This window comes from Saccharothrix tamanrassetensis (assembly GCF_014203665.1).
Taxonomy (GTDB): domain Bacteria; phylum Actinomycetota; class Actinomycetes; order Mycobacteriales; family Pseudonocardiaceae; genus Actinosynnema; species Actinosynnema tamanrassetense.
This window is the reverse complement of the sequence record NZ_JACHJN010000002.1, coordinates 338636-395706: the sequence shown is the minus strand read 5'-3', so window position 1 is coordinate 395706 and position 57071 is coordinate 338636. Positions and strand designations below refer to the sequence as shown.

The 57071-nt window shown below is 71.8% G+C and carries 55 protein-coding genes (2 of these 55 running past the window's edge); 17 read left to right on the top strand and 38 right to left on the bottom strand.

From position 1 onward, the window contains the following. The 3 genes from FHS29_RS06750 to FHS29_RS06740 all read left to right on the top strand — a co-directional run. A protein-coding gene (locus FHS29_RS06750) for an enoyl-CoA hydratase (RefSeq protein ID WP_184689294.1) crosses the window boundary here: on the top strand, positions 1-238 show its end. The gene continues 524 nt to the left of window position 1, outside the view; only the last 238 of its 762 coding nucleotides appear in the window; its start codon lies beyond the left edge, outside the window; the stop codon is at positions 236-238. A gap of 264 nt (positions 239-502) precedes the next feature. Beyond that, positions 503-2383, top strand: coding sequence for a 2-oxoacid:acceptor oxidoreductase subunit alpha (locus FHS29_RS06745; RefSeq protein WP_184689292.1), 1881 nt, complete (start codon positions 503-505; stop codon positions 2381-2383). After that, positions 2380-3432 carry a 2-oxoacid:ferredoxin oxidoreductase subunit beta gene (locus tag FHS29_RS06740; protein ID WP_184689290.1) on the top strand — a complete coding sequence of 351 codons (1053 nt, stop codon included), beginning with the start codon at positions 2380-2382 and terminating at the stop codon, positions 3430-3432. Before FHS29_RS06745 ends, FHS29_RS06740 begins: the two co-directional genes overlap by 4 nt. Before the next feature lie 225 nt (positions 3433-3657). Here the strand turns inward: FHS29_RS06740 and FHS29_RS06735 are convergent, their stop codons facing one another. Beyond that, positions 3658-6474 (bottom strand): sunset domain-containing protein, encoded by a 2817-nt coding sequence (locus tag FHS29_RS06735; protein ID WP_184689288.1) that lies wholly within the window; start codon positions 6472-6474, stop codon positions 3658-3660. A 199-nt stretch (positions 6475-6673) separates the two neighbouring features. Between FHS29_RS06735 and rarD the strand changes: the two genes are divergently transcribed. Next, a complete protein-coding gene (gene rarD, locus FHS29_RS06730) occupies positions 6674-7600 on the top strand; it encodes an EamA family transporter RarD (RefSeq protein ID WP_312864793.1) in 927 nt (308 codons plus the stop codon). A gap of 90 nt (positions 7601-7690) precedes the next feature. Here rarD and FHS29_RS06725 read toward each other — a convergent pair whose 3' ends face one another. From FHS29_RS06725 to FHS29_RS06630, 20 genes are all read right to left on the bottom strand, one after another. Continuing rightward, positions 7691-8692 carry a polyprenyl synthetase family protein gene (locus FHS29_RS06725; protein ID WP_184689284.1) on the bottom strand — a complete coding sequence of 334 codons (1002 nt, stop codon included), beginning with the start codon at positions 8690-8692 and terminating at the stop codon, positions 7691-7693. 19 nt (positions 8693-8711) lie between these two features. Further along, complete coding sequence (gene nuoN, locus FHS29_RS06720; protein WP_184689282.1) at positions 8712-10280, bottom strand: NADH-quinone oxidoreductase subunit NuoN; 1569 nt, start codon at positions 10278-10280, stop codon at positions 8712-8714. A 1-nt stretch (position 10281) separates the two neighbouring features. Beyond that, positions 10282-11847 (bottom strand): NADH-quinone oxidoreductase subunit M, encoded by a 1566-nt coding sequence (locus FHS29_RS06715; RefSeq protein WP_184689280.1) that lies wholly within the window; start codon positions 11845-11847, stop codon positions 10282-10284. Continuing rightward, positions 11844-13796, bottom strand: a complete 1953-nt coding sequence (gene nuoL, locus FHS29_RS06710; RefSeq protein WP_221455482.1) for an NADH-quinone oxidoreductase subunit L — start codon at positions 13794-13796, stop codon at positions 11844-11846. Before nuoL ends, FHS29_RS06715 begins: the two co-directional genes overlap by 4 nt. A gap of 20 nt (positions 13797-13816) precedes the next feature. Beyond that, entirely contained in the window at positions 13817-14116 is a 300-nt protein-coding gene (gene nuoK / locus FHS29_RS06705; RefSeq protein WP_184689278.1) for an NADH-quinone oxidoreductase subunit NuoK, read from the bottom strand. Continuing rightward, positions 14113-14940 carry an NADH-quinone oxidoreductase subunit J gene (locus FHS29_RS06700; RefSeq protein WP_184690018.1) on the bottom strand — a complete coding sequence of 276 codons (828 nt, stop codon included), beginning with the start codon at positions 14938-14940 and terminating at the stop codon, positions 14113-14115. The genes nuoK and FHS29_RS06700 overlap by 4 nt, the downstream gene beginning before the upstream one ends. A 17-nt stretch (positions 14941-14957) precedes the next feature. Further along, positions 14958-15524 carry an NADH-quinone oxidoreductase subunit NuoI gene (gene nuoI / locus FHS29_RS06695; protein WP_184689276.1) on the bottom strand — a complete coding sequence of 189 codons (567 nt, stop codon included), beginning with the start codon at positions 15522-15524 and terminating at the stop codon, positions 14958-14960. Next, entirely contained in the window at positions 15511-16860 is a 1350-nt protein-coding gene (nuoH, locus tag FHS29_RS06690) for an NADH-quinone oxidoreductase subunit NuoH (RefSeq protein WP_184689274.1), read from the bottom strand. The genes nuoI and nuoH overlap by 14 nt, the downstream gene beginning before the upstream one ends. Then, positions 16857-19358, bottom strand: coding sequence for an NADH-quinone oxidoreductase subunit G (locus tag FHS29_RS06685; RefSeq protein WP_184689272.1), 2502 nt, complete (start codon positions 19356-19358; stop codon positions 16857-16859). Before FHS29_RS06685 ends, nuoH begins: the two co-directional genes overlap by 4 nt. Continuing rightward, entirely contained in the window at positions 19355-20653 is a 1299-nt protein-coding gene (gene nuoF / locus FHS29_RS06680) for an NADH-quinone oxidoreductase subunit NuoF (RefSeq protein ID WP_184689270.1), read from the bottom strand. Before nuoF ends, FHS29_RS06685 begins: the two co-directional genes overlap by 4 nt. Positions 20654-20666: 13 nt before the next feature. Beyond that, the gene (nuoE, locus tag FHS29_RS06675) at positions 20667-21467 is read right to left on the bottom strand and encodes an NADH-quinone oxidoreductase subunit NuoE (RefSeq protein ID WP_246440000.1); all 801 of its coding nucleotides are present in this window, start codon (positions 21465-21467) and stop codon (positions 20667-20669) included. Next, on the bottom strand, positions 21464-22966 hold the full coding sequence (locus FHS29_RS06670) for an NADH-quinone oxidoreductase subunit D (RefSeq protein ID WP_184689268.1): 1503 nt from the start codon (positions 22964-22966) through the stop codon (positions 21464-21466). Before FHS29_RS06670 ends, nuoE begins: the two co-directional genes overlap by 4 nt. Beyond that, positions 22963-23661, bottom strand: a complete 699-nt coding sequence (locus tag FHS29_RS06665) for an NADH-quinone oxidoreductase subunit C (RefSeq protein WP_246440070.1) — start codon at positions 23659-23661, stop codon at positions 22963-22965. Before FHS29_RS06665 ends, FHS29_RS06670 begins: the two co-directional genes overlap by 4 nt. Before the next feature lie 95 nt (positions 23662-23756). Further along, positions 23757-24305 (bottom strand): NuoB/complex I 20 kDa subunit family protein, encoded by a 549-nt coding sequence (locus tag FHS29_RS06660; RefSeq protein WP_184689265.1) that lies wholly within the window; start codon positions 24303-24305, stop codon positions 23757-23759. A 12-nt stretch (positions 24306-24317) separates the two neighbouring features. Then, complete coding sequence (locus tag FHS29_RS06655) at positions 24318-24683, bottom strand: NADH-quinone oxidoreductase subunit A (protein ID WP_033428518.1); 366 nt, start codon at positions 24681-24683, stop codon at positions 24318-24320. Between the two features lie 347 nt (positions 24684-25030). Then, positions 25031-26308 carry a geranylgeranyl reductase family protein gene (locus tag FHS29_RS06650; protein ID WP_184689263.1) on the bottom strand — a complete coding sequence of 426 codons (1278 nt, stop codon included), beginning with the start codon at positions 26306-26308 and terminating at the stop codon, positions 25031-25033. Positions 26309-26450: 142 nt separating this feature from the next. After that, the gene (locus FHS29_RS06645; protein WP_184689261.1) at positions 26451-27011 is read right to left on the bottom strand and encodes an NADPH-dependent F420 reductase; all 561 of its coding nucleotides are present in this window, start codon (positions 27009-27011) and stop codon (positions 26451-26453) included. Beyond that, entirely contained in the window at positions 27008-27712 is a 705-nt protein-coding gene (locus FHS29_RS06640) for a demethylmenaquinone methyltransferase (protein WP_184689260.1), read from the bottom strand. Before FHS29_RS06640 ends, FHS29_RS06645 begins: the two co-directional genes overlap by 4 nt. 681 nt (positions 27713-28393) lie before the next feature. After that, positions 28394-29503 carry a glycosyltransferase gene (locus FHS29_RS06635; RefSeq protein WP_184689258.1) on the bottom strand — a complete coding sequence of 370 codons (1110 nt, stop codon included), beginning with the start codon at positions 29501-29503 and terminating at the stop codon, positions 28394-28396. Beyond that, entirely contained in the window at positions 29500-30603 is a 1104-nt protein-coding gene (locus FHS29_RS06630) for a glycosyltransferase family 4 protein (RefSeq protein WP_312864792.1), read from the bottom strand. The genes FHS29_RS06635 and FHS29_RS06630 overlap by 4 nt, the downstream gene beginning before the upstream one ends. A 155-nt stretch (positions 30604-30758) precedes the next feature. Between FHS29_RS06630 and FHS29_RS06625 the strand changes: the two genes are divergently transcribed. Further along, positions 30759-31583, top strand: a complete 825-nt coding sequence (locus FHS29_RS06625; protein ID WP_184689254.1) for an inositol monophosphatase family protein — start codon at positions 30759-30761, stop codon at positions 31581-31583. Between the two features lie 47 nt (positions 31584-31630). Here the strand turns inward: FHS29_RS06625 and FHS29_RS06620 are convergent, their stop codons facing one another. The 7 genes from FHS29_RS06620 to FHS29_RS06590 are packed head-to-tail and all read right to left on the bottom strand — an operon-like array spanning position 31631 to position 36438. Next, positions 31631-32269 (bottom strand): hypothetical protein, encoded by a 639-nt coding sequence (locus FHS29_RS06620; RefSeq protein WP_184689253.1) that lies wholly within the window; start codon positions 32267-32269, stop codon positions 31631-31633. An 18-nt stretch (positions 32270-32287) separates the two neighbouring features. Continuing rightward, positions 32288-33322 carry a 1,2-phenylacetyl-CoA epoxidase subunit PaaE gene (gene paaE, locus FHS29_RS06615; RefSeq protein WP_184689251.1) on the bottom strand — a complete coding sequence of 345 codons (1035 nt, stop codon included), beginning with the start codon at positions 33320-33322 and terminating at the stop codon, positions 32288-32290. Further along, positions 33323-33814 (bottom strand): 1,2-phenylacetyl-CoA epoxidase subunit PaaD, encoded by a 492-nt coding sequence (paaD, locus tag FHS29_RS06610; protein ID WP_184689250.1) that lies wholly within the window; start codon positions 33812-33814, stop codon positions 33323-33325. Then, positions 33808-34689 carry a 1,2-phenylacetyl-CoA epoxidase subunit PaaC gene (paaC, locus tag FHS29_RS06605; RefSeq protein WP_184689248.1) on the bottom strand — a complete coding sequence of 294 codons (882 nt, stop codon included), beginning with the start codon at positions 34687-34689 and terminating at the stop codon, positions 33808-33810. The genes paaD and paaC overlap by 7 nt, the downstream gene beginning before the upstream one ends. After that, a complete protein-coding gene (gene paaB, locus FHS29_RS06600) occupies positions 34686-34970 on the bottom strand; it encodes a 1,2-phenylacetyl-CoA epoxidase subunit PaaB (protein WP_184689246.1) in 285 nt (94 codons plus the stop codon). Before paaB ends, paaC begins: the two co-directional genes overlap by 4 nt. Further along, complete coding sequence (gene paaA, locus FHS29_RS06595) at positions 34967-35911, bottom strand: 1,2-phenylacetyl-CoA epoxidase subunit PaaA (protein WP_184689244.1); 945 nt, start codon at positions 35909-35911, stop codon at positions 34967-34969. Before paaA ends, paaB begins: the two co-directional genes overlap by 4 nt. Positions 35912-35952: 41 nt before the next feature. Continuing rightward, complete coding sequence (locus tag FHS29_RS06590) at positions 35953-36438, bottom strand: DUF3592 domain-containing protein (RefSeq protein WP_184690014.1); 486 nt, start codon at positions 36436-36438, stop codon at positions 35953-35955. A gap of 12 nt (positions 36439-36450) precedes the next feature. Between FHS29_RS06590 and FHS29_RS06585 the strand changes: the two genes are divergently transcribed. From FHS29_RS06585 to FHS29_RS06575, 3 genes are read left to right on the top strand one after another with little or no spacing between them, the layout of a single operon-like run. Beyond that, complete coding sequence (locus FHS29_RS06585; RefSeq protein WP_184689243.1) at positions 36451-37680, top strand: isochorismate synthase; 1230 nt, start codon at positions 36451-36453, stop codon at positions 37678-37680. A 44-nt stretch (positions 37681-37724) separates the two neighbouring features. Next, on the top strand, positions 37725-38273 hold the full coding sequence (locus tag FHS29_RS06580; protein WP_312864791.1) for an RNA polymerase sigma factor: 549 nt from the start codon (positions 37725-37727) through the stop codon (positions 38271-38273). Then, on the top strand, positions 38273-39385 hold the full coding sequence (locus tag FHS29_RS06575; protein WP_184689239.1) for a CU044_5270 family protein: 1113 nt from the start codon (positions 38273-38275) through the stop codon (positions 39383-39385). Before FHS29_RS06580 ends, FHS29_RS06575 begins: the two co-directional genes overlap by 1 nt. Positions 39386-39538: 153 nt before the next feature. Here the strand turns inward: FHS29_RS06575 and FHS29_RS06570 are convergent, their stop codons facing one another. Together FHS29_RS06570 and menD are read right to left on the bottom strand one after the other, a co-directional pair. Next, positions 39539-41032, bottom strand: a complete 1494-nt coding sequence (locus FHS29_RS06570; protein WP_184689237.1) for a M1 family metallopeptidase — start codon at positions 41030-41032, stop codon at positions 39539-39541. A 57-nt stretch (positions 41033-41089) separates the two neighbouring features. After that, positions 41090-42709, bottom strand: a complete 1620-nt coding sequence (gene menD / locus FHS29_RS06565) for a 2-succinyl-5-enolpyruvyl-6-hydroxy-3-cyclohexene-1-carboxylic-acid synthase (RefSeq protein ID WP_184689235.1) — start codon at positions 42707-42709, stop codon at positions 41090-41092. Positions 42710-42870: 161 nt separating this feature from the next. On the opposite strand from menD, the gene FHS29_RS06560 reads away from it, so the two are divergent. The 4 genes from FHS29_RS06560 to FHS29_RS06545 all read left to right on the top strand — a co-directional run bounded on the left by FHS29_RS06560 (position 42871) and on the right by FHS29_RS06545 (position 47449). Beyond that, entirely contained in the window at positions 42871-43782 is a 912-nt protein-coding gene (locus tag FHS29_RS06560; RefSeq protein WP_184689234.1) for a 1,4-dihydroxy-2-naphthoyl-CoA synthase, read from the top strand. A gap of 190 nt (positions 43783-43972) precedes the next feature. Continuing rightward, a complete protein-coding gene (gene menE / locus FHS29_RS06555; protein WP_221455481.1) occupies positions 43973-44995 on the top strand; it encodes an o-succinylbenzoate--CoA ligase in 1023 nt (340 codons plus the stop codon). A 129-nt stretch (positions 44996-45124) separates the two neighbouring features. After that, on the top strand, positions 45125-46369 hold the full coding sequence (locus FHS29_RS06550) for a DUF8814 domain-containing protein (RefSeq protein ID WP_184689232.1): 1245 nt from the start codon (positions 45125-45127) through the stop codon (positions 46367-46369). A 207-nt stretch (positions 46370-46576) separates the two neighbouring features. Next, entirely contained in the window at positions 46577-47449 is an 873-nt protein-coding gene (locus FHS29_RS06545; RefSeq protein ID WP_184689230.1) for a 1,4-dihydroxy-2-naphthoate polyprenyltransferase, read from the top strand. 51 nt (positions 47450-47500) lie between these two features. Here FHS29_RS06545 and FHS29_RS06540 read toward each other — a convergent pair whose 3' ends face one another. Both FHS29_RS06540 and cds1 read right to left on the bottom strand, forming a co-directional pair. Further along, positions 47501-47917, bottom strand: a complete 417-nt coding sequence (locus tag FHS29_RS06540; protein ID WP_312864790.1) for a hypothetical protein — start codon at positions 47915-47917, stop codon at positions 47501-47503. A 142-nt stretch (positions 47918-48059) separates the two neighbouring features. Beyond that, a complete protein-coding gene (cds1, locus tag FHS29_RS06535; protein WP_312864789.1) occupies positions 48060-49109 on the bottom strand; it encodes an L-cysteine desulfhydrase Cds1 in 1050 nt (349 codons plus the stop codon). Positions 49110-49177: 68 nt separating this feature from the next. Between cds1 and FHS29_RS06530 the strand changes: the two genes are divergently transcribed. From FHS29_RS06530 to FHS29_RS06520, 3 genes are read left to right on the top strand one after another with little or no spacing between them, the layout of a single operon-like run. Then, on the top strand, positions 49178-50170 hold the full coding sequence (locus FHS29_RS06530) for an ADP-ribosylglycohydrolase family protein (RefSeq protein ID WP_184689227.1): 993 nt from the start codon (positions 49178-49180) through the stop codon (positions 50168-50170). A gap of 50 nt (positions 50171-50220) precedes the next feature. Then, positions 50221-50574, top strand: a complete 354-nt coding sequence (locus FHS29_RS06525; protein WP_312864788.1) for a PadR family transcriptional regulator — start codon at positions 50221-50223, stop codon at positions 50572-50574. Further along, positions 50571-50864, top strand: coding sequence for a hypothetical protein (locus FHS29_RS06520; RefSeq protein WP_184689225.1), 294 nt, complete (start codon positions 50571-50573; stop codon positions 50862-50864). Before FHS29_RS06525 ends, FHS29_RS06520 begins: the two co-directional genes overlap by 4 nt. On the opposite strand, the gene FHS29_RS06515 is transcribed toward FHS29_RS06520, so the two are convergent. Both FHS29_RS06515 and FHS29_RS06510 read right to left on the bottom strand, forming a co-directional pair. Further along, entirely contained in the window at positions 50861-51118 is a 258-nt protein-coding gene (locus tag FHS29_RS06515; RefSeq protein ID WP_312864787.1) for a DUF4229 domain-containing protein, read from the bottom strand. The genes FHS29_RS06520 and FHS29_RS06515 overlap by 4 nt on opposite strands. Positions 51119-51129: 11 nt before the next feature. Further along, positions 51130-51597, bottom strand: a complete 468-nt coding sequence (locus FHS29_RS06510; RefSeq protein WP_184689223.1) for an Lrp/AsnC family transcriptional regulator — start codon at positions 51595-51597, stop codon at positions 51130-51132. A gap of 150 nt (positions 51598-51747) precedes the next feature. On the opposite strand from FHS29_RS06510, the gene FHS29_RS06505 reads away from it, so the two are divergent. Both FHS29_RS06505 and FHS29_RS06500 read left to right on the top strand, forming a co-directional pair. Continuing rightward, positions 51748-51966, top strand: a complete 219-nt coding sequence (locus FHS29_RS06505) for a BldC family transcriptional regulator (RefSeq protein WP_312864786.1) — start codon at positions 51748-51750, stop codon at positions 51964-51966. Positions 51967-52018: 52 nt separating this feature from the next. Then, complete coding sequence (locus FHS29_RS06500) at positions 52019-52195, top strand: hypothetical protein (protein WP_184689221.1); 177 nt, start codon at positions 52019-52021, stop codon at positions 52193-52195. Between the two features lie 44 nt (positions 52196-52239). Here FHS29_RS06500 and FHS29_RS38070 read toward each other — a convergent pair whose 3' ends face one another. The 4 genes from FHS29_RS38070 to FHS29_RS06480 all read right to left on the bottom strand — a co-directional run. Next, entirely contained in the window at positions 52240-53817 is a 1578-nt protein-coding gene (locus tag FHS29_RS38070) for a nucleotide-binding protein (RefSeq protein WP_184689220.1), read from the bottom strand. A 100-nt stretch (positions 53818-53917) separates the two neighbouring features. Continuing rightward, complete coding sequence (gene ccsB / locus FHS29_RS06490; protein WP_184689218.1) at positions 53918-54865, bottom strand: c-type cytochrome biogenesis protein CcsB; 948 nt, start codon at positions 54863-54865, stop codon at positions 53918-53920. Further along, positions 54865-56352 (bottom strand): cytochrome c biogenesis protein ResB, encoded by a 1488-nt coding sequence (gene resB / locus FHS29_RS06485; RefSeq protein WP_184690003.1) that lies wholly within the window; start codon positions 56350-56352, stop codon positions 54865-54867. The genes ccsB and resB overlap by 1 nt, the downstream gene beginning before the upstream one ends. A gap of 50 nt (positions 56353-56402) precedes the next feature. Beyond that, positions 56403-57071, bottom strand: partial view of a cytochrome c biogenesis CcdA family protein gene (locus FHS29_RS06480; RefSeq protein WP_184689216.1) — the 3' portion only. 111 nt of this gene lie beyond the right edge of the window; 669 of the gene's 780 nt are visible here — the last part of the coding sequence; its start codon lies beyond the right edge, outside the window — the gene reads right to left on this strand; it ends in the stop codon at positions 56403-56405.

Below are 57071 nucleotides of genomic sequence, written 5' to 3'. Positions count from 1 at the left end.
GGTCGACGGCGGGCACGAGCGGCTGGTGGCCTCGGCGGTGGAGCTGGCGGGCGCTTCGGCCGAAGCCCCGCGCGACCTGGTCCGCACCATCAAGGCCACCATGCGGAGGACGGCCGTGCTGGACGCGCACGCCGACGCGGTGGACACCGAGCTCGCGCCCCAGGTCGCCTCCATCGAAACCCCGGAGTTCGCCGCCAAGCTGGCCGCGATGAAGGCCCGGATCAGCGGGCGGGCGTGACCGCGGGCGTGCTCGGCGGACCGCTCCCGCCCGGACCTGGACAGGGTGCTCGATATACCTGTAACTTCCGGTAACAGTTACCGTCGGGTACACGCGAACGTGCGGTGATTGCCGGGCGGTTGGCCCAGGTGACACCAGGTGGGACGGATCGTCCCGCAGAGTGGTACAGCGGAAACCGGCCCGCGGTCGGGCACGACTACCCTCGCGAAGGGGGAGGGGCGACTTGCCTCTTAGCGGGTGCGAAGAGAGGGATCGGCGTAGGACATGACTACCGACGTTGGTAACGGCGCCGCGCCAGGTGGCGAGGTCCGCAAGCTCGACCGCGTGGTGATCCGGTTCGCCGGCGACTCCGGCGACGGCATGCAGCTCACGGGAGACCGGTTCACCTCGGAAGCCGCGGCGTTCGGCAACGACCTCGCGACCTTGCCGAACTTCCCGGCCGAGATCCGGGCGCCACAGGGCACGCTGCCCGGCGTCTCCAGCTTCCAGCTGCACTTCGCCGACTACGACATCCTCACGCCCGGCGACCGCCCCGACGTGCTGGTGGCGATGAACCCGGCCGCGCTCAAGGCCAACATCGGCGACCTGCCCAAGGGCGGGATGCTGATCGTGAACACCGACGAGTTCACCAAGCGCAACCTGGTGAAGGTCGGCTACGACGCCAACCCCCTGGAGGACACCTCGCTGGAGGCCTACCAGGTGCACAAGGTGGCCATGGCGACGCTGACCATCGGCGCGCTGGAGAACACCGGGCTGGGCAAGAAGGACGCCGAGCGGGCCAAGAACATGTTCGCGCTCGGCCTGCTGTCCTGGATGTACCACCGGCCCACCGAGGGCACCGAGCGGTTCCTGCGCGAGAAGTTCGCCAAGAAGCCGGACATCGCCGAGGCCAACGTGCTGGCGTTCCGGGCGGGCTGGAACTACGGCGAGACCACCGAGTCGTTCGCGGTCACCTACGAGGTCGCGCCCGCCAAGCTCAACCAGGGCACCTACCGGCAGATCACCGGCAACACCGCGCTGGCGTACGGGATCGTGGCCGCCGGGCGGCAGTCCGGGCTGCCGATCGTGCTGGGCACCTACCCGATCACCCCGGCCTCGGACATCCTGCACGAGCTGTCCAAGCACAAGAACTTCGGCATCACCACGCTCCAGGCCGAGGACGAGATCGCGGGCATCGGCGCGGCCCTGGGCGCGTCCTACGGCGGCGCGCTCGGCGTGACGTCCACGTCCGGCCCGGGTATCGCGCTGAAGTCCGAGACCATCGGCCTGGCCGTGATGACCGAGCTGCCGCTGGTCGTGATCGACGTCCAGCGCGGCGGCCCGTCCACCGGGCTGCCGACCAAGACCGAGCAGGCCGACCTGCTCCAGGCGATGTTCGGCCGCAACGGCGAGTCGCCGGTGCCGATCGTCGCGCCCCAGTCCCCCGCCGACTGCTTCGACGCCGCGCTGGACGCGGTGCGGATCGCGCTGGAGTACCGCACGCCGGTGCTGCTGCTGTCCGACGGGGCGATCGCGAACGGCTCCGAGCCGTGGCTGATCCCGGACGTGGCCGACCTGCCCGACCTCACCGTCGAGTTCGCCACCGAGCCGAACGGGCCGGACGGCACGTTCTGGCCGTACCTGCGCGACCCGGAGACGCTGGCCCGCCCGTGGGCGGTGCCCGGCACGCCGGGGCTGCAACACCGGATCGGCGGCTTGGAGAAGGCCGACGGCAACGGCAACATCTCCTACGACCCTGCCAACCACGACCACATGGTGCGGTTGCGGCAGCGCAAGATCGACGGCATCCGGGTACCGGACGTGGTGGTGGACGACCCGTCCGGGACGGCGAAGGTGCTCGTGGTGGGCTGGGGATCCTCCTACGGCCCCATCGGGGCCGCCGCTCGCCGGGTGCGCAAGCTGGGACTGCCGGTGGCGCACGCCCACCTGCGCCACCTCAACCCGTTCCCGAAGAACCTGGGCGAGGTGCTCTCCCGGTACGAGCGGGTCGTCGTGCCGGAGATGAACCTCGGCCAACTGGCGTTGTTGTTGCGAGCGGAGTACCTGGTGGACGCGATCAGCTACACCAAGGTGCAGGGCCTGCCCTTCAAGGCGGAGGAGCTGCAGGACGTGCTCGCCGAAGTGATCAAGGGAGTGTCCGAGTGACAGCGACCGATCTCGGTCTGCCCGGTCTGGGGGGCCTCGACGGAGTGCCGACTGCCCTTGAGCCGCAGAAGGCCAAGGACTACAAGTCGGACCAGGAAGTGCGCTGGTGCCCGGGCTGCGGCGACTACGTGGTGCTCAACGCCGTGCAGTCGTTCCTGCCCACGCTGGGCCTCAAGCGCGAGAACATCGTGTTCGTCTCGGGCATCGGCTGCTCGTCCCGGTTCCCGTACTACATGAACACCTACGGCATGCACTCGATCCACGGGCGCGCGCCGGCCATCGCGACCGGTCTCGCCGTGGCGCGACCGGACCTGTCGGTGTGGGTGGTGACCGGTGACGGCGACGCGCTGTCCATCGGCGGCAACCACCTGATCCACACGCTGCGGCGCAACGTGAACCTCAAGATCCTGCTGTTCAACAACCGGATCTACGGGCTGACCAAGGGCCAGTACTCGCCGACCTCCGAGGAAGGCAAGATCACCAAGTCGACGCCGCTCGGGTCGCTGGACCACCCGTTCAACCCGGTGTCGCTGGCGCTGGGCGCGGAGGCCTCGTTCGTCGGGCGCGCGGTCGACTCGGACCGGGCGGGTCTGACCGAGGTGCTGCGGCAGGCCGCCGAGCACCGGGGGTCGGCGCTGGTGGAGATCTACCAGAACTGCCCGATCTTCAACGACGGCGCGTTCGACGTGCTCAAGGACGCGGACGAGGCGGCGCGGCGGATCATCAACGTCGTGGACGGGCAGCCCATCACGTTCGGCAACGGCGAGTACGCCGTGGTGCGGGACGGGTTCGGGCTGGGCGTGGCAAAGGCGTCCGAGGTGGCGGCCTCGGACGTCGTCGTGCACGACGCGTCCGACCTGAACCTGGCGTTCGCGCTGTCCCGGCTGTCCACCCAGGACCTCGAGCACACCGTGACCGGCGTGTTCCGCAACGTCGCCCGCACCACCTACGACGACGCGGCCAGGGCGCAGGTGGAGGCCGCCAAGTCGGCCAAGGCCGCCGACCTGGAGTCGCTGCTGCGCGGCAAGGACACCTGGACGGTCGTGTAGCCGCTCCACGCGCACCCGGCTCCGGGCACTCGGTCTGTGTCCCTGGATCTGTGTTCCTGAATTTGGGCACGGCATCGCGCACACGGAAGGGCCCCTGCTCCGCCTCCCGGAACAGGGGCCCTTCGCGTTCCCTCCCCAGGGAACCTGTGGCGGCCGGTACCGCGCCGGTCGTCTGTGCCCGGTCGGGTCCGCGTGCCGCGCGGTCTTCGTGACGCTTGCGCCGCCTTACGGTGCCGGGCGGAAGCCCGCCTTCTCCGCGTCGGAGATGGTGCGGAACCAGACGTCCGCCCTGGTCTCGCGGAAGTTCGCCGACTCGCCGGTGTAGTAGCGCCGGCCGGTGAGGGTGGCCTTGACGTGGAAGTCCGGCGCGGGCGCCATGCCGTCGGACTTCGGCAGGACCGAGCCCGGCCCGAACGGCGACCGCGGGTTGAAGCCCTCCGGCTGCTGGTAGCGGGTCGTCGTGCCGCCCGCCGGACGGCCGCCCGTGCTGGGGCTGAAGCCGACCGGACGGGGGCGGACCGGACGGGGCGGCGGCGGGCTGATCGGCTTGGACGCGGCCGGCGGGGGCGGCGGGATGTGCGGGCCGCCCGCCGAGCGGGTGGGGCGCTGCGGGAGCCCGTTGCCGGAGGAGGCGAGCAGTTCCGGGGCCAGCTTGGGGACGAACGGCTGGTCGTTGCCCGGGGCGGCGGGCTTCGGCGGGGCCGGGGGCTCGTCGTCGACGTCCTCCGGGGTGAGGAGGGGTTCGAACAGCGAGCGCGGCCGGGCCGGTTCCCTGGGCTCGGGCTTGGCCTGCGCAGCGGGCTTGGCGGGCTCTGCGGGCGGGCGGGCCGGAGCGGCGGGCTCAGGTCGTCGGGGGCTGGGCTCGGGGCGCTGGGCTGCCGGTTCGGCGGGCTGGGCGATCGGTTCGAAGAGGTGCGCGGCCGGTTCCGCGGGCTGCGCCACCGGCTCGAAGAGGTGCGCGGCGGGCTCTGCGGGCTGCGCCACCGGCTCGTCGCGATGTGCGGCGGAGTCCGCGGGTCGGGTCGGCGGGTCGAAGCGATGGGCGGCGGGCTCAGCGGATTGGGCCGGCGGGTCGACGCGGTGCGCGGCGGACTCCCCAGGCTGCGCCACCGGCTCGTCGCGCCGAGGCGACGGCTCGGAGTGTGCGCCGATCGGATCGGTGTGGTGACCGAGGACGGGTTCCGGACGGGCGGGCAGCGACTCGGCGCGGTGGCTCACCGGGCTCGTCGGAAGCGGGTCCGGGCGGTGGCTCGCGGGCTCGTGGCCGGTCTGTTCCGGCTCCGCGCGGTGGCTCACCGGTTCGGGACCGGTGCGGGCCGACTCGGCGCGGTGGCTCGCGGGTTCGGGGCGTGCGTAGGCGGTGTCGGCGTGCTGGGCCGACTGCCCGGCGCGCGCAGCGGGCTGCTCGACGTGGTGGGCCGAAGGCTCCGGGTGGTCGTCGTCCGGGTCGCCGGGTGGCTCGACGAACGCGTTGAAGTCGGAGCTCGGCTCGATGAACACGCCGAAGTCGTTGTGCGGCTCGGCGCGCAGGTCGGCCTTGGAGTGATCGGTGCCGGAGCCGAACAGCGAGGCAGGCGGTTCGAGGTGGTCCGCTTCGTCGTCGAAGCGCGTGCCGACGGGCCTGGTGTACTGCGTCGCGGCCTCGCTGTGCCGGAGGGACTCGGCGTGGCGCGCTTCGGGCTCGAAGGGCGGCGCGGTCGGCTGCGCGTGGCGGGCGGCCGACTCCTGGCGCTGATCGGCGGACTCCCAGCGCCGGCCGGCGGACCCCGGGTCCTGGTCGGCGGGCTCCGGGTGCCGGTCGGCGGGCTCCGGGTCCTGGTCGGCGGGGATCGGTGCGATCAGCTCGGTGCGCGGGGCGGACGGGTCCGGGTCCGAGGGGTCGCGGTTCGCCAGCTGGGCGTGGAACTCGTCGGCTTCGGCTCGGCGTCCGGCGGACAGTTCCGCGTAGAAGCCGGCCGGGTCGGGTCGCGAGGCGGGCAGTTGCGCCCGGATGGCCGGGTATTCGCCGGTCAGGTCGTGGTCCGGCCACAGCTGGGAGGTTTCGCGCCAGCGGCTCTGCTGCTCGTCGGTGTCGTCCCGCGGCTCGTCGGTGCTGCTCCGCGGGTCGTTGTCGCCACTCGGCGGGTCGTTGTCCGTGCTGCCGGCGCCGCTCCGCGGGTCGTCGGCGGTGTGCCGCGCCTCGTCGGTGCCGTCCCGCAGGTCGTCGGCGGTGTCCAGCGGCTGGTCGGCGCGCCGGCGGCCTCCGGCGCGGTCCGGGCCGCGGACGTCCGGGTCGTCGGTGTGCCGGACGTCGTCGGGGCGGTCCGCACGACGGGTGTCCGGGTCGTCGGCCCTGGCGTCCACCTCGGCGATGGCGCGGGCCAGGGCGGTGGCCGGGATGAGGGTGGTCTGCTCGGCGGCCGAGTGCTCCGGCTCGTCGTCCTGCTCGGAGCCCTCGGTCGGGGCGCCGTCCTCGCCGTAGACCTCCTGCGCGCCGGCCGGTTCCTCGCGCCACACCTCGCGGGGCTGGAAGGCCTCCACCTCGGGTGGTGCGGTGGGCTCGGAGTGGGGCGCGGCCGGTTCGGCCACCGGCACGGCGGGCGGCAGCAGCCGGGCTTCCCCGGCCGGGGGTTCGGGGGCGGCGTGCGTGCCGGCAGCGGGGTCACCGGGGCTCAGGCGTTCGAACAGGCTGCGCGGGCGGTCCTCGTCGGACTCCGGGAAGTCGTGCTGCTCCTCGAAGTCCGACAGCGGGCGGTGTTCGTCGTCGAGTTCTTCGACCGGGTCCTCGCGCTTGTCCAGCTTCAGGTTCGACACGTCGTAGCGCGGCGGCTCGTCCTGGAGCAGCTCGTCCACCGGCGAGCGGTTCTCCACGTGCCAGTTGTCGAAGCCGTCGCGCGCGGGCTCGACCGCCGGGGTGGTCGGGCGCGGGGCCGTGAGGAACCGCTCCTCCAGCTCCTGCAGCTCCTTCTTGGCCGGACGGACCAGCACCAGCCAGGTCAGCGCGACGCCTGCCACGAACGACAGCAGGCTCCACAGCCACACCTGCCCGAAGAGCGAACTCACGGGAGACCCTCCCACTGCACAGTCCTGTCACACCCCGACGCGCTCCGCTCCCGAGCCTTCACCCGGTAGGGGAAGCGGTGCAAAACTACCCTGACCGCACCGCCGGGCGCGCCCGGCCGCCCGGACGTCCGGCCATGCTGGAATGGTAGGCCACCCGGAGCAACTGACCAGGGGAAACGGTCGGCGTAGAGTAGCCCTCGTGCCGCCGTTGACGAACTCTTCCGCCGCGGCGGACACCGAGCACGCCAATCGCGGGGTCGTCTTCGGCGTCGGGGCCTACTTCATCTGGGGCATCGTGCCCGCCTACTGGCCGTTGCTGGCGCCGGCCGGCGCGGTGGAGATCCTGGCGCACCGGATCGCCTGGTCGCTGCTGGTGATGGTGCTCATCACGGCCGTCCTCGGCCGGTGGGCGGGGCTGCGCACGCTGTCCCGGCGAGGCTGGCTCATGGTGGCCGCCGCCTCCGTGCTGATCGCGGTCAACTGGGGCGTCTACATCCACGCGGTCAACACCGGCCACGTCGTCGAGGCCGCACTGGGCTACTTCATCAACCCGCTGGTCAGCGTGCTGCTCGGGGTGCTGGTGCTGCGGGAACGGCTGCGGGGCGCGCAGTACGCGGCGATCGCCACCGCCGTGGCGGCGGTGGTGGTGCTGGCCGTGGACTACGGGCGGCTGCCGTGGATCTCGCTGGCGCTGGCCTGCTCGTTCGGCCTGTACGGGCTGCTGAAGAAGACCGTGCCGCTGGACGCCACCGCGAGCCTCACCGCGGAGAGCATCGTGCTGGCCCCGCTCGCGGTCGGCTACCTGGTCTGGCTCGGCCCGGCCGGCACGTTCCACGACCACGGCGTCGGTCACGCCCTCGTGCTGGTCTCGGCGGGTGTGGTGACGGCCATCCCGCTGATGCTGTTCGGCGCCGGCGCCCGGCGCGTCCCGCTGATCACCATGGGGATGCTCCAGTACCTCGCGCCGATCCTCCAGTTCGCGTGGGGCGTGTTCGTGAAGCACGAGCCGATGCCGCCGTCGCGGTGGTTCGGGTTCGCCCTGGTGTGGGTGGCGCTGGCGGTGTTCACCGTGGACGCCCTGCGGTCCCGGCGCAAGCCGCAGCAACTGCTCGCGCCGATCGAGTGAACCCGACGTGCACCTCTCGAAGGCGCTGCACGGCCTCACCGCACGGGACGCACAACCGACGACGCACCCGGCGAACGGCCGGCGCGCGGTTCAGTGCGAGCGGCTGACCACGTACTCGCTGACCGACTCCAGCGCGTCACGGGCCGTGCCCGCCGGCAGTTCGAGCAGCGTGGCACGGGCGCGGGTCGCGTAGTCGTCCAGCGTCTGCCGGGCGCGGACCAGGCCGGACGACGACCGCAGCAGCACCAGCGCCTCGTCCACCTCGGCGTCGTCGGTCAACGGCCGCGCCAGCAGCGACGCCAGCCGCGAGTCCGGCTCGTCGGCCAGCGCGTACAGCATGGGCAGCGTCTTCACGCCTTCGCGCAGGTCGGTGCCGGGGGTCTTGCCCGACTCGGACGACGGGCTGGCGATGTCGATCACGTCGTCGGAGATCTGGAACGCCGCGCCGATGATCTCGCCGTACGCGCGCAGCGCCTCCACCTGGGCGGGCGTGGTGTCGGAGAACATCGCGCCGAACCGGGCGGCGGTGGCGATCAGCGAGCCGGTCTTCTCCGCGATGGTGGTCAGGTAGTGCGCGATCGGGTCCTCGCCGCCGCGCGGGCCCATGGTCTCCCGCATCTGGCCGGTGACCAGTTCGGAGAACGTCTCGGCGATGATCCGGGCGGCCCGCGTGCCGAGGTCGGCGACCAGCGCGGAGGCGTGCGCGAACAGGTAGTCGCCGGTCAGGATGGCGATGCTGTTGTCCCACTTGGCGTTGGCCGACACCGCGCCGCGGCGCATGGTGGCCTCGTCCATCACGTCGTCGTGGTAGAGCGTGGCCAGGTGGGTCATCTCCACCACGGCCGCGGCCTTGATGACGCTCTCCCGGTCCCACGTGCTGCCGACCTGGGCGGACAGGATGGTGAACAGCGGGCGGATGCGTTTGCCGCCCGCGCTCACCAGGTGCAGCGACGTCTCCATCACCGGGTGGAACTCGCTCTGCACCACTTTGTGCAGCACTTCCTCCACCTCGGCCAGCCCGGCCTGCACCACCTCCGCGAGCACGGGGTCCGCAAACCGGAACCCCGCCCCCGCCCGCTCGCTACTGGTCACTCCTGAAGCCTACGTACCACTAGAAGATGAACCCGCCGGCACCCGCCCAATCGAGGGCGAACGCGGGCCAGACACCGAGCACGAGGGTGATCGCGGCACCCATCGTGATGGCCACCGTGGTGAACGCGCCGGGCACGCTCACCGTCGGGCCGTCCGGCGCCGGCTCGCTGAAGTACATCAGCACGATGACCCGCAGGTAGAAGAACGCGGCCACCGCCGAGGCCACCAGCGCGATCACCACCAGCGGCGCCATGCCGCTCTGCAACGCCGCCGCGAACACCACGAACTTGCCGATGAACCCGCTGGTCAGCGGGATGCCGGCGAGCGCGAGCAGCAGGAACGTGAACACCGCGGCGGTGATCGGCGAGCGCTTGGCCAGCCCCGCCCACTGGGACAGGTGGGTGGCCTCGCCGTCGGCGTTGCGGACCAGCGACACCACGCCGAACGCGGCGATGGTGGTGAAGCCGTAGGCCATCAGGTAGAACATCGTGCCGGACAGGCCCTCGCTGGTCAGCGTGATGGACCCGATCAGCAGGAAGCCCGCGTGCGCGACCGACGAGTAGGCGATCATCCGCTTCACGTCGGTCTGGGTGAGGCCGAGCACCGCGCCGATGACCATGGACGCGATGGCCACGCCCCACAGCACGCCGTTCCACTCCCAGCTGGACTTCTCGAACGCCACGAACAGCACCCGCAGGATGCCGCCGAACGCGGCGACCTTCGTGCACGCCGCCATGAACGCGGTGATCGGCGTCGGCGAGCCCTGGTAGACGTCCGGGGTCCACGCGTGGAACGGGCCGACCGAGGCCTTGAACAGCAGACCGACCACCAGCAGGCCGAAGCCCGCGTAGAGCAGCGTGTCGGACCGGTCGGTGCCGGCGGTCGCGGTGGCGATGTCGGCCAGCTTCACCGAGCCCGCGAAGCCGTACAGCAGGGCCACGCCGTACAGGAAGAACGCCGAGGCGAACGCGCCGAGCAGGAAGTACTTGACCGCCGCCTCCTGCGACAGCAGCCGCCGCCGGCGGGCCAGGCCGCACATCAGGTACAGCGGCAGCGACAGCACTTCCAGCGCGATGAACATGGTGAGCAGGTCGTTCGCGGCGACGAACACCATCATGCCGCCGAGCGCGAACAGCGTCAGCGGGAACACCTCGGTCTGCATCCCGAACCGGCCCGCCTGGGCGCGGTCCTGGACGGTGCCGGGCCGGATGGCCGCGTCGGCGACGAACGCGCCGCCGGGCTCCACCGAGCGGTCCGCGATGAGCAGCACCGCGCCGAAGCCGAGCACCAGCAGGGTCGCCCACAGGAAGATCACCGGCTGGTCCACCGCGATCGTGCCCGCGAGGGTGACCTTGCCCTGGTCGGGGGTGTCGTCGGCGGCGGCGTAGAAGCCGAGCGCCGTGCCGGCCACCACGATGGTCAGCAGGGTCAGCACGACCTGGGCGGCCCACCGCTGGGTCTTCGGCAGGAAGGCCTCCACCAGCACGCTGAGGCAGGCCGCGCCGAGCACGACCAGGATCGGCGAGACCGCCAGGTAGTCGATCTCGGGGGCCTGAAGCCGCTGGGTCTGAGCGAGGAGCGTCTCCACGTCACTTGCCTTCCTGCGTGACCGGGTCGGCCACCCCGACCTCGCTGAGCGTCGCCCCGACGGACGGGGTGATCACGTCCAACACGGGCTTCGGGTAGAACCCGAGCACCAGGATCAGCGCCACCAGCGGCGCGAGCACCGCCAGTTCCCGCTTGTTCAGGTCGCGCAGCCCGGCGCGCTCCGGGTCGACCACCGCGCCGGGGCCGCCGGTCGCGCCGACCAGCGCGGTGCCGCGCACCGGGCCCTGGAACACCCGCTGGTACAGCCAGAGGATGTACAGCGCGGCCAGCACCATGCCCAGCGCGGCCAGGATCGTGTACACCGGCTGGTTCGGGTACGAGCCGACGAGCACCAGGAACTCGCTGACGAACGAGTTGGTGCCGGGCAGCGCCAGCGACGACAGGCCGGCCACGAAGAACATGCCGCCGAGGACCGGCGTCAGCTTCGCCATGCCGCCGTAGTCCTCGATCAGGCGCGAACCGCCGCGGGCCATCACCATGCCGACCACCAGGAACAACATGCCGGTGGAGATGCCGTGGTTGACCATGTAGAGCACCGCGCCCGCGCCGGCCTGCGAGCTGAACGCGAAGATGCCCAGCGCGATGAAGCCGAAGTGGGCGATCGACGTGTACGCCACGAACCGCTTGAGGTCCGACTGGCCCACGGCCAGCAGCGAGCCGTACAGGATGCCCGCCACGGCCAGCACCAGGATCAGCGGCGCGAGCTCCTGACTGGCCAGCGGGAACATCGGCAGGCAGTAGCGCAGGAAGCCGAACGTGCCGATCTTGTCCAGGACACCGACCAGCAGCACGCCCGCGCCGACCGGCGCTTCGGCACCGGCGTCGGGCAGCCAGGTGTGCAGCGGCACCAGCGGGGCCTTGATCGCGAACGCCGCGAAGAACCCGAGGAAGAGCCAGATCTGGGTGGACAGCGGCAGGTCCCGCGTCACGGTGACCAGCGTCGCCCAGTCGAACGTGCCCGCGCCCAGCTTGTCGGCGGCGGCCACGTACACGCCGATCACCGAGGCCAGCATGATCAGGCCGCCGAGCAGCGAGTAGAGGAAGAACTTCATCGCCGCGTACTGCCGGTTCGGCCCGCCGAAGCGGCCGATCAGGAAGTACATCGGGACCAGCACGGCCTCGAAGAACACGTAGAACAGGAACACGTCGGTGGCCGCGAAGACACCGACCATGCCGGTCTCCATCACCAGCAGCAGCGCGAAGAACCCGCCCGCGCTGCGGCCCTCGGGCAGCTTGTCCGCCCAGGAGCCGCCGATGACGACCGGCACCAGGAACGCGATCAGCGCGATCATCACCAGCGCGATGCCGTCCACGCCGAACGACAGGCGCACGCCGAACGCGGGGATCCAGTCAGCCGAGCTGGTCAGCTGGAGCCGCTCGTCCGACGAGGGGTCGTAGCCGGTCCAGGCGAATACCGCGATCACCAGTTCGACCAGCGACACGGCCAGCGCGACCGCCTTCGCCAACCGGTCGTTGCCCCGCAGGAAGGCCACCACCACGCCGCCCGCGAGGGGCAGCAGGAGCAGCGCGATCAGCGTCCAGCTCACGAGAACCTCACCATCAGCAGCGCGCCCAGGACGAAGATCGCACCCAGGAGCATGGAGAGCGCGTACGAGCGCACGAACCCGGTCTGCAACCTGCGCAGCCGGCCCGAGCTACCGCCCAGCAGCGCGGCCGACCCGTTGACCAGGCCGTCCACGCCCTTGTTGTCCACGAACACCAGCGCGCGGGTGAGCCAGGTGCCCGGCCGCGCGAACAGCGCCTCGTTGAGCGCGTTGCCGTACAGGTCGGCGCGCGCGGCGCGGACCGGGAACGACACCCGCTCCGGCCGGGTCGCCGGCTGCGGCTTGCGGCCGAACAGCAGCCACGCCACCAGCACGCCCAGCGCGGACAGGCCGAGCACCAGGAAGTTGACCACGGTGTGGTCCAGCACGCCGTGCTGCTCCCGGAGCTCCCCCAGCGACGGCGTGAGCCAGCCCGCCAGGTTGTGGTTCGTGGCGAGGAGGAAGCCCGCGCCGACCGAGCCGATCGCCAGCACGATCATCGGCACCGTCATGGACGGCGGCGACTCGTGCGGGTGGTACTCGCGGCCGTCCTCGCTCCTGAGCTCCGTCCAGCGGGCCTTGCCGAGGAACACCAGGATCAGCAGGCGGGTCATGTAGAACGCGGTGATGCCCGCGCCCAGTGCCGCCGCGCCGCCGAACACCCAGCCCCGCCAGCCCTGCTCGCTGAAGGCCGCCGCGATGATGGCGTCCTTGGAGTAGTAGCCGGACAGGAAAGGGAAGCCGATCAGCGCGGCGTAGCCGAGCAGCCAGGTGAAGAAGGTGATCGGCATCTTGCGCCACAGCCCGCCCATCCGGCGGATGTTGCCCTCGTCGTTCATGCCGTGCATGACCGAACCGGCCCCGAGGAACAGCCCGGCCTTGAAGAAGCCGTGCGTCAGCAGGTGCATGATGCCCAGCGCGTAGCCGATCGGGCCGAGGCCGACGGCCAGGATCATGTAGCCGATCTGGCTGACCGTCGAGTACGCGAGGACCTTCTTGAAGTCGTCGTAGGCGCAGCCGATGACGCACCCGATGACCAGCGTGACCGCACCGATGATCATCACGACCAGCCGGCCGTCGGCGGACGCGTTGTAGATCGGGTTGGACCGGGCGATCAGGTAGACGCCCGCGGTGACCATCGTCGCCGCGTGGATCAGCGCGGAGACCGGCGTGGGGCCGGCCATGGCGTCCGGGAGCCACGCCTGGAGCGGGAACTGGCCGGACTTGCCGCACGCGCCGAGCAGGAGCAGCAGCGTCACCGCGGTGACCTCGGCCGCGGACAGCTCGCCGACCCGGGAGAACACCTCGGTGTACTGGGTGGTGCCGAGCTCCTTGAACAGGATGAAGATCGCGATCGCCAGGCCCAGGTCGCCGACCCGGTTCATCAGGAACGCCTTCTTCGCGGCACTCGCGGCTTCCGGCTTGTGCTGGTACCAGCCGATCAGCAGGTAGGAGGCCAGACCCACGCCCTCCCAGCCGAAGTACAGCGTCACGAAGCCGTTGCCCAGCACCAGCAGGAGCATCGCGGCGACGAACAGGTTCAGGTAGCCGAAGAACTTCCGCCGGCCGGCCTCGTGCGCCATGTAGCCGATCGAGTAGATGTGGATCAGCGACCCGACACCGGTGATCAGCAGCACGAAGGTCAGCGACAGCGGGTCGATGCGCAGCGCGAACTCGACGTTCAGCGCGTTCACCGACACCCAGTCGAACAGGTGCAGCTCGCTGGTGCGCTCACCCGTCCGCCCGAGGGTGTCGAGGAACAGCGCCACGCCGTAGCCGAACGCCGCGACGACCGTCGCGCAGCCGAGCAGGTGGCCCCACCTGTCGGTGCGCCTGCCGCCGAGCAGCAGCACCGCCGCGCCGAACGCGGGCAGCGCCAACAACAACCAGGCGAGACTGCCGATCCCGCCGGCGGCGACAACGTCCGATGACCCGCTTGCGGGGTCGAGCATCAGAGCAGACACCGTGTCCCCTAGTACTTCAGCAGGTTGGAGTCGTCGACCGAGGCCGAGCGACGCGTCTTGAAGATCGACATGATGATCGTCAGGCCCACCACGACCTCGGCGGCGGCCACCACCATCACGAAGAAGGCCATCACCTGGCCGTCGAGCGCGCCGTTGATCCGGGCGAACGTGACCAGGCTGAGGTTCACCGCGTTGAGCATCAGCTCCACGCACATGAACACGACGATGGCGTTGCGCCGCACCAGCACGCCCACCGCGCCGAGGCTGAACAGCAGGGCGGACAGCAGCAGGTAGTAGGTCGGGGTCACGACTGCTCTCCCTTGAGCGCGTGCGCGTCGGCCTGGTGGCCGGTGCCGGAGACCTCGGCGACGTCGTCCTCCAGGGTCTCCTTCGCGGTCGTCTCGATGAGCTCGGACAGCGACTCGGCGGCCACCGAACCGTCCGGCAGCAACGCGGGCGTGGCCACCGAGTTGGCGGTGGCGAACACGCCGGGACCGGGCAGCGAGCCGACGCGGTCGCCGCGGAAGCGCTCCTCCACCAGTTCCTTCTGCGTCTTCTTCGCGTCCTTGCCGACCCGCGAGGTGAACGCGAGCACCATCGCGCCGACCGCCGCCGTGATCAGCAGGGCCGACGTGAGCTCGAACGGGAACAGGTAGTCGGTGAACAGCGCCTCGCCGATGTTGGCGACGTTGCCCCCGCCCTGGGTGTTCTGCTGCGCCAGGCCGACCGGCTGCACGTCGGTCAGCGCCCGCGCCAGCGAGCCGACCACCAGGCCGGCGAAGCCGACGCCCAGCACGATCGCGGCGAGCCGCTGGCCGCGCAGCACCTCGACCACCGAGTCCGAGCTGTCCCGGCCGACCAGCATCAGCACGAACAGGAACAGCATCATGATCGCGCCGGTGTAGACGATGATCTGCACGAAGCCGAGGAACGGCGCCTGCTGGACCATGTAGAGCACGCCGAGGCTGAGCATGGTGAGCACCAGCCACAGCGCCGAGTGCACCGCGTTGCGGGCGAACAGCATGCCCAGCGCGCCGGCCAGCGCCAGCGGGCCGAGGACCCAGAACGCGACGGCCTCGCCCGTGGTCACGGTGTCGACCGCGCGCTGCACGGGTTCCGGCGGCTGCGCCAGGAAGGTGAGGAACGCGCTCACTTCCGCGCCTCCTCGGGGCCGGTCTCGACGGTGGCGCCTTCCGGCACACCCGCCCGGCGGGCCAGCGCCGGGCCGTTCACGTAGTAGTCCTGCTCGTTCTCGCCGAGCCGCATCGGGTGCGGCGGCTGCTCCATGCCGGGCAGCAGCGGGGCGAGCAGGTCCTCCTTGGTGAAGATCAGCTTCTGCCGGTCGTCATCGGCCAGCTCGTACTCGTTCGTCATGGTCAGCGAACGGGTCGGGCACGCCTCGATGCACAGGCCGCAGCCGATGCAGCGCAGGTAGTTGATCTGGTAGTCGGCGCCGAACCGCTCACCGGGCGAGTAGCGCTCGTCCTCGGTGTTGTCGCCGCCCTCGACGAAGATCGCGTCCGCCGGGCAGGCCCACGCGCACAGCTCGCAGCCGACGCACTTCTCCAGCCCGTCCGGGTGCCGGTTGAGCTGGTGCCGGCCGTGGAACCGCGGCGCGGTGACCTTCTTGACCTCGGGGTACTCCTCGGTGACGACCTTCTTGAACATCGTCCCGAAGGTGACGCCGAACCCCTTGACGGGATCAAGCATTCCCATCGCCGGCCTCCTTCGCTGATGCGGTTACCGCCGCGGGTTCCGCCGTCCGGTCCTCGGCGGTGGGCAGCTGGGCCACCGGCACCTGCCGGCGCGGCGGCGACTTGGGCACTTGCAGGTCCAGCGGCGGCACCGGGTAGCCGCCGCCGGTGATCGGCACGGCGTTCGGGTCCTTGTGCTCGCGCTTGTCCGGCAGCAGGAACGCGATCAGCAGGACCACCGCCAGGACCGCGCCGAACACGGTCAGCAGCAGGCTGGTGCTCACGTTGTCCGCCTGGCGCTCCTGGTTGAAGTACCGGGTGAACGCCACCGCGACGAACCAGAACAGCGCGAGCGGGACCAGGAACTTCCAGCCCAGCCGCATGAACTGGTCGTAGCGCAGGCGGGGCAGCGTGCCGCGCAGCCAGATGAACAGGAACAGGAAGCCCAGGGTCTTGACGACGAACCAGAGCAGGCCCCACCAGCCGCTGTTGAGGAAGTGGTCCACGCCGACGAACGGCAACTGCCAGCCGCCCAGGAACAGCGTGGTGGCCAGCGCCGACACGGTCACCATGTTCACGTACTCGGCGAGGAAGAACAGCGCGAACTTCAGCGAGCTGTACTCCGTGTGGAAGCCGCCGACCAGCTCCGACTCGGCCTCGGGGAGGTCGAACGGGGCGCGGTTGGTCTCGCCGACCATGGAGATCACGTAGATCACGAAGCTGACCGGCAGCAGGATCGCGTTCCAGGCGGGCAGCGCGCCCCACGCGATGGTGCCGGACTGGGTGCTCACGATGTCCGCGGTGGACAGCGAGTGCGAGCTCATCACGACGGCGACGATGGACAGGCCCATCGCGATCTCGTAGGAGATGACCTGCGCGGCCGACCGCAGCGCGCCCAGCAGCGGGTACGGCGAGCCCGACGCCCAGCCGGACAGCACGATGCCGTAGACGCCGAGCGAGGAGCAGGCGAGCACGACCAGCACGCCGACCGGCAGGTCGACCAGCTGGAGCGCGGTCTCCTGCCCGAAGATGGTGACCTTGCCGCCGAGCGGGATCACCGAGAACGCGACGAACGCCGGGATGCAGGAGATCACCGGGGCCAGGAAGAACACCCACTTGTCGGCCAGGACCGGGCGGATGTCCTCCTTGAACGCCAGCTTCAGGCCGTCGGCCAGGGACTGGAGCCAGCCGTTGGGGCCGACCCGGTTGGGGCCGGGCCGCTGCTGCATCCGGGCGACGACCTTGCGCTCCCAGTTGATCATGAACAGGGTCATCACCACGAGGAACGCGAAGATCCCCACGACCTTGACCAGGATCAGCCAGACGGGGTCGTCGGCGAGGAGTTGTGCCGTGCTCATGCCTTGCCTCCGGGCGAGGTGATTTCCTCCGCCGGGCCCGCGGCGGGCGCGGCGGAAACGGCCACCACGGAACCGTGGCCGGCGACCAGGTTGCGCCGCACGGTGACCGCGCCCGAGTTGCCGGGCAGCCACACGACGCCGTCGGGCAGGTCGGCCGCCTCGACGGGCAGCGAGACCTCGCCGCGGTCGGTCGACACGGTGATCAGGTCGCCCGGCCGCACGCCCAGGTGGTCGGCGGTGGCGGCGGACACCTTGGCCACCACGGGCCGCGCGGTGCCCGCCAGGTGCGGCTCTTCGTCCTGCAGCGAGCCGTTGTCCAGCAGCCGCCGCCAGGTCGCCAGCACCGCTTGACCAGCCTTGGGCTGGGGCAGCAGCGGCGCGGGGACGGTGGGCGCGGTCGCGGCGAGCGTGCCGCGACCCAGGCGCTCGAAGTCCGCGCCTGCCGCGGCCGGGGTCTGGGTGAACAGGTCGGCGTCCATCTCGACGGCCAGCGTGTCCAGCACCCGCCCGTCGGGCAGCGTGCCGGTGCCCTCCAGCGTGGTGCCGAACGGGCGGCGGCGGCCCTCCCAGTTGAGGTAGCTGCCCGCCTTCTCCACCGCCGGGGCGACCGGGAGCACCACGTCGGCGTGCGCGGTGACCGCGCTGTGCCGCAGCTCCAGGCTCACCACGAAGCCCACGAAGTCCAGCGCGCGCTCGGCCAGCGCCGGGTCCGGCAGGTCGAACGGGTCGACGCCGCCGACCACCAGCGCGTCCAGCCCGCCGCTCGCCGCGGCGGTGAGGATGCCGTTGGTGTCCCGGCCTGGCTGGGCGGGCAGCGCGCCCGCGTCCAGCCCCCACGCCTGCTCGACCCGTGCCCGGGCGTCGGCGTCGGAGACCAGCCGCCCGCCGGGCAGCAGCGTCGGCAGCAGACCGGCTTCCAGCGCGCCGCGCTCACCGGCCCGGCGCGGGATCCAGGCGACCTTCGCGCCGGTCCGCGCGGACAGCGCGGCGACCGCCGAGAACAGGCCCGGCACCTCGGCGGCGCGTTCGCCGACCAGGATCACCGAGCCCGGCTTGGCCAGCTCGTCCACCACGTCGGCGGCGTGCCCGGGCAGCGCGTTCAGCGCGGCGGGCTCGCCGCCGGGCACGCAGGCCAGCAGCGTGCCGTGGGTCTTCTCCACCGCGGGCGAGGTGAACTGGCCCAGGTGGAACACCTTGGTCTTCTTCGCGCGGGCCGCCTTGCGCAGCCGCAGGAAGACGATCGGCGCCTCCTCCTCGGGCTCGAACGCCACCAGCAGCGCGGCGGGCGCGGCCTCGATGCCCTTGAACGTCACGCCGTCCTCCGGCGTGGTCCCCAGCACCGACGAGGTGAGGAACTCCAGCTCCTCCGCCGAGTGCGGCCGGGCGCGGAAGTCGACGTCGTTGGTGCGCAGCGCGATCCGGGCGAACTTCGAGTAGGCGTAGGCGTCCTCCACGGTCAGCCGGCCGCCGGCGAGCACGCCGACGCCCCGGCCGTCGCGGGCCTTCGCCAGACCGGTCGCCGCGACCTGCAGCGCCTCGGTCCACGACGACTCGCGCAGCTCGCCGGACTCCGGGTCGCGCACCAGCGGCCGGGTGATCCGGTCGTCGGCGGTGGCGTAGCGGAACGCGAAGCGGCCCTTGTCGCAGATCCACTCCTCGTTGACCTCGGGGTCGTCGCCGGCCAGCTTGCGCTGCACCTTGCCGCGCCGCCAGTCGGTGCGCTCCGCGCAGCCCGACGAGCAGTGCTCGCACACGCTCGGCGTGGACACCAGGTCGAACGGCCGCGCCCGGAACCGGTACGCGGCGGACGTCAGCGCGCCCACCGGGCAGATCTGGATGGTGTTGCCGGAGAAGTAGGACTGGAACGGCTTGTCCTGCGCGACACCGATCTGCTGCTGCGAGCCGCGCTCCAGCAGCTCGATGAACGGGTCGCCCGCGATCTGCGCCGAGAACCGGGTGCAGCGCTGGCACAGCACGCACCGCTCGCGGTCCAGCAGCACCTGCGTGCTGATCGGGATCGGCTTCGGGAACGTCCGCTTGTGCTCGTGGAACCGGGAGTCCGCGCGACCGTGCTTGAGCGCCTGGTTCTGCAACGGGCACTCGCCGCCCTTGTCGCACACCGGGCAGTCCAGCGGGTGGTTGATCAGCAGCAGCTCCATCACGCCCTGCTGCGCCTTGTCCGCCACCGGCGAGGTCAGCTGGGTCTTGACCACCATGCCGTCGGCGACCGTCATGGTGCAGGAGGCCTGCGGCTTCGGCATCGGCCGGCCGCCCATCTCCACCTCCACCAGGCACTGCCGGCAGGCGCCAGCGGGCTCCAGCAGCGGGTGGTCGCAGAAGCGCGGCACGATGATGCCGAGCCGTTCGGCGGTGCGGATCAGCAGCTCGCCCTTGGGCGCGACGACCTCCAGGCCGTCGATGACCAGTTTCACGTGGCCCTCGGGCACCGCGACGGTGCCCGGCTGCTGCGGCGTGCTCTTGTCAGGCGCGATCGTCATGCGCTTGCTCCCGCCAGGGCTGCGGCTTCTTTGTTGTTGCGTGCGTTCTGGTCGCACAGGGCCAGGAACTCGTCCCGGAAGTACTTGATGCCGCTGGTGATCGGGCTGACCGCGCCGTCGCCGAGCGCGCAGAACGAGCGGCCCAGGATGTTGTCGCAGATGTCCAGCAGCGTCTCGATGTCATCGGCGGTGCCCTCGTTGCGGTTCATCCGCTGGAGGATCTGCACCAGCCAGTAGGTGCCCTCGCGGCACGGCGTGCACTTGCCGCACGACTCGTGCTTGTAGAACTCGGTCCACTTCATGACCGCCCACGGCACGGACACCGTCTCGTTGAAGATCTGCAGCGCGGTGGTGCCCAGCATCGACCCGGCCTCCGCCGCGCCCTCGAAGTCCAGCGGGACGTCGAGGTGCTCGGCGGTGAACAGCGGGGTGGACGAGCCGCCCGGCGTCCAGAACTTCAGCGGGATGCCGTCCTTCATGCCGCCCGCCAGGTCCAGCAGCTGCCGGAGAGTGGTGCCCATCGGGGCCTCGTACTGGCCGGGCTTCTCGACGTGGCCGGACAGCGAGTAGATCTTCGGGCCGGGCGACCGCTCGCGGCCCATGGTGCGGAACCAGTCCGCGCCGCCGTTGACGATGTAGGGAACCGAAGCGATGGTCTCCACGTTGTTCACCACGGTGGGCGACGCGTAGAGGCCGGCGGTGGCGGGGAACGGGGGCTTGAGCCGGGGCTGGCCGCGCTTGCCCTCCAGCGAGTCGAGCAGGGCCGTCTCCTCGCCGCAGATGTACGCGCCGGCGCCCGCGTGCACGACCACGTCCAGGTCGAAGCCCGAGCCGAGGATGTCCTTGCCCAGGTAGCCCGCCGCGTACGCCTCCTGCACGGCCGCGTTCAGCCGCCGGATGCAGTGCAGCACCTCGCCGCGCACGTAGATCGCGGCGAAGTTCGCCCGGATCGCGTACGAGGTGATGATGATGCCCTCGATCAGCGAGTGCGGGTCCGCCATCATCAGCGGGATGTCCTTGCAGGTGCCCGGCTCGCCCTCGTCGGCGTTGATGACGAGGTAGTGCGGCTTGCCGTCGCCCTGCGGGATGAAGCCCCACTTCATGCCGGTCGGGAAGCCCGCGCCGCCCCGGCCGCGCAGCCCGGAGTCCTTGCACTGCTGGATCAGCTGGTCGGGGTGGGCGGTCAGCGCCTTGCGCAGCGCGGTGTAGCCCTCCAGCCGCTCGTAGGTCTTCAGCGTCCACGAGCGCGGCGACAGCCAGCGCTTGGTGAGGACGGGCGTCAGTTGGTCGACCATGGTCAGCCTCCCCCTACTTCTTTTCCGGCAGGGCAGGGAACTCCGCGTTGTCCGGCATCGCCGGCGCGGTCCAGCCGCGGTCCGCCGCGACGGCCGCGCCGCGCACCGTCTCCGGCGCCGCCGACGGGCCGTCCAGGTCCGCCTCCCGGCCCTCGAAGAAGCCCGCCAGCTGGAGCTCTGCCTGCCGGAAGTCGGTCAGCGGCGCACCCCGCGTCGGGTGCGGCTTCTCCCCGGCCTGCAACGACTTCACCAGCTCCAGCGCCGTGTCCGGGGTCTGGTTGTCGTAGAACTCGTAGTTCACCTGGAGCACCGGCCCCAGGTCGCAGGCGGCCAGGCACTCGGCGTGCTCCAGCGTGATCGAGCCCGGCGCGCCTGGCTGGCCCGAGGTCTGCTCGTGGCCCAGCGGCTTGCCGTCGGTGCCCAGGTGCTCGCGCAGCTTCGCGTAGATGGCGTCACCGCCGAGCGCGGCGCACAGCGTGTTGGTGCAGACGCTGACCAGGTGCTCGCCGCACGGGCGGCGCTTGTACATGGTGTAGAAGGTCGCGACCGCGCTGACCTCGGCCAGGGACAGGTCCAGCTGGCCCGCGCAGAACGCGATGCCCTGCTGGCTGACGTACCCCTCCACCGACTGCACCAGGTGCAGCATGGGCAGCAGCGCCGACCGGGACTGCGGGTAGCGGGCGATGATCGCCCGCGCCCGGTCCACCGTGTCCTGGCCGAACACGCCGGTGTCCGCCGGCGTCTCCTCGGCCAGCTGCCGCGTCGACGCCGGGTCCAGCGGCGACGCCGCGATGACGTCTTCGGGAGTGCTCATCGGTCACAACCACCCATCACCGGGTCGATAGAGGCCACCGACGCGATGACGTCGGCGACCATGCCGCCCTCGCACATCGCGGGCATCGACTGGAGGTTCACGAAGCTGGGTTCGCGCACGTGCACGCGCATCGGCCGGGTGCCGCCGTCGGACACCACGTGGTAGCCCAACTCGCCGCGCGGCGACTCGATCGGCACGTACACCTGGCCGGCCGGCACCTGGAAGCCCTCGGTCACCAGCTTGAAGTGGTGAATCAGGGACTCCATGGACTGGCCCATGATCTTGCGGACGTGCTCCAGCGAGTTGCCCATGCCGTCCGCGCCGATGGTCAGCTGCGCGGGCCACGCGATCTTGGCGTCCTCCACCATGACCGGGCCCGGCTCCAGCCGGTCCACCGCCTGCCGGACGATCTTGAGCGACTCGTGGATCTCCGCCACCCGCAGGCGGTAGCGGGCGAACGAGTCGGCCTCGTTGGAGGTCGGCACGTCGAACGCGTAGTCCTGGTAGCCCGAGTAGGGCTCGATCTTGCGCAGGTCCCACGGCAGGCCGGCGGACCGCAGGATCGGGCCGGTGATGCCCAGCGCCAGGCACGCGTCCACCGGCAGGTACCCGACGCCCTGCAACCGGTTGCGCCAGATCGGCTGGCCGGTGAGCAGCTTGTCGTAGTCCGGCAGCCGGGAGTCCATCACCTTGATGAAGTCCCGGATGCGCTGCGGCGCGTCGACCGGGAGGTCCTGCGCCAGGCCGCCGGGGCGGATGAAGGCGTGGTTCATCCGCAGGCCGGTCAGGAACTCCAGCAGGTGCAGGACTTCCTCGCGCTCGCGGAAGCCCGCCGTCATGCCGGTCAGCGCGCCCAGCTCCATGCCGCCGGTGGCCAGCGCCACCAGGTGCGAGCTGATCCGGTTGAGCTCCATGAGCAGCACCCGGACGGTCTGCGCGCGCTCCGGGACGGTGACGCCGAGCAGCTTCTCCACGGCCAGGCAGTACGCGGCCTCGTTGTGCAGCGGGGCCAGGTAGTCCATCCGCGTCACGAACGTGACGCCCTGGGTCCAGTTGCGGTACTCGACGTTCTTCTCGATGCCGGTGTGCAGGTAGCCGATGACGCTGCGGGCCTGGGTGACGGTCTCGCCCTCCAGCTCCAGCACCAGGCGCAGCACGCCGTGCGTGGACGGGTGCTGCGGCCCCAGGTTCATGACGATGCGCTCGTCGCCCGCCGCCTCGGCCAGCACCTCGTCCCAGTCGCCGCCGGTCACCGTGTAGACGGTGCCCTCGGTGGTCTGCCGGGACGAGGCGGCGTACGGATCGGCCTGCTGACCGTGCTGACCGTGCTGTTCGGCCTGCTGACCGCCGCGCTGGTCGGCGTCGGCCTGCTGGTCGGCCTGCCGGTTGGCGCCGTACGAGTCGCTGTCGCGGCCGGCGTCACTGGTGTCGGTGCCGGTGGTCACGTCGGAGAGCCTGCTCGACCCCGCGAGCAGGTCTTCGGGATGCCGTTCGGTCATGAGTAGGACCGCCTCTGGTCTGGCGGGGGGATCTCCGCGCCCTTGTACTCCACCGGGATGCCGCCGAGCGGGTAGTCCTTGCGCTGCGGGTGGCCGTCCCAGTCGTCCGGCATGAGGATCCGGGTCAGGCCGGGGTGTCCGTCGTAGACGATCCCGAACATGTCCCAGGCCTCGCGCTCCTGCCAGTCCGCGGTCGGGTAGACCGCGACCACGCTGGGGATGTGCGGGTCGGCCACGTCGACCGCCACCTCCAGCCGGATGCGCCTGCGGTAGGTCATCGACGTCAGGTGGTAGACCGAGTGCAGCCGCTGCGGCGCGTCCACCCCGTAGTCCACCCCGGACACCGAGCTGCACAGCTCGAAGCGCAGCGCCGGGTCGTCGCGCAGGATCCGGGCCACCTCCACCAGGTTCTCCCGGCGCAGGAAGAACGTGATCTCGCCGCGGTCCACGGTGATCTGCTGCACCGTGTCGGCGGGCAGGCCCTTCTCGTGCATCGCGGCCAGCAGCTCGTCGGCGACCTCGTCGAACCAGCCGCCGTACGGGCGCTCGCTGGGCGCGGCCACGTGGGCGGGCAGCCGCAGGCCGCCGAACCCGGAGGTGTCGCCGGAGCCGGAGATGCCGAACATGCCCCGCCGGGCCTTGCCCGCGACGACCCCGCCGCGCTCCTCGTACTCCTCGCGCTCGGCTTCGCTCATGCTCGCCGAGCTGAGCGCCTCGGACGTGGCGTCCGTGCCGGGGTTGTCCGCGCCGGGGGTCTTCTCGACCTCGCGCTTGTCGTCAGCCATGCCGCTCACTTCTTCGCAAACCGCTGGGAGGACGGGATCAGGTCGGTGGTGCGGCCGGACTCGGCCAGCAGCGCTGCCCGGTTCGCACCCAGCGGCTCGTCCATGATCTTGGCGTGGATCTTGAGGATCGCGTCGATCAGCATCTCCGGCCGCGGCGGGCAGCCCGGCAGGTACATGTCGACCGGCACGACGTGGTCCACGCCCTGCACCACCGCGTAGTTGTTGAACATGCCGCCGCTGGAGGCGCACACGCCCATCGCCAGCACCCAGCGCGGTTCGGGCATCTGGTCGTAGATCTGGCGCAGCACCGGGGCCATCTTGTTGGTCACCCGGCCCGCGACGATCATCAGGTCGGCCTGGCGCGGAGACGCGCGGAAGACCTCCATGCCGAACCGCGCGAGGTCGTAGCGCGGACCGCCGGTGGTCATCATCTCGATGGCGCAGCAGGCGAGCCCGAACGTGGCCGGCCAGAGCGAGGACTTGCGGGTCCAGTTGACCAGCTTCTCCACGCTGGCGAGCAGGATGCCGTTCGGGAGCTTCTCTTCGAGACCCACGGGTCTTCCCCCTCAGTTCCAGTCGAGGCCGCCGCGCCGCCACACGTAGGCGTACGCGAAGCCGACCGTCGCGACGAACAGTGCGATCTCCACCAGGCCGAACAGCCCGAGCCGGTCCGCGGAGACCGCGAAGGGGTAGAGGAACACCATTTCGATGTCGAACAGGATGAACAGCATCGCCGTGAGGTAGTAGGCGACCGGCATCCGGCCACCACCCACCACGGGCTGCGGTGACGGCTCGATGCCGCACTCGTAGGCGTCGAGCTTCGCGCGGTTGTAGCGGCGGGGCCCGATGTACGGCGCGGCCGTCACGGAGAACAGCGCGAAGGCCGCGGCGAGGGCGAACATCAATACGAGGGGGAGGTAAGGGTCCAGCACTCTCCGTCGTCCTTTCCTCGCGTGTCGCGGTGGTGGTGCACCGCCGACCGTTGCGCACCCTAAGGGGTGTTCTTGCGTCCCCCGGAAGTTAGGCGTGCCTAACGTTCCGCAGGCCGCTTGTGAAACACTTCACAAGGCATCACAGCCGGTTGTGAACTGATTCACAAGACCTGAGGGCCAGTGTAGAACGTCACACAGAGGCGTGACGGGCACCCCCTGCACAGGTCCTGACCTGGTCTTACACCGTGCGGATCGACAGCTTCGGGGTGCCTGCGTGAACGGGGACACACCCAAAACGAAACAGCGCCGACACGTATGTCGACGCTGCGTCAGATGCCGAGGCCCGATTAGGCCGTTGGGGCGAGTTTCGTGGCCGTGGTGATGATGCGGTCGAACGAGTCGCCGTCCTTCGGGTCGTAGAGGCCGGCGAGCAGCTTCAGGACCAGTTTCATCAGCGTTTTCCGAGGTAGACCGTACTTCGTCGCGGTGCGCATGATGGTCGGGTGGCCGATCAGCCGGCTGAAGACGTTGCCCAGCCGGTAGTAGCTGCCCAGCGCCTGCTCGATGCGCACCGGGTAACCGTGCAGCGCGCGTTCCCGGCTGACACCGGTCCGGGCGAGCGCCTGGACCACGCTCTCCGCCGCGATCCGGGCCGACTCCATGGCGTAGCCGATGCCCTCGCCGTTGAACGGGTTCACCATCCCGCCCGCGTCGCCGACCAGCAGCAGCCCGTCGCGGTAGTGCGGCTTGCGGTTCAGGCCCATGGGCAGCGCGGCGCCGCCGATCTTCCCGGTGGCGTTCTCCTCGCGGAAACCCCACTCCTCGGGCGTGCCGTCGAGCCACGACTTGAGCAGGGCCCGGTAGTCCGTGGTCCCGTAGGCCTTGGAGGTGCTCAGGATGCCGAGGCCCACGTTCACCGTGCCGTCGCCCATGCCGAAGATCCAGCCGTAGCCGGGCAGCAGGACGTCGTTGGCGCGGTCCCACAGCTCCAGGTGGGACTCCAGGTAGTCGTCCTTGGTGCGGGGGCTGGCGTAGTAGCGGCGGACCGCGACGCCCATCGGCTTGGCGTCGTCCTTCTGGATGCCGACGCTGAGCGCGAGCCGGGCGCTGACACCGTCGCAGCCCAGCACGATCGGGGCGCGGTAGGTGACCGGCTGCTTGTCCGGACCGGTCTTGGCGGTGACGCCGACGACCCGGCCGTTCTCGGTGACCGCGCCGGTGACGGTGGTCTGCTCGTAGAGGCGGGCGCCCGCCTGCTGCGCGGTCCGGGCGAGCATCTCGTCGAAGTCCTGCCGGGGCCGGACCACGCCGTAGGGCGGGAACGTCGCCAGGTCCGGCCAGTCCAGTTCGAGCGTGACGCCGCCACCGACGACCCGCAGGCCCCGGTTGTGCAGCCAGCCCGCTTCCTCGCGGGTGTCGATGCCGAGGTCGACGAGCTGCTTCACGCCACGCGGCGTCAGCCCGTCGCCGCACACCTTCTCGCGGGGGAACCTGGACTTCTCCAACAGCAACACGTCAAGGCCCGCGCGTGCCAGGTAGGCCGCCGCGGTCGAGCCCGCCGGGCCCGCACCGACCACGATCACCTCGGCGTCCTCGCCTGCCTTGCGGCGGCTGGGAGTCGTCATCCCCACTCCTTGTGCATGGATTCACAAAGTCGAGCCCGAGTCTACTTGCGGAGTGCTGAGAGCCTCGCGCGTCGGCGTGGTCGCCGCGTGGTCGGGGTCGCGGACCGGGGCTACCGCGTGGTTCGGGGTCGCGGACCGCGGGCTACTGCCGGACCAGGCTCAGCCCCGGCAGCGGCCCGCCGGGGAACTGCTGCAGGCGCCCGCCCTCGGCCAGCGGCCCCAGGTCGACCGCCGCCCAGCCCGAGCTCTCGACCAGCTCGGCGACCTTGGCCGTGGCCTCGGGGTGGTCACCGGACAGGAAGATCACCGTACGACCCTCGGCGAGCAGGCGTTCGGGGCTCAGCGTGTTGAACCCCTTGACCAGCCAGGCACCCGGCACCTTCCCGGCGACGATACCGCTCGACGGCCGGCCGTCCAGCTCGGCGAACACGAAACCGGGCAGGATCGGGTTGGTGGCGTCGACGACGACCTTGCCGGTCCAGTCGTGGCCCTCCGTGGCGCTGTCCAGGGCGACCCACGGGACGGCGAGGACGGTGATCTCGCGTCCGACCGCCTCGGCCACCGTGCCCGGCGTGACGTTCTCCAGTCGTGGCAGGGTCTTCGGCCCACGGCTGTTGCTGATCAGCACGTCGTGGCCGGCGCGGGCGAGCTTGGTGGCGACCGCCGCCCCGATGGCGCCCGCGCCGATGATCCCGACCTTCACACCGACTCCCCGGCTCCGGGCTTGGTCGCCCGGTGGAGCGCGACGACGCCGCCGGTCAGGTTGAGCCAGGCGACGTCGTCCCACCCGGCCTTGGCGATGATCTCGCCGAGCGCGCGCTGGTCGGGCCACGTGCGCATGGACTCGGCGAGGTAGTGGTAGGCGTCCGGGTTGGACGAGACGAAGCGCCCGATGAACGGCAGGATCCGGAGCAGGTAACGCAGGTAGACGAACCGGAACGGCCGGAACGTGGGCGTCGAGACCTCGCAGACCACCAGCCGGCCGCCGGGTCGCACGACGCGGGCCATCTCGCGCAGGGCGGCCTCGGTGTCGCTGAAGTTGCGGATCCCGAAGGAGACCGTGACGGCGTCGAACACCCCGTCCGCGAACGGCAGGTGCAGGGCGTCCGCCGCCACCTTCGGCACCGGCCGGTGGGCCCCTCCCAGCAGCATGCCGAGCGAGAAGTCGGCCGCCACGCACCAGGCCCCGGACGAGGCGTACTCGACGGTCGACACAGCGGTCCCGGCGGCCAGGTCGAGCACCCGCTCACCGGCACGGGCGTCCAGCACCCGCCGACTCCACTCCCGCCAGCGCCGGTCGAACCCCAAGGTCATGACCGAGTTCGTCCGGTCGTAGCCCTTGGCCACGCCGTCGAACATCTCGGCAACCTCGCGGGGGTTCTTGTCCAGACCTGCACGCGACATGGGGAAAGAGTAGGTGACTCCCCCGAACCCCGGCATCCCGTCCACCGCTCACCTGCTGTGACCTGCGGTGATGCCGGCCCTTTCTGTACTTGAGAGGGTCGTTTGGTTGTCACCGGGCCGAGCTTTCACCCGATATCGCGAATCGGCCGGGATCCAGGCACTTTTCGGGGCGCGGTTTCGTTGCCGTAAAGAAGAGGAGGCGGCACGGCGGGAGGCACGAGGCACCAGGCAAAGGCGACACCAGGCTCAACGCTGCCCTCATCCAGCCACCCCAGCCCCACCGCCACCGAGCCCAGCCTGGCCGCCGTCAAGCCCAGCCCGAGCGCGTCGAGCCTGAGCCCAGGCGCAGCGTCAGCCAGCCCACCGCGTCGAGCCTGAGCCTGGGTGCACAGCATCAGCCCGAGCCCACAGCGTCGAGCCGCGCTCGCGGCCCGAGAGCCCAGGAGCCCAGGAGCCCAGGAGCCCAGGAGCGACGCTCGCCCGACCAGCGGCAGGGGCGCAAGCCCAAGACCCAAGACGCGCGCAAGGCCGCGAGCATCCCAGCCTCAGGACGCGCACAAGATCGCGAGCATCCCGGCCCCAGGACACGTGCAAGGCCGCGAGCATCCCGGCCCCAGGACACGTGCAAGGCCGCGAGCATCCGGACCTCAAGACACGCACAGGATCGCGAGCATCCCGACCTCAAGACAGGCGCAGGGCCGCGAGCATCCCATCCACCGCCGCCTGCCACGGGTAGTCCTCCGCACGGGCACGAGCAGCCGACCGTCGGGCGGGTTCGGGGTCGTCCAGCAGGGCGTTGACCGCGCCCGCGAAAGCCGGTGCGTGGTCCGCGACGGCCGCCCCGCACCCGGGCCGGACGATCTCGCGCAGCGCCGACGACGCGGACACCACGACCGGGGTGCCGGAGGCCAGGGCTTCGAGGGCGGCCAGCCCGAAGGTCTCGTGGGGGCCGGGGGCCAGTGAGACGTCGGAGGTCGCCAGGAGGTCGGCGACGTCGGTCCGGCGGCCGACGAAGCCGAGGAACGTCACCGGCAGGCCGGCGGCACGACGTTCGAGGGCCTCGCGGCGCGGCCCGTCGCCGGCGACGACCAGGCGCACCCGGTGCCCGGCGGCGTGGAGTTCGGCGGCTGTGTCGACGCTGCGCTCCACGTGCTTCTCCGCCGACAGCCGGCCGCAGTGGACCAGGAGGGCGTCGGCGCCCTGGGCCAGCTCCGCCTTCAGCGACCGGTCGTGACGAGTGGGCGTGAAGGTCCTGAGGTCCACGCCCAGGGGCACGCGCGCCACGTTGCGGGCGCCTATCCGGTCGAACTCCCGGCGGGCGAAGTCGGTGGTGCACACGACGGTGTCGTAGGACGCCGCCATCCTCGCGTTCGCCAGGTCGGCACCCCGCCTGGCCAGCGCCGGCGGCAGCAGGAACTGCTCCAGCAGGCGATCCAGCCGCTCGTGCGAGATCACCACGCTCGGCACCGCCCGCGCCGACGCCCAGTGCCCCATGCCGCGCAACGTCAGGCGGTCGGAGACCTCCAGGCGGTCGGGGCGCAGGTGTGCCAGCAGGGCGCGGACGCGCCACGGGTCGACGGCCCGGTAGCCGCCGGTGCCCGGGATGCGAGGCGCGGGCAGGGTGATGCGGCGGACGTCGGGGCCGAGGCGTTCGTCGGCGTGGGCCGGGCCGGGCACGACGAGGGTCACGTGGTGGCCTGCCGTCGCGTACCCGGCGCCCAGGTGGTGCAGCGCGGTGCGCAGGCCGCCGGAGCGCGGGCCGTAGAAGTTCGCCAGCTGAACGATCCTCATGCAGCGCGTCGCTCCGGTACGCCCAGGACGGCGGCGTAGTGGCCGAGCAGCTCGTCGCACACCGCCGACCACGTGCGGCCGCGCACCCACCGCCGGGCGGCGTTGCCGAGGCGCTTGCGGCGCAGCGGGTCGCGCAGTTCGAGCACCGCGTCGCGCAGTTCGTCGTCGGTCGTGAACAGGTAGCCGGTGTCGGGTCGCACGAGGTCGCGGGGGCCGCCGGCGTCGGGCGCGACCACGGGCACGCCGCCGGCCATCGCCTCCTGCACGGCCTGGCAGAACGTCTCGTGCGGGCCGGTGTGCACGAACACGTCGAGCGACGCGTAAGCCGCCGCCAGGTCCACCCCTCCCCGGAACCCGAGGAACGCCGCGTCCGGCAGGTCCCGCCGCAGGGACGCCTCCTCCGGCCCCTCGCCGACCACCACCAGGCGGACGCCGGGCACGTCGTGGAGCACCCGCAGCCGGTCGACGCGCTTCTCCGGCGACAGCCGGCCCACGTACCCGACGAGCAGCGAGCCGTCCGGGGCGAGCGAGCGGCGCAGCGCGTCGTCGCGTCGGTGCGGCGCGAAGAGGTCCACGTCCACGCCTCTGCCCCAGCGGTGCACGCGCGGAACGCCGTGTTCGCGCAACGCCTCCACCGCCCAGGTCGACGGGGCGAGCGTGCGGTCGGCCTGGGCGTGCAGCCGGCGGGTCCAGCGCCACGCGGCGCGCGCGGTCAGGCCGAGGCCGTAGTGGCCGGCGAAGCCGGCGACGTCGGTCTGGTAGACGGCGACCGTGGGCAGGCCGAGCCGGCGTGCCGCCGACAGGCCTCTGGCGCCCAGCACGAACGGGCTGGCGAGGTGCACGACGTCGGGTCGGAAGTCGGCGAGGGCGGTGAGCACCCGGCGGGTCGGCACGCCGACGGGCAGGGAGCTGAACCGCGGCAGGTCCACCGCGGGGACGCGCACCACGGGCGTGCCGCGGTGCTGGTCGGCGCCCGCGCCGGGGGCGATGACGAGGGCTTGGTGGCCGTGGGCGCGCAGGTGTTCCAGCACCCGCAGGACGGTGTTGGTCACCCCGTTGACCTGGGGCAGGAAGCTCTCGGTGACGATCGCTACGCGCACGCCGATCACCTTGGGCGGCCGAGGACACGGGGGCGTGACGGATCGGGGAACGAAGGTCGAACTCCTCGCGTCGCGGTTGACGTTGACCCGGAGATCGTCATCGCTTCACCTGGTGGACGTGTCGCGGTCACCGGGGGCGGTGACACTAGTGCGGCATGACCGTCTTGTCGTCCCGGCCCGCTCAGCCCGTCGATCCCGGGCTGGTGTCGATCGCGCTGGAGATAGCGGGCCGCCTCGCCAACGACGCGTCGGACGTCATCATGGCGACGGCGGGGCGCGGGGCCAGGCCGGACGACGACACGTCGCCGTTCGACTGGGTGACCGACACCGACCGGACCCTGGAGCGGCACACCCGGCGGGTGCTGACCGCGGAGTTCCCGGACATCCCGGTGTTCTGCGAGGACACCGACGCGGACGTGGCGTCGGACGCGGAGTTCCGCTGGGTGGTGGACCCGGTGGACGGGACGGCGAACTACGTGGCGGGGGTGCCGTGGTGCGCCTACAGCCTGGCCCTGGTCGACCGGTGGGGGCCGGTGGTCGGGGTCGTGGCGGATCCGTACCGGGCGCAGATCTACGCGGCGGCGCGGGGGCGCGGGATGCGGGCGAACGGGACGCCGGTGAGGCTGGGCGGGCAGTTGGCGAGTTCGATCGTCTGCACGGAGATGACGCGCACCGGGCCTTGGCCGGGGATGGGCGAGTTCATCTCGCGGGCGGCGGTGTCGGGCAGCGGGGTGCGGGTGCTGGGCTCGAAGGCGCTGGCCGTGGCGCAGGTGGCGCTGGGTCACGCGTCGGCGGCCGTGCTGCACAGCTACCACGAGTGGGACGTGGCCGGGGCGGTCGCGCTGGCCGTCGAGTCGGGGGCGGCCGTGCTGGACCGCCGGGGCGAGGACGACCCGCTGCCGGTGGACGGGCTGCTGGTGGCGATGCCGGAGGTGGCGGAGCAAGTCCTGGAGTGGTGGCAGTCGTCGATGGTCCGCTAGTCCGCCGCTGGTCCACGGAGCCGCGACGGGGGCTCACCGGCCTCGGCCTAACGATCGCCCAGGTGCGGCAGCTGCTGTTCGAGGAGCTCCAGGTGGACGCGTGCCGCGTCCAGGGACGGCTGGTCGAACATCTGCAGGGCCACCCGCCCGACCTCGTTCTCGAACGCCGTGAAGTCCCCGACCACCGCGTGCAACCGCTGGGACACCGGGTGGTTCTGGTCCGCGCCCAGCGCCCGGCCCAGTTCGGCGATCCGCCACACGTTCGCCAGCTCGGCCTCGAACTGCGCGGCGATCCGCTCCATCCACGTCCGCGCCGGCGAAGCCGGCACGGTGGCCACCACCGCGTGCACCCGCCGCACCGACAGTTCCGCCCGTCCGGCCAGCGCCGCCCACCGGTCGGTCGGCCCGGGTTGAGGCACGTGTTGCGGCAGCGGCGGAGGTAGCGGCCGAGGCGGCGGCTGGTGCGGGAGGGCGGTCCGGCGGGACCGCTGCTTCACCGCGCCCACCACCAGGCCGACCAGGGTTCCCGGCACCCCGCCGAAGAGCACGGACACGAAGCCGACCGCGAAGAAGTCGATCACGAAGGACTCGGACCAGCTGCTCGGCGGGACCGACGAGACCACGACGATGAGCGCCGCCATCGCCAGGGTGCCGATGAGCAGACCCGTCAGCACCGATCGTCCCATGTCCGGCATCGTGCCAGATCAGGCGTCGTAGTCGACGGTGACGGCCGGGGTCAGCGGCACCGACTGGCAGGTCAGCACGAACCCGGCCGCCACTTCGCGCGGCTCCAGGGCGTAGTTGCGCCGCATGTCCACCGACCCCGCGACGACCCGCGCCCGGCACGTCCCGCACACCCCGCCCTTGCAGGCGAACGGCAGGTCGGACCGCACCCGTTGGGCCGCGTCGAGGATCGGCGTGTCGGGCGGCAGCGGGACCGTCGTGGTCCGGCCGTCCAGGATCACCGTGCCCTCCGCCGCCGACGCCAGGACTTCCTCGGCACGGCGGGGCGGGGGTGGCGGTTCGTCCACGTAGAAGAGTTCGTGGTGCACCGCCGAGGGGTCCACGCCGAGTGAGGACAGCACGTCCTGCGCGTCACGCACCAACCCGTACGGCCCGCACAGCCACCACTGGTCGACGGACGGGAACGGCACGACCGTGGAGAACAGCGCCCGGAGTTTCGCCGCGTCCAGCCGGCCGCTGAACAGCTCCACGTCCCGCGGCTCACGCGACAGCACGTGCACCAGCTGGAACCGGGCCGGGTACCGGTCCTTGAGGTCCGCCAGCTCCTCGGCGAACATCACGGTGTCCGCGCGCCGGTTGCCGTACAGGAGCGTCACCCGGGCCCCCGACGCCAGCACGGTCGCGGCGATCGACAGGGCAGGCGTGATGCCGGACCCCGCGACGACCAGACCGTGGTGCGCGCCGGAGGAAGGCGTGAAACTGCCCGACGGCGGCAGGACTTCCAGCACGTCACCGCGCTGCAACCGGTCCACCAGGTGCTCGGAGAACAACCCGCCGGCGACCCGCCGCACGCCGATCCGGGGCGGCGACCCCACCGGGGCGCAGATCGAGTACGAACGCCGCTCTTCCCCGATCCGCAGCGTCAGGTACTGCCCGGCGCGGAACGAGAAGTCGGCGGCCGACGCCTCGGGCACGTCGAAGGTCACCGCGACCGCGTCCTCGCACAGCCGGTCGACGGAGGCCACGGTCAGCTCGTGGAACACCGGCCGCGCCATCTAGATCTCCTTGATGTGCTCGAAGGGCTCGGCGCAGTCCGCGCACCGCCGCAGCGCCTTGCACGCCGTCGACCCGAACCGGGACAGCTCGGTGGTCCGCAGCGAGCCGCAGCGGGGGCAGGCCACCCGTCGGGACGGCGGGACGAGGTTCAGCGGCACGGGCCCCGCGGCCAGCGGTCCGATCCGGGACGGCGGCGCGATCCCGGCTTCGGCGAGCTTGCGCCGCCCGTCGTCGCTGATCCAGTCGGTGGTCCAGGCGGGCGACAGCGACAGTCGCACCTCCACGTCCTCATAGCCCGCCGCGCGCAGCGTCCGCCGCAGGTCGGCGCCCATCTCCTGGACGGCCGGGCACCCCGAGTAGGTGGGCGTGATGGTCACCACGACCCGCCCGTCCCGGACGACCACGTCCCGCAGCACGCCGAGGTCGGCCAGCGTCAGCACGGGCAGTTCCGGGTCGCGGACCCGGGAGGCGACGTCCAGCGGGGTCACCACGTCGCACCCGGCAGCGACCGGTGCACGTGCTGCATCTCCGCCAGCAGGTAGCCCATGGCCTCGGTGTGCACGCCGTCGCGTCCCGCCCGCCCGTTGACCCGGGCGGCCGGAACGGGCTCCGGGCGCTCCAACCGGGCGGCGGCGAACACCGCGTCCAGCACACCGTCCACTTCGGCCCGGAACGCCGCGGAGTCGACGCCCAGCCGCAGCTCGACGGCGTGGGCGGTGAACAGTTCGTCCAGGTAAGGCCACACCCGCCGGACCCCGGCCCGCATCCGCTCGTGCGACTCGGGCGTCCCGTCGCCGAGCCGCACGACCCACTGCGCCGCGTGGTCGCGGTGGTAGGCCAGCTCCTTCAGCCCCTTGGCGGCGACGGCGGCCACCACCGGGTCGTCGAAGGTGCGCAAGCGGGAGTACTGCGCGATCTTCCACGACGAGAACACCAGCAGCCGCGCCATGGTGGTGGCGAAGTCCCCGCCGGCGAGCGGCCCGCACTCGATCTCCGCCAGGTGCACGTTGCGGAACTCGCGCTCGTCCCGCAGGTACGCCAGGGCGTCCTCGTCCCGACCGGCGCCTTCGACCTCGCCGGCCCGGGTGAGCAGCAGCCGGGCCTGCCCGAGCAGGTCGAGCGCGATGTTGGCGAGGGCGACGTCCTCTTCCAGCTCCGGCGCGCGGGAGCACCACTCCGCCAGCCGCTGGGACAGCACCAGGGCGTCGTCGCCCAACATCAGGCAGTACGCGAACAGGTCCGGGGCGTCCACGGTGGACGGCACTTCGCGGTCGACGCCGGGCAGCGCCTCGGAGAACCCGGTGCCGAACGCCCAGTGGGTGTCCTCGTGGTCGATCAGCGACTCGTAGGCGTTGTCGAAGCTCATAGGTGCGGCACGTCCTCGGGGATGTCGTAGAACGTCGGGTGCCGGTAGACCTTGTCGCCGCTGGGTGCGAAGAACGGGTCCTTCTCGTCCGGGGACGACGCCGTGATCGCCGAGGCGGGCACGACCCAGATCGACACGCCCTCGTTGCGCCGCGTGTAGACGTCACGCGCGTTGCGCACGGCCATCTCGGCGTCCGGCGCGTGCAGGGATCCGACGTGCACGTGGTTGAGCCCGCGCTTGCCGCGCACGAACACTTCCCACAACGGCCAGGAGGAACTCATGCGCTCTGTCCGATCGCCCGGGCGTCCGCGGAACGCTTCGCGGCGTGCGCCGCGGCGGCGGCACGCACCCACTCGCCGTCCTCGTGCGCCTTGCGGCGGTGCGCGACGCGCTGCGCGTTCGTCGGTCCGTTGCCCTTGACGACCTGCCAGAACTCGTCCCAGTCGGGCTGGCCGAAGTCGTGGTGCCCGCGCTCCTCGTTCCACTTCAGCGCCGGGTCGGGCAGCGTCACGCCGAGCTTCTCGGCCTGCGGCACGGTCATGTCGACGAACTTCTGCCGCAGTTCGTCGTTGGTGTTGCGCTTGATCCGCCAGGCCATCGACTGCTCGGTGTTGGCGCTCTCCGAGTCCGGCGGGCCGAACATCATCAGCGACGGCCACCAGAACCGGTCCACCGACTCCTGGACCATGGCGCGCTGCGCGTCGGTGCCCCTCATCATGGTCATCAGCAGCTCGTAGCCCTGCCGCTGGTGGAACGACTCTTCCTTGCAGATCCGGATCATGGCCCGCGCGTAGGGGCCGTACGAGGTGCGGCACAGCGGCACCTGGTTGCAGATCGCCGCGCCGTCCACCAGCCAGCCGATGGTGCCGACGTCGGCGTAGGACAGCGTGGGGTAGTTGAAGATGGACGAGTACTTCTGCCGGCCCGAGATCAGGTACTCGGTGAGGTCGCCACGGTCCGCGCCGAGCGTCTCGGTCGCGGCGTACAGGTAGAGCCCGTGGCCCGCCTCGTCCTGGACCTTGGCCAGCAGGATCGCCTTGCGGCGCAACGAGGGCGCGCGGCTGATCCAGTTGCCCTCCGGCTGCATGCCGATGATCTCCGAGTGCGCGTGCTGGGCGATCTGCCTGATCAGCGTCTTGCGGTAGCCGTCGGGCATCCAGTCGCGCGGCTCGACGCGGTGCTCCGCCGCCACGGTGCGCTCGAACTCCGCCTCCAGGTCCATGAACCGATGTTACACCTGGAGGCGGTTCGAGGGAACAAGTGTCACAAGCGCCGGCGGACCCACCAGACCAGCGGCAACAGCACCGCCCACAGGGCGAGCAGGAACGTGGCGATCGGCAGCACGGCCAGCGTCCAGGTGCGCTCGGCGACCCGCGCCACCTCGGGGTCGGCGGTGTCGTACTCGATGCGCACCAGCTGACCCGGCTCCAGCCCGTCCGGGTAGAGCACGCCCTGCGCCGGGCTGTGCACCGCGCCGTCCGGCGTCGCGAACCGCACCACCGTGCGCTGGAACGAGACCGAGACCACCTCGGCGGTCGCCTTGCCCAGCCGCTTCTCGATCGCCAGGTCGTCGCGCAGGCAGGCGGCGAGCAGGATCACGCCGATCAGCGTCACCACCGCGCCGAAGACCAGCAGTGCCCGCACGACCAGCGGCCGGACCTTCCGACGACCACCGGTGCGCACTGCGTTGTCCACCACAACCGTGGAGTCTAGGGCCGGCCAGGCACCGGATCTCAGGGACGACTCCATACCCTCGGTCACGTGACCACAGCTCCCGCCTCCCGGACCCGACCCCGGCTGCGCGTCCGCACCAGGCGCGTCGCGGACACCGGACTGCTGGGCAGGCTGCCCGCGCCGACCGGCGCACTGGCCTGGGTGCGGGACGGATCAGGCCTGGTCGGGTGGGGCGAGGCGGCCCGGTTCGAGGTGTCCGGGCCGGACCGGTTCGCCGCCGCCGACCGGTGGTGGCGGGAGTTCACCGCGGGGCTGGACGTGGCCGACGAGCTGGGCGTGCCCGGCAGCGGACCGGTGGCGTTCGTCTCCCTGGCGTTCGCCGACCGGCCCGGCCGCTCGGTGCTGGTGGTGCCCGAGGTGGTGGCGGGCGTCCGCAACGGAGACGCGTGGGTCACCACGATCGGCACCGGCGGCTCGCCCGAGGTGCGGCCGGTCCGCCGGCCGTCGACCGTGCGGTACTCCGACGGGCAGCTGCCGGTGACCGCGTACCGGGAGGCGGTGCGGGCCGCGGTGGCCCGGATGCGGGCCGGCGAACTGGACAAGGTCGTCCTCGCGCACGACCTGGTGGCGGTCGCCGAGGCGCCGCTCGACCACCGCTTCCTGCTGGCGGGCCTCGCCCGCCGCTACCCCGAGTGCTGGGTGTACGCGGTGGACGGGCTGATCGGCGCGACGCCCGAACTGCTGCTGCGCCGGTCCGGCCCGGTGGTCGACTCGCGGGTGCTGGCGGGCACCACGTGGCCGCACGACGGCGTGTCCGACGACGAGCTGGCGGCGACGCTGCTGTCGTCCGGCAAGAACCGCGAGGAGCACGAGTACGCGGTGAGGTCGCTGGCCGAGACGCTGCGGCCGTTCTGCACCACCATGTCCGTCGACGGCCCCTCGGTGCTGCGGCTGCCCAACGTGTCGCACCTGTCCAGCGACGTGATCGGCACCCTGCACGGCTCGCCGTCGCTGCTGCGCCTCGGCGCGGCCGTGCACCCCACGGCCGCCGTCGGCGGCACCCCGCGCGCGGACGCGCTGGCCGTGATCGAGGAGTTGGAGGGCATGGACCGGGGCCGGTACGCCGGCCCGGTGGGCTGGATCGACGGCAACGGCGACGGCGAACTCGGTGTCGCGCTGCGCTGCGCCCAGGTCGAGGGCCGGACGGCGCGGCTGTTCGCGGGCTGCGGGCTGGTAGCCGAGTCGGACCCGGACTCCGAGGTGCGGGAGGCGCACGCCAAGATGCTGCCGTTCCGCGAAGCCCTCGAAGGCAGGTGACGGAGGTCACCGGGACGCCGGAGGGTCCTGCGGCCAACCGGTGTGTGACCACAGCACTGGAGAAACCGCCGGACCTGCGCGGCCCGGACGTCACGGCCGTGTTCGCCGAGCTGTTCGACGCGCACGCGCGGCAGCTGCGCGGGTACCTGGCCGGTCGGGTCGGCGAGTCCGCCGCCGACGACCTGGTCGCCGACACGTTCCTGGTGGCGCTGCGGCGGCGGCACAGCTACGACCCGGAGCAGGCCCCGATCAAGGGCTGGCTGTACGGCATCGCGACCAACCTCGTGCGCGAACACGTGCGCAAGGAGGCGCGCGGTCGCCGGGCCGGGCTGCGGGCCGTCGGCCGCCCCGAACCCGACCACGGCGCGTTCGTCGCCGACCGGGTCGACGCCGAGCGGGCGTCACGGGTGATCGCGCGGGCGTTGACCGAACTGCGCGACGAGGACCGGGACGCGCTGCTGCTCACGTCGTGGGCCGGGCTCACCCCGGCCGAGGTCGCCGAGGCCCTCGGCGAGCCCGCCAGTACCGTCCGCTCCCGGCTGCACCGGGTCCGCACCAGGCTGCAAGCCCTGCTCACCGAGGAGAACCGCTGATGCGCGAACTCGACGACGCGCTCGACCGGCTCAACCACACCGCCCGCACCTCCGACGCGTCCCTGGACGACGTCCGGGCCCGCGTCCTGGCCGCCGCCGCGGCCGCGGAGTCCCCGCGCCGCGCGCACCGCTCCCGGCGGTGGCTGCTGCCCGTCGCCGCCGCCGCGGCAGCCGCCCTGGTCGCCGGGGTCGTGGTCACCCGGCAGGACCCGGCACCGCAGCAGCCGACCACCGGCACGCAGCAGGCCCTGCCGGGCGTCTCCGCGTCCGCGCCGAAGGTGGAGCTGGTGTCCGCGCGGGAGATGCTGAACAACGCGGCCGACGCGATCAAGGCCGTCGACCCGCAACTCGCCCCCGGCCAGTACCGCTACATCGCGGAGCACGCCTGGTTCTCGCGCGGCGTGCAGTACGGCGTGTCCGTGGACGCACCCGACCAGACCGCCAAGGGCTACACGTTCCTGAAGGAGACGGCCCGCGAGGTGTGGATCCCGCAGGACCAGGCGCAGGAGTGGCTGGAGAAGCGCAGCTGGCTGCCCGGCGTGAAGTGGCTCGGCGGCAACGTCCCCCGATCCGAGGCCCGCGAGCCGGAGGCGACGGACACCGACACCGGTGAACGGCGCGGCAAGTGCGGCAACTTCTTCCCCGACGCCCAGCCCCCGAAGGTCTGCGGCGACCCCACCGACTGGGACAACCCGGAGTTCTACACGACCCTGCCCCGCGACCCCGAGGCCATCGTGGAGTACCTGCGCACCGCCACGGCCAAGCGCGGCTCCGCGCCCGCCACGATGTTCCACTGGGGCGTGGAGATGCTCCGCGCCGGACTGATGCCCGCCGACCTGCGCGCCTCCTGGTACCGGGCGCTGGCGCTGCTCGACGGCGTCACGGTGTACGACTCGGCGGTCACCCTGGACGACCGGACCGGCGTGGCGATCGGCATCGAGGACGTGCACGAACGCCGCGACCTGATCGTCGACCCGGCGACCGGCGAGTTCATCGGTGAGCGCACCGTGGCCGGCCCGCAGCCGCACAGCGCGTGGATCCCGCCCGGCACCGTGACCGGGTTCAGCTCCATCACCACCAAGGTCGTCAACGGGATCGGCGAAACCGGCTGATCCCGCTTCCGGGAACCCGTGGCCGCGCCCGGAAAACGGCGCGGCCACGGGCTTTTCACACTGCGGAGCACTCCGGTACCGGCGCCCGGGACCTCAGTGCCGGTATCCGGGCTTCAGTGCTGATGTCCGGGCTTCAGTGCTGATGTGCCGGACTCAGTGCTGGTGCCCGGCGAGCAGCTCGTGCGTCGCGCGGATCTGCTTGAACGACTTCGGCTCCGCCACCGCGACCTTGGTCGCGAACGTCGCCCCGCCGGGAGCCGCCGCCGGCTTGCCCTTGGTGAACAGCCAGGTCCGGAACAGCTCGTCCAGCTGCTGCCCGGAAACCTGCTCGGCCAGCGCGACGAACTCCTCGATGGTCGCGTCGCCGTACTTCTGCTCCTGCGTCCACCGCTTCAGGATGGTGAAGAAGTCCTCGTCGCCCACCGCGACCCGCAGCGCGTGGACGGCCAGCGCGCCGCGGTCGTACACGGCGCCGTGGAACTGGTTGGCCGCACCGGGGTCACCGGGCAGGACCTGCCAGAACGGGCTGTCCGCCGGGTACAGGTCGTAGGTGTACTGGGCGTTCTCCTGCGCGGTGCCCTCGCCCACGTGCTCCGACCAGAGGAACTCCGCGTAGCTGGCGAAGCCCTCGTTCAGCCAGATGTCGCGCCAGCGGTGCACCGACACCGAGTCGCCGAACCACTGGTGCCCGTTCTCGTGCGCCACCACGTAGGTGTTCGCACCGCGCCGGAAGAACGCCGGGTCGTAGGTCGACCGCGTCTGGTTCTCCAGGGCGAAGCCGATGCCGGGCGCGACCACGCCGCCCTGCGCCTCGAACGGGTACGGGCCGAAGCTCTGCTCCAGGAACTCGACCACCTCCGGCGTGCGCTCGATGCTGGCCTTCGCCGCGCTGTCGTCCGCGCCCAGGTTCAGCGAGTACGCGTTGAGCACCGGCCGGCCGTCGGGCGCGGTGGACTGCCGCACCTCGAACTGGCCGATCGCCACGAACGCCAGGTAGGTGGCCTGCGGCTGGGTGCTCCGGTAGCGCCAGCGGGTCCAGCCGTTGATCTGCTTGGCGGTCCCGTTGAACAGGCCGTTCGAGATCACCTCGACGCCGTCCGGCACCGCCACGGACACGTCGAACGTGGCCTTGTCGGTCGGGTGGTTGTTGCTCGGGAACCACCACGGCGCGATGTCCGGCTCGTCGATGGCCAGCGCGCCGTCCGCGGTGCGCTTCCAGCCGGTGAAGCCGTCGACCTCCCGGCTGGACGGGACGTCGGAGTAGGTCACGACGATGGTCAGGTCGGCGCCCTTGCGGAGGTTGCCCTTCGGGTCGACGACCAGCTCGCCGCCCTGCTGGGTGAACTGGGCGACCTTGTTGTTCACCCGGACCGAACTCGCCTTCAGCGCGAAGTCCAGGTTGAACCGGGTCAGGTCCTGGGTGGACTTGGCCAGGATCGTGGTGGTCCCGGAGAGGTTGTCGTTCGACGGCTGGTAGTTCAGCCTGATGTCGTAGTGGGAAACCTCGTAACCGCCGTTGCCCGCATTCGGGTAGTACGGGTCTCCGATGCCGGGGGCGCCCGGTTCGGCGGCGGACGCGGTGCCCGCGAGCAGCAGCAGTGAAGCCGCGGTGGCGGTGCCTAGCGTGAGCTTCGCTCTGAGGGACATGGGGGCGAAGCTAGCTCCGCCGAACGGACCGCTGTACCCCCGTACGTATGTTCCTGGCTATTGGAATGCGGTTGACACCGCGGCCTTCAGCCGGGTGTGCAGACCGCGCAATCCGGTGCGTTCCGCCCGGATTTCCACCACCCGGATTCCGTCCGGCGCGGCCAGCGCTCGTCTCAGCTGGTCCGCGTTCCCGACCGACACGTGCGGCACGTGGTGCGCCGCGCACAGGTGCGCCAGGTCGACGCCGTGGGGGGTGCCGAAGACCCGTTCGAACGCGTCCGCGTGCTCCGGCGCGCCCTGTTCCAGCAGGGTGAAGATGCCGCCGCCGTCGTCGTTGAGCACCACCACGGTCAGGTCCGGGCGCGGTTCGTCCGGGCCGATCAGCAGGCCGTTCGTGTCGTGCAGGAACGTCAGGTCGCCGATCAGGGCGAACGTCGGGCCGGCGGTGAGCGCGATGCCGGCGGCCGTGGACACGCTGCCGTCGATGCCGGCGACGCCCCGGTTGGCGTGCACCCGGACGTCGTGGCGGGGCGCGGCCACCAGGTCCACGTCGCGGACCGGGTTGGAGGAGCCCAGGAACAGGTTGGCGTGCACGGGCAGGGCGGCCACCAGGTCCCTCGCCACGTGCAGGCCGGTCGGCCAGGGCTCGCGCGCCAGCAGTTCGTCCACCACGTCGGCGGCGGCCTTGTCGGCGTGCTGCCAGGAGGTCAGCCAGCCGTCGTCCACCTCGTGCTCGCCCAGCACCAGGCCGGTGGAGGCGTGCGTGGCGGTGAACTGGGGGTCCGGCCACTCCGACTCGTCGGACAGCACGTGCACCACGTCCGTGGCGGCGATGAGCTTCATCACGCCGCGCGACAGCGTGGGCCTGCCGACCACCAGCACGGCGTCCGGCCGCAGCTCGTCGGGCAGGTCGCCGGCGTTGAGCAGGAGGGTGCCGTGGCGCAGGCCGTGCGCGGTGGGCTCGGCGATCACCGGCCAGCCCGCGCGCTCGGCCAGGTCGGTGATGTCCTCCCTGGTGTCGCCGACGACGACCAGCGTGCGGGGGCCGAGGTGGTCGGCGGGGTGCAGCGAGGTCGTCGACCGGGCCGCGACCCGGGTCCAGGGCATGTCGAACGGGCGGCCGTCGAGTGGCTCGACCCACTCTGTGCCGTTGGGCACCAAGGGCTCCCGGAACGGCACGTTGACGTGCACCGGGCCCCGTTCGCGGGCGGTCGCGACGGCTCGGCAGACCAGCGAGCGCCACAGGCCGTTCTGGCCTCGGCGGCGTTCGGCGATGGGGAACTGGAGGGTGTCCAGGCCGAAGACGCGCTGCTGGTCGACGGTCTGGCTGGCGCCGGTGCGGTAGAGCTCGACCGGGCGGTCGGCGGTGAGCGCGATGAGCGGGACGCGGGCGTGCCTGGCCTCCAGCACCGCGGGGTGCAGGTTGGCCACCGCGGTACCGGACGTGCAGGTCACGGCGGTGACCTCGCCGCTGCCCCTGGCCAGGCCGAGGGCGAGGAAACCCGCGCTGCGCTCGTCGATCCGGACGTGGAGGGTGAGCCGTCCGGCCGCCGCGGCCTCGGCCAAGGCGAACGACAGCGGGGCGTTGCGCGATCCGGGGCTCAGCACGACGTGGCGGACGTCGTTGCGGACGAGTTCGTCGACGAGCACCCTGGCCTGCGCGGTGGACGGGTTCACCAGCCCATTGTCGCTCAGTCGAGGTACAGCCGATTCCGCTTGCTGAGTCGAACGCGTGTTCGACTGGCGGCCGGATGACCGTCATCCAGCACGGACACGCCTCGCCGACCCACCGGCGGCCTGCACCACTCTCAGCTTGGGCGCGGGCATATTGTCCCCGCGTGGCAGATCACGGCGTCTCCGAGCTGTTCGACCCGACCCGCTGGAAGCCGGTCGAAGGCTTCGACTTCACCGACATCACGTACCACCGCGCGCTGGACCAGGGCACGGTGCGCATCGCGTTCAACCGTCCAGAGGTCCGCAACGCCTTCCGCCCGCACACGGTGGACGAGCTGTACCGCGCGCTGGACCACGCCCGGATGAGCCCGGACGTGGGCTGCGTCCTGCTGACCGGCAACGGTCCGTCGCCCCGGGACGGCGGCTGGGCGTTCTGCTCGGGCGGCGACCAGCGCATCCGCGGCCGCAGCGGCTACCAGTACGCGTCCGGCGAGACGGCGGACACCGTCGACCCGGCCCGGGCCGGCCGGCTGCACATCCTGGAGTGCCAACGCCTGATCAGGTTCATGCCGAAGGTGGTCGTCGCGGTGGTGCCGGGCTGGGCGGCCGGCGGCGGCCACAGCCTGCACGTGGTCTGCGACCTGACGCTGGCCAGCGAGGAGCACGCCAGGTTCAAGCAGACCGACGCCGACGTCGGCAGCTTCGACGGCGGGTACGGCTCGGCCTACCTCGCCCGGCAGGTGGGGCAGAAGTTCGCCCGCGAGATCTTCTTCCTGGGCCGGACCTACAGCGCGGCGGAAATGCACGGCATGGGCGCCGTGAACGCGGTCGTCCCGCACGCCGAACTGGAGAACACCGCCCTGCGGTGGGCGAAGGAGATCAACGGCAAATCCCCGACTGCGCAGCGGATGCTGAAATACGCCTTCAACCTCATCGACGACGGTTTGGTGGGCCAGCAGCTCTTCGCCGGCGAAACCACCCGCCTCGCCTACATGACGGACGAAGCCGTGGAGGGCCGCGACGCATTCCTGGAAAAACGCGACCCCGACTGGTCCGACTACCCGTACTACTACTGAGCGCGCCATGACCACCCTCGAAGCCCTCCGCCACGTTTTGGCGCCGGCCCTGGGAATCCCGTCCGGTGTCCGAGGCACAGCCGGGCGGCCGGACCGGTCCGGCGAGCCTCGCGCGCTCCCGTCGGGCGGGTCCGGTGCTCCCGGGGGGGCAGCGTCGACACCGCCGGCGGTCGTCCCCGGCGGGCAGCCGTTGCACGGGCTGCGCGGGTGGGAGACGTCGGCGGCGCTGGCCGTGGGCACGTCCGGCTCCACCGGCGACTCCAAGGTCGTCCTGCTGTCCGCCGGAGCCCTGGTCGCCTCGGCGGAACTGACGCACGCCCGCCTGGGCGGTCCCGGAACGTGGCTGGTGGCGCTCCCGACCACCCACATCGCGGGCATCCAGGTCCTGGTCCGCTCGCTGGTGGCCGGCACCGAACCGGGCGTCATGGACCTGTCGACCGGCTTCCGCGCGTCCGGGTTCGCCACCGCCGCCCGGGGCGTGCTGACCCGGCCGGGCCCGCACTACACCGCCCTGGTGCCGACGCAGCTGGCCCGCCTGGTCGCCACCGACGGCCCAGGCCTGGCCGCGATCCGCGCCTTCGACGGCGTCCTGATCGGCGGGGCCGCCACACCACCGTCGCTGCTGGAACGGGCACGGGCCGCCGGCGTCCGCATCGTCACCACCTACGGGATGAGCGAAACCGCCGGCGGCTGCGTCTACGACGGTGTTCCGTTGGAAGGCGTCCGCGTGCGCCTCACCGACGGCACCGGCACCGCGGCCGACGGCACCGAAGGTCGCATCGAGATCGCGGGCCCCGTGCTCGCCCTCGGCTACCAGGGCGGTGAACCGTTCGGCGAGTGGTTCCGCACCGGCGACCTCGGGCGGCTGACCGACGACGGCCGCCTGGAGGTGCTCGGCCGGGCCGACGACATGATCATCAGCGGCGGGGAGAACATCTCGCCGACCCGGGTCGAACGGGTGCTGGCCGCCCAACCGGGGGTGCACGAGGTCTGCGTAGTGGGCGTGGCCGACCCGGAGTGGGGTCAGGCGGTCGCCGCGGCGATCGTGCCGGGCGACCCGCGCACGCCACCCGATCCCGACCGGCTGACCGCCGCGGTCCGGGAGGCGGTGGGCCGTTCCGCCACCCCGAAGCACATCGCGTTCGTCCCGGAGCTGCCGCTCAGGGGGCCGGGGAAGGTGGACCGGGCCGCCGTCGCTCGCTCGTTTGGGTGAATTTTTCCCACGAGGCCGCCATTGTTGGTTGACAGGTAACGATCCCCCGCGCTTGGCTCGACCCAGCCGTGACGGGTGGTCCTTGCAGCGGCGCCCTCCGCTCCTCCCGTCCGGGCGAGGAGTGCTGCGATGACGAGGCGCTACCGGTCCAGGCGCTACCTGTCGACGCTCGCCGTGGCGACGGCCCTGACCACGGCGTCCACCGCACCGGCCACCGCCGGCCCCGCCGGGACGACCGCTCTGGGCGACCGGTCCTGGCGACCCGACCTGTCCATCGTGGACCAGGACGACAGCGGCGTCATCTCGACCGGCCAGGGCGAGGGCCGGGGGCACACCGTGAGCCTGGCCCGCACCGCGCCGTCCGCCGCGAGCACCCGCAACGCGCTGCGCACCGGCTTCCTCACCCTCGCCCCGCACCGGCTCGACACCCCGGCGGACACCATCGCCGCCACCGCCACCACCTCGATCCCGAACGGCACCGAGGTGGCCGTGGACGTGCGCGGAGCGCTGGGCGACGACCGGTGGACGGAGTGGGTGGAGGCCCGCCCCGGCGTCCCCGCCGTCCTCCCCGCCGCGGTCGACACCGTGCAGGTCAGGCTCGCGCTGACGTCGACCGGCCCGCAGACCCCTGAGGTCGGCGACCTCACCCTCACGCCGTCCACCACGAGGTCGTCCCCCGCCGAGGCGGCGGAGCTCACCTACCGCGTCTACGCGACCCGCGAGGGTTTGGTGGGCGGCACCACGGCGAACGGCCACGTGATCACCGACCGGGACCACTTCGCCGCCCTGCCGTCCCGCCGGGGCCTGTCCGCGAACGACGACGGCACCTACACCGTCCGGGTCTGCGCCGCCAACGGCCGCTGCGAGTGGGCGCCGGTCTGGGACGTCGGGCCGTGGAACACCAAGGACGACTACTGGAACCCGGCGGACACCCGCGAGATGTGGCAGGACCTCCCGCAGGGCAAGCCGCAGGCGCAGGCGGCCCGCGAGGACGGCTACAACGGCGGCAAGGACCAGTTCGGCCGCGAGGTGGCCAACCCGGCGGGCGTCGACCTGGCCGACGGCACGTTCTGGGACGGCCTGGGGCTCACCGAGAACGCGTGGGTGACCGTCACCTACCTGTGGACCGGCGCCGGCCCCGAGGGCGTCGTCCGCACCGAGAAGGACCCGTTGAACGTCCGCAGCGGCGCGACCTCCAGTGCGGCCCAGGTGGGCCTGGCCGCGAAGCACGCCCGGGTGCGGGTCGAGTGCCAACTGGTCGGCGAGCCCGTCTCCGGAACCCAGGGCACGTCGGACATCTGGTACCGGATCGCGACGGACATGTACGTGGCGAAGGCCTACGTGTCCGAGGTCCCCGACGCGCCCGTCTGCTGAACCGCCCGCGACACCGGCCACTCGCAACACCGGTTACCGACGACACCTGCCCCGGCGACACCTCCCCGGCAACCCGGCCACAGCGACGCCGGCCCCGCAACGCCCGCCACCGCAACGTCCACCACCGCAACGGCACTGCCGCGACGGTGCTGCCGGCCGAGCCACCCGGGAGAGGGATCCCGAGATCCATGTCGGAGGATGGGCGACATGGCCACAGTCGCCCAGTGGATCTCGGGAACCCGTCCCCGCACCCTGCCGAACTCCATCGCGCCCGTCCTGGTGGGCGCGGGCGCGGCGCACCACATCGACGGGTTCGACCCGACCCGGTCGCTGCTGGCGCTGCTGGTGTCCGTCGCGCTGCAGATCGGCGTGAACTACGCCAACGACTACTCCGACGGCATCCGGGGCACCGACGCCAACCGGGTGGGCCCGTTCCGCCTGGTCGGCTCGGGCGCGGCGAACCCGAAAGCGGTGCGCGCCGCGGCCTTCGCGGCGCTGGCCGTGGCGACACTGGCGGGGCTGGCCCTGATCGTCCTGAGCGGTCGCTACTGGATGGTCCTGTTCGGCGCGGTGTGCATCGCCGCCGCCTGGTTCTACACCGGCGGCCGCAAGCCGTACGGCTACTCGGGCCTGGGCGAACTGGCGGTCTTCCTCTTCTTCGGCCCGGCGGCGGTGCTGGGCACCCTGTACGTGCAGACCGGCGAGATCACCGGCATCGGCATCGGCGGCGCGATCGCCATGGGCGCGTTCTCCACCGGCGTGATGATCGCCAACAGCCTCCGCGACATCCCCACCGACCGCCAGGCGGGCAAGCGGACCCTGGCCACCACCCTGGGCGACAAGGACTCCCGCCGGCTGTACCTGGCGCTGATCACCATCCCGTTCGTCATCACCCTGGCCATCGGGCTGCGCGAGCCCCTCGCCCTGCTGGCCTTCCTGGCGCTGCCGCTGGTCGTGCTGGGCGCCCGGCGGGTGGCGAAGGGCAGCAAGGGCCCCGACCTGATCCCGGTCCTCCAGCACACCGGCCTGGCGATGCTGCTGTGGGCGGTCGTCACCACCGCGACCCTGGTCCTCGGCTGACGGGGAGGCGGGGACGGCGCCGACCGCGGGGACCGGCGCGGGCGGGAGCCGCTACCAGGCGTCCTCGGTGAAGCTCATCGGCTCCTCGTCGTCGTGCCGCTTGGGTCGCGGCGGCCGGGTCCGGGGCTCCTCGCCCCGGCACAGCGCCGCCAGCCGCTCCCGGTCCTTCTCGAACGCCGCCCGGACCCCGCGGTCCTCCGCGGCCTCGCCGGACAGCACCTGCCGCCAGCTCAGGTACCCGGCCGCGATCCGCCGCTGCAAGGCCTGCAACTCCGGCGAAGCCTCGTTCGACTTGGCGAACTGCATGACCCGCCGCACGTCGTCCGCGGAGGGCTCGCGGGTCGGGTAGCGCAGCTTGGCCGCGTCGCGCATCGCCTGCTCGGCGGCGGCGACGGACTTGGCCAGCACGTCCTCGGCCGTCAGCACCTCCGCGGTCCGCCACACGCCCACGGCAACCCCTTCCGACACGCCGATCGAACGCTGCGACGCAGCGCACCCGTCCCGCGTTCCCCCCGACCTCGAAATTCCCGACCAGGACCGACGTCCGCGCCCACGGCCGGACCGGAGCCCACGCCCGCGCCGGAGCACGGGCCGACGGCCGGGCCGACACCTACACCGACCACATCCCGGTGGCCAGGAACTCGGTCAGGGTGGCCTGGTGCGCAGCCAGGTCCAGGCCCTGGGCGGCCACCCAGTCGTCGTCGTAGTACGTGTTCGCGTAGCGCTCGCCGCCATCGCACAGCAGGGTGACCACGCTGCCGCGCAACCGGGACGCCCTCATCTCGGCGACCAGCTGGAACGCGCCCCACAGGTTGGTGCCGGTCGACCCGCCGACCCGCCGCCCCAGGATGTGCTCCACGTGCCGGATCGTGGCCAGCGAAGCCGCGTCCGGGACCTTGATCATCCGGTCGATGACCTGCCCCACGAACGACGGCTCGACGCGCGGCCGGCCGATGCCCTCGATCCGCGACCCCCGCGTGCCGACCAGCGCCGGGTCGCCGTCCCGCCACGCGTCGAAGAACACCGAGTGCTCCGGGTCCACCACGGCCAGCCGGGTGCGCAGCCTGCGGTAGTGGATGTAGCGGCCGATGGTGGCGCTGGTGCCGCCGGTGCCCGCGCCGACCACCACCCACTCCGGTTCCGGCGCGGCTTCCAGGGCCATCTGCTGGAACACCGACTCGGCGATGTTGTTGTTGCCGCGCCAGTCGGTGGCCCGCTCGGCGTGGGTGAACTGGTCCATGAAGTGTCCGTCGAGTTCCACCGCGAGCCTGCGGGACTCGTCGTAGATCGCGCTCGGCTCGTCCACGAAGTGGCACCGGCCGCCCTGCCGCTCGATCAGCGCCACCTTCTCCGGGCTGGTGGAACGGGGCATCACCGCGATGAACGGCAACCCGAGCAGGCGGGCGAAATAGGCCTCGGACACGGCCGTGGAGCCCGACGAAGCCTCGATCACGGGCGTGCCGCCGACCACCCAGCCGTTGCAGATGGCGTACAGGAACAGCGACCGCGCGAGGCGGTGCTTGAGCGAGCCGGTGGGGTGGGTCGACTCGTCCTTGAGGTAAAGATCGATTCCCCATTCGAGCGGGAGGGGGAAGTGCAGCAGGTGCGTGTCGGCGCTGCGGTTGGCGTCCGCGTCGATGATCCGGACGGCCTCGCACACCCATTCCCTGGTACGGGAGCTACATCGGTCTACCGAAATGGTCACGCCGGCACGATAACTTCTGCGACGTGACCACACGTGGGAGCAGTTCTCTGCGCGGCAGCCTGCTGGCGGGCGCCGTCGGCGACGCGCTGGGCGGCTCGATCGAGTTCGACCGCATCGACCGCATCCGGGGCCGCTTCGGCCCGTCCGGCCTGACCGACTACGCACCGGCGTACGGCCGGCTCGGCGCGATCACGGACGACACCCAGATGACCCTGTTCACGCTGGAAGGGCTGGTGCTGGCCCGACGGCGGGGCAGCGACCCGGTGCACGAGGTGCGGGTCGCCTACGGCCGGTGGCTGCGCACCCAGGGCGGGCCGGGGGTGGCGTCCGACGGGTGGCTGCTGGACGTGCCCGAGCTGCACCAGGCGCGTGCGCCGGGCAACACCTGCCTGACCGCGCTGCGGTCCGGCGTGCTGGGCACCGTGGAGCACCCGATCAACGACTCCAAGGGCTGCGGCGCGGTGATGCGCGCGGCACCCGTGGCGCTCTGGTCGGACGACGTGCGGGAGGTGTTCGCCCTGGCCGCGGCGACCGGCGCGCTCACCCACGGCCACCCCAGCGGCTACCTGTCGGCCGGCGTGCTGGCGGTGCTGGTGCAGCGGCTGCTGGCGGGCGCGGACCTGGTCGCGGCGATCGACGTGGCCCGCGAGGAGCTCCAGCAGTGGGACGGGCACCAGGAGCAACTGGTGCTGCTCGACCTGGCCGTCGAGATGGGGACCAGGGGTGTGCGGCCGTCGGCCGAGGTGATCGAGACGGCACTGGGCGGCGGCTGGGTCGGCGAGGAGGCGCTGGCGATCGCCGTGCTCACCGCGTTGGCGGCGCGGGACCTGGCGGACGGGCTGCTGCTGGCGGTGAACCACTCCGGGGACAGCGACTCGACCGGTGCGCTGTGCGGGAACCTGCTGGGCGCGCGGGACGGCGTGGACGCCATCCCGGAGCACTGGCTGTCCGACCTGGAACTCGCGGACGTCATCGACCGGCTGATCGGCGAGGCGTCCGAGGTGTTCGGGCGCTAGTCGCGCGCTGGTCGTGGACAGGCTTGAACTACATAGGTAGCTTAGCGTTCGTGGAGCCACTGCAACGGATCGGCAAGGCCACCGTCGACGTGCTGGAAGTGCTGCTCGACGGCACGCGGCCCCGCTGGGGCTTGGAGGTCATCAAGCTGACCGGACGCCCGTCCGGCAGCGTCTACCCCCTGCTGGACCGGCTGGAACGGGCCGGTTGGGTCACCTCGCACTGGGACGACGACGCCGAACGCCGCGGCCCACGCCGCCGGATGTACGTGCTCACCCCGGACGGTGCCCGGGAAGCGGTGAAGGCCTGCGCCCGCAAGTCCGCAGCCGAGCAGTCGCGAGCCGCGAAGTCCCGGGCGCGCATGGCCGCCCCGGCACACAACCCGCGTCCGGAGGCCACCCGATGACCCGCCTCGCACTGGCCCTCGTCAGCTGCGCCGCAGCGTTCCTCCGACCCGCCGAACGGGCTCGCCACCGGGAACAGTGGCGCGCCGACGTGCTGGGCGCACGGGAACTGGGCCTCTCCCCGCTCGGCATCGCGCTCGGCGCGCTGCGGGTGGCGCGGACACGACCGGTGGTACTGCCCGTCGGTGTGCTCGCGGTCGCCCTGCGGCTGCGCGAGAGCAGGCACCTCGGCGCGGTGTTCGTCGTGCTGCTCATCGGCAACCTGGGCGGCGGACTCCTGCTGCTGGTCTAGCCGGCCTCGCCGCGCAACTGCGCGCGCAGCTTCTCCCGCTCGGCCCGGCGCGCGCCCTGCCGCTCCTCCAGCCCGCGCGCGACCCGCACCCGCAGGCCGCGGAACACGAACATCGAGATGGGCAGCGCGACCACCACGCCGACCGCCAGCGCGACCAGCATCGGCACGTTGACCAACACGAGCGCCGCAGTGACCGCGGCGACCATGCCCAGCCGCGCGCAGATGTACAGCGTCACATCACGACCCAGGTGCACGGTTACCCAGGTTACGCGGTGCTTCCCGGAGCGGCCGGCGCGGTGTTGGGCCGGCCCTCGAAGCGGGTGGACAGCACGACCGTGGTGCGCGTGCGGGCCACGCCCGAGATGCGCCGCAACCGGCCCAGCGCGCGCTCCAGGTCGTCCACCGTGGCGACCCGGACCTTCACGATGAACGACTCGTCGCCCGCCACCCGGTAGCAGGACTCGACCTCGATCAGCTCGCCCAGCGACAGGGCGACCTCGTCGTCGTCCGCGGTGTCCGTGGGGTGGATGCTGACCAGAGCCGTCACCCCCAGGCCGACCGCGCTCGGGTCGACCACCGCGTGGTAGCCGACGATGACGCCGGTGGCCTCCAGCTTGCCGACCCGCTCGTGCACGGCGGAGGCGGACAGCCCCACCTTGCGCCCCAGGTCGGCGTAGGTGGCCCGGCCGTTCACCCGGAGGGCGGCGATGATCTGCCGATCAAGTGCGTCCACCGGGCCTAGCCTAGGGCCACCCGCAACGATGTCCGAACCGCGCACTTCGTCCCTTACTACCTCTTTACCATCACCCAAGCGTTCGAGTACCCGAAGGTCGGGATGCCACGATGCGTCCGGTACGTCTGTTCGGCATCGGGGAGGAAGACCGTGACCGTGACGCAGGGACACCAGGGGGAACGGCTGCTCACACCGGGTGAGGTGGCCAACCTGTTCCGGGTCGACCCCAAGACGGTGACCCGCTGGGCCACCGCCGGCCGCATCGGTTCCATCCGCACACCCGGCGGCCACCGCCGGTTCCGCGAGTCCGAGGTGCAGGCCCTGCTTTCCCAGTTGACCACCGAGGCGAGCGAACCGGTGCGCCGGTGACGCCGTTTACCTCCGGGACACGGGTAATGTCGTGGCAAAGGAGGTGGCGACCATGCTCTACGTGCTCGCGCTGATCGGTGCGCTGACGATCGCGGTACTGCTGTGGCGCGCGTTCGGGCCGGACCGGGTCGATACCGCCCCCAGCCGCCGCGTCGTCGCGCCGGACGACGATCCCGAGTTCCTGCGCAAGCTGGGTGAGCAGAAGAAGAAGCGTCCCGAGGACGAGTAACGCGGACAGGGGCCTCCACCGAGGCCCCTTCGCGCGTCCCGAGGTCAGTTGACCTTGTTCGGGAAGTCGTCCGCCACCGTCGCGGCGAGTTCCAGCAGCGCCAAGCGGGTCTCCGGGCCGAGCTTGTCCAGCTCGATCTCGGCGCCCTCCTCCAGGTGCGCGTCGAACGGGATGCGCACCACGGCCCGGCAGCGCTGGGAGAAGTGCGCCGCGAGCTTGTCCAGGTCGACCTTGCCCGAGCCCGGCCGCACCGAGTTGATCACCGCCACCGACTTGGCCACCAGGTCGCGGTAACCGTGCGCCTCCAGCCAGTCCAGGGTGGCCGCCGAGGTCTGCGCGCCGTCCACCGAACCGGACGACACCAGCACCAGCGAGTCGGCCTGGTCCAGCACGCCCTTCATCGCCGAGTGCATCAGACCGGTGCCGCAGTCGGTCAGCACGATGTTGTAGAACAGCTCCAGCAGCGACACCGTGCGCAGGTAGTCCTGGTCGCTGAACGCCTCGGACACCGCCGGGTCCTGCTCGGACGCCAGGATCTCCAGCCGGCTGGGCGACTGCGAGGTGTACGCGCGGACGTCGCTGTACTTGGTGATCCGGGACGCGTCGCGCAGCAGGTGCCGCACGGTGGCCGTGGTCTCCCGGGGCACCTTGAGCGCCAGCGTGCCGCGGTCCGGGTTGGCGTCCACCGCGATCACCCGGTCGCCGCGCAGCGACGAGAACGTGGAGCCGAGCGTGGTGGTGGTCGTGGTCTTGCCGACGCCGCCCTTGAGGCTCAGCATCGCGATCTTGTAGCACCCGCGCAGCGGCTGGTTGATCCGGCCGATCAGCTCGCGGCGGCGCACGTCCGCCGGGCTCTCGCCCAGGTTGACCAGCCCACCGGTCACCGCGTGCAGGGTCTTGCGCCAGCCGGACTGCGGCGGGCGCTTGGCGCGCTTGATCAGCTGCTGCGACGACATGTCGTGCGCGCTGGCCGGCAGCGGGGGCTGGTGCGGCTGGATGCTCTGCGGGAAGTTGTTCGGGAACGGGCCCTGGAACTGCGGCTGCTGCGCGTTCGGGTCGAAGTGGTGCGGCCCCGACTGGCCCGCCACCTGGTACGGCCCGGACTGCCCGCCCACCTGGTAGGCGCCGCTCTGGTTCGGGCCGCCCTGATTGCCGACCTGGTAGGCACCACTTTGACTCGGGCCACCCTGGTTACCGACCTGGTAGGCACCACTTTGACTCGGGCCACCCTGGTTACCCACCTGGTAGGCACCACTTTGACTCGGCCCACCCTGGTTGCCCACCTGGTAGGCGCCGCTCTGGTTGCCGACCTGGTACGCGCCCGACTGGTGGCCGACCTGGTAGGGACCGGACTGCCCGGCCACCGGGTACTGGCCCGACGGCGTGCCCTGCGCGGGGAAACCGCCGCTGGGCGGACCCTGCGGCGGGAAGCCGCCGCTGGGCGGGCCGGTCACCGGGCCGGACGCGGACGGGTCGATGTACACCGTGGCGGGGTCGACGTAGTGGGCACCCGATCCGGGGTCAACCGGGTGGCCACCCGACTGGTTCGGGTCGGGCTGCTGCCCCTCCGAACCCGAGGGCGGCTGCCACGACGGCTCAGGATTCTCGTAGCGACCGGTCACCGCTGGGGTCCTCCCTGAGCAAAGCGGATCGAGCCCTCCCCGACCTCACGATTGCGACGGTAGTCGGCGGGCAACGGTTCCACGACATTGGGTAGGGGGTCTAATTCACACCCGCGTAAGAGTGCAATCCGGTCGTGACCAGGTTGATGAAGAACAGGTTGAACACGGTGAGCGCGAAGCCCAACGTGTTGACCCAAGCGGCGGGACGGCCGCGCCAACCGGCGGTCGCCCGCGCGTGCAGGTAAGCCGCGTAGACCACCCAGGCCACGAACGACACGGTCTCCTTGGGATCCCAGCCCCAGAACCGGCCCCACGCCGCCTCGGCCCAGATCGCGCCGCAGATGATGCCCAGCGTGAACAGCGGGAACGCGAACACCGTGCTGCGGTAGGCCAACCGGTCCAGCACGTCGGAGTCGGGCAGCTTGGCGAACCGCGCCCGACCCGAGGACTTCAGCAGGTACAGCACACTGGCCACGCCGGGCAGCAGGAACAGGCCGCTGGACACCGAGATCACCGACACGTGCACCACGAGCCAGTACGACTGCAACGCGGGCTGCACGGGCGCGGCCTCCGCGTACAGCACGGTGCCGCCGAGGAACATCAGGATGCCGATCGGGACCAGCACGAACCCGCCGAGCCGGCGCACCGGGAACATGCGCATCAGCACCAGCCAGCCGACCACGGCGGCGAACGTCAGCAGCGCCGTGTACTCGTACATGTTGCCCCACGGCGCGCGTTCGGTCGCGAGACCGCGCAGCACCAGCGAAGCGCCGTGCAGCACGACGCCGAGCAGCGTCATCGCCACGCCCATGCGGCCCAGCCGCTCGGCTCGCGACGGCTGCTCGCGCACCACCAGGCCGGGCGTCCAGGTGCCGTCCTCGGCGGTGCCCGCGACCTGGGTGCCCGATGCGACCAGCTCGCGCTGCTTCACCTTGTTCTTGGTGAAGGCCTGCTCGCACAGGTAGAACACGGCGGCGATCACGTACACGGCCACGGCCGCGCCGTAGGTCCAGTCGCTGTAGGTCGCCAGCGTCGCGTTGACCGGCATCAGCTCTCCTCCTCGAGCAGGTCGCGGGACAGTGCGGTGAACTCCTCGCCGTACCCGGCCTGGTCGGTGCGCGCCAGGCCACCGACCTCGACAACCGTACGCCCGTCCCCCCGCGGCGTCGCCCGCACCCACACCCGGCGGCGCTTGATGGTCAGCGACGTGCCGAGACCGAGGATGACCAGCACGGAGAACGCCAGCACCCAGACCTGCGTGGGGTCGTGGGACACCTGGAGCGAGACCCAGTCCCGCACCCCGTCGAACCGGATCACGGTGCCGTCGTCCAGCGTGGTCGACTCGCCCTTCCTCAGGTTCTGGCGGGCGACCTTGGCCAGCTTGCCGTTCTCCACCTGCTGCCGGTCGATGGCGAAGATCGACTGGCCGCGCCCGGAGTCGGTGCCCAGGTCGCCCCGGTAGACGTCGACCGCCACCGCCGGGTCGCGGTCCTCGGGGAACGCCGAGTCGAGCAGCTCGCCGCGGAACACCGCGGTGGGCGCGAGCAGGCCGGTGATCGCGAGCTGGTTCTTGCGGCGCTGCTCGGTGTCGGTCACGCCCGGCGGGTCGAACTTGGTGGCGCCCTCGGACGCCAGCGTCACGTCGTTCACCGGCCGCCACTGGGTCTCGCCGGTGCGCGTGACGCCGTTCGGGAAGGTGACCGTGAACAGCGGCGTGTAGCCGTGGCCGAGCAGGTAGACGCGGTCGCCGGCGGTGCGCAGCGGGCTGTTGACCTCCAGCGGGTACGGCCGCCAGGTGCCGCTGTCCAGGTCCGCGCCGGACTGGTACCCGATGTTCGCCCGGAACTCCTGCGCCTGGCCGTTGTGCAGGTAGGTGGCGTGGAAGTCGTCCACCTTCACGCAGAACTGGTTCAGGTTCGTGCCGTCGACCCGCAGGCCGGGCCGGAACGTGTCGTAGTTGAACACCCCGGAGTTGCAGAACTGGCCGCCGTTCGCCTGCACGATGACCTGGCCCTCGTAGCCGAACATCTTGCCCAGCGCGAACGCCACCAGCAGGCCCAGCAGGGAGAAGTGGAAGACCAGGTTGCCGGTCTCGCGCAGGAAGCCGCGCTCGGCGCTGACGCTGCGCGCGCCGCCGGCCTCCTCCCGTTCCACCAGCCGCCAACCCCGGAGCCGCTGCTTCGCCCGGGCCACGACGGCCTCCGGGCTCGCCGAGAGCTCCTCGGACGCGTGGTGCGGCAGCCGGGACAGGTTGCGCGGGGTCAGCACGGGCTTGGCCCGCATCTGCTTGAAGTACTCCCACGTGCGCGGCAGCAGGCAGCCGACCAGCGACACGAACAGCAGCACGTAGACCGCGGAGAACCAGTAGCTGGCGTAGACGTCGAAGAACTGGAGCCTGTCGAGGAGCCGGCCCCACCAGCCCTTCTCGGCGATGTACTCGGTGACCTTCAGCGCGTTCAGCGACCGCTGCGGCAGCAGCGCGCCGGGCATCGCGCCCAGGGCGAGCAGGAACAGCAGGGTCAACGCGGTGCGCATGGCGGTGAGACCGCGCCACGTGTTGCGCAGGAAGGCCAGGAACGCTCTCACTACAACGGCAGTTCCAGGTCGCTGACCACGGCGTCGCGCAGCCAGAACACGAAGTCGCCCCACAGCCCGGTGACCAGCGCGACGCCCACCGCGATCAGCAGCACACCACCGAACACCTGCACCTGGCGGACGTGCGCGCGCAGCCACCCGGTGACCCGCACCGCCCACCGCGCGCCCAGCGCGATCAGCACGAAGGGCAGGCCCAGGCCGAGGCAGTAGGCGAGCACGAGGACCGCGCCGCGCGCGGTGGCCGATCCGACCTCCGTGCTGCGCGCCAACGCCAGCACGCCCGCGAGCGTCGGGCCGACGCACGGCGTCCAGCCCAGCGCGAAGATCCCACCGAGCACCGGCGCGCCGAGCAGGCCGGCGCGCGGCGTGCGGTGCAGCCGGACGTCCTTCTGCAACGCGGGGACGAGACCGATGAACACCAGGCCCATCGCGATGGTGATCACGCCGCCGATGCGCTGGAACACGTCGGCGTCGAAGTAGAGGGTGGTGCTCAGGCCCAGCACGACGAACGACGTCAGGGCGAACACGACGGTGAAGCCCAGCACGAACAGCAGGGCGGCGCCGGCCACCCGCCAGCGGCCGGCCTTGCGGTCCTCGCCGTCCCGGACGGCCGGTGCTTCCGCGCCCACGAGGCCGGCGAGGTAGGCCAGGTAGCCCGG

Coding starts and splice junctions, on each gene's coding strand:
- FHS29_RS06745 (WP_184689292.1), top strand. CDS start 503: ATGACTACCGACGTTGGTAACGGCGCCGCGCCAGGTGGCGAGGTCCGC.
- nuoL (WP_221455482.1), bottom strand. CDS start 13,796: ATGCTCGACCCCGCAAGCGGGTCATCGGACGTTGTCGCCGCCGGCGGG.
- nuoI (WP_184689276.1), bottom strand. CDS start 15,524: ATGGGAATGCTTGATCCCGTCAAGGGGTTCGGCGTCACCTTCGGGACG.
- nuoH (WP_184689274.1), bottom strand. CDS start 16,860: ATGAGCACGGCACAACTCCTCGCCGACGACCCCGTCTGGCTGATCCTG.
- FHS29_RS06685 (WP_184689272.1), bottom strand. CDS start 19,358: ATGACGATCGCGCCTGACAAGAGCACGCCGCAGCAGCCGGGCACCGTC.
- nuoF (WP_184689270.1), bottom strand. CDS start 20,653: ATGGTCGACCAACTGACGCCCGTCCTCACCAAGCGCTGGCTGTCGCCG.
- nuoE (WP_246440000.1), bottom strand. CDS start 21,467: ATGAGCACTCCCGAAGACGTCATCGCGGCGTCGCCGCTGGACCCGGCG.
- FHS29_RS06670 (WP_184689268.1), bottom strand. CDS start 22,966: ATGACCGAACGGCATCCCGAAGACCTGCTCGCGGGGTCGAGCAGGCTC.
- FHS29_RS06665 (WP_246440070.1), bottom strand. CDS start 23,661: ATGAGCGAAGCCGAGCGCGAGGAGTACGAGGAGCGCGGCGGGGTCGTC.
- FHS29_RS06650 (WP_184689263.1), bottom strand. CDS start 26,308: ATGACGACTCCCAGCCGCCGCAAGGCAGGCGAGGACGCCGAGGTGATC.
- FHS29_RS06640 (WP_184689260.1), bottom strand. CDS start 27,712: ATGTCGCGTGCAGGTCTGGACAAGAACCCCCGCGAGGTTGCCGAGATG.
- FHS29_RS06635 (WP_184689258.1), bottom strand. CDS start 29,503: ATGAGGATCGTTCAGCTGGCGAACTTCTACGGCCCGCGCTCCGGCGGC.
- FHS29_RS06625 (WP_184689254.1), top strand. CDS start 30,759: ATGACCGTCTTGTCGTCCCGGCCCGCTCAGCCCGTCGATCCCGGGCTG.
- FHS29_RS06620 (WP_184689253.1), bottom strand. CDS start 32,269: ATGGGACGATCGGTGCTGACGGGTCTGCTCATCGGCACCCTGGCGATG.
- paaE (WP_184689251.1), bottom strand. CDS start 33,322: ATGGCGCGGCCGGTGTTCCACGAGCTGACCGTGGCCTCCGTCGACCGG.
- paaC (WP_184689248.1), bottom strand. CDS start 34,689: ATGAGCTTCGACAACGCCTACGAGTCGCTGATCGACCACGAGGACACC.
- paaB (WP_184689246.1), bottom strand. CDS start 34,970: ATGAGTTCCTCCTGGCCGTTGTGGGAAGTGTTCGTGCGCGGCAAGCGC.
- paaA (WP_184689244.1), bottom strand. CDS start 35,911: ATGGACCTGGAGGCGGAGTTCGAGCGCACCGTGGCGGCGGAGCACCGC.
- FHS29_RS06590 (WP_184690014.1), bottom strand. CDS start 36,438: ATGGAGTCGTCCCTGAGATCCGGTGCCTGGCCGGCCCTAGACTCCACG.
- FHS29_RS06575 (WP_184689239.1), top strand. CDS start 38,273: ATGCGCGAACTCGACGACGCGCTCGACCGGCTCAACCACACCGCCCGC.
- FHS29_RS06570 (WP_184689237.1), bottom strand. CDS start 41,032: ATGTCCCTCAGAGCGAAGCTCACGCTAGGCACCGCCACCGCGGCTTCA.
- FHS29_RS06550 (WP_184689232.1), top strand. CDS start 45,125: ATGACGAGGCGCTACCGGTCCAGGCGCTACCTGTCGACGCTCGCCGTG.
- FHS29_RS06545 (WP_184689230.1), top strand. CDS start 46,577: ATGGCCACAGTCGCCCAGTGGATCTCGGGAACCCGTCCCCGCACCCTG.
- FHS29_RS06520 (WP_184689225.1), top strand. CDS start 50,571: ATGACCCGCCTCGCACTGGCCCTCGTCAGCTGCGCCGCAGCGTTCCTC.
- FHS29_RS06500 (WP_184689221.1), top strand. CDS start 52,019: ATGCTCTACGTGCTCGCGCTGATCGGTGCGCTGACGATCGCGGTACTG.
- ccsB (WP_184689218.1), bottom strand. CDS start 54,865: ATGCCGGTCAACGCGACGCTGGCGACCTACAGCGACTGGACCTACGGC.
- resB (WP_184690003.1), bottom strand. CDS start 56,352: ATGCGCACCGCGTTGACCCTGCTGTTCCTGCTCGCCCTGGGCGCGATG.